This window comes from Geodermatophilus sp. YIM 151500, from assembly GCF_025716945.1.
Taxonomy (GTDB): domain Bacteria; phylum Actinomycetota; class Actinomycetes; order Mycobacteriales; family Geodermatophilaceae; genus YIM-151500.
The window spans coordinates 58850-115498 of sequence record NZ_JAOVZT010000003.1 but is presented as its reverse complement, the minus strand read 5'-3'; the positions used below and the strand labels follow the sequence as shown (position 1 = coordinate 115498).

The 56649-nt window shown below is 75.6% G+C and carries 57 protein-coding genes (1 of these 57 running past the window's edge); 27 read left to right on the top strand and 30 right to left on the bottom strand.

Features of this window, described 5'->3' with window-relative positions:
- Positions 1 to 15: 15 nt before the first annotated feature.
- A complete protein-coding gene (locus tag OF117_RS07010) occupies positions 16 to 936 on the bottom strand; it encodes a 5'-3' exonuclease (protein WP_263552351.1) in 921 nt (306 codons plus the stop codon).
- A gap of 81 nt (positions 937 to 1017) precedes the next feature.
- On the opposite strand from OF117_RS07010, the gene OF117_RS07005 reads away from it, so the two are divergent.
- The 3 genes from OF117_RS07005 to OF117_RS06995 are packed head-to-tail and all read left to right on the top strand — an operon-like array spanning position 1018 to position 3901.
- Positions 1018 to 2169: a M24 family metallopeptidase gene (locus tag OF117_RS07005; protein WP_263552099.1), complete on the top strand. Its 1152-nt coding sequence runs from the start codon at positions 1018 to 1020 to the stop codon at positions 2167 to 2169.
- A complete protein-coding gene (locus tag OF117_RS07000; protein WP_263552098.1) occupies positions 2144 to 2629 on the top strand; it encodes an Lrp/AsnC family transcriptional regulator in 486 nt (161 codons plus the stop codon). The genes OF117_RS07005 and OF117_RS07000 overlap by 26 nt, the downstream gene beginning before the upstream one ends.
- Positions 2630 to 2683: 54 nt before the next feature.
- Positions 2684 to 3901 (top strand): Rv2578c family radical SAM protein, encoded by a 1218-nt coding sequence (locus OF117_RS06995; protein WP_263552097.1) that lies wholly within the window; start codon positions 2684 to 2686, stop codon positions 3899 to 3901.
- Between the two features lie 13 nt (positions 3902 to 3914).
- Here OF117_RS06995 and OF117_RS06990 read toward each other — a convergent pair whose 3' ends face one another.
- Complete coding sequence (locus tag OF117_RS06990; protein WP_263552096.1) at positions 3915 to 4757, bottom strand: hypothetical protein; 843 nt, start codon at positions 4755 to 4757, stop codon at positions 3915 to 3917.
- A 243-nt stretch (positions 4758 to 5000) separates the two neighbouring features.
- Between OF117_RS06990 and OF117_RS06985 the strand changes: the two genes are divergently transcribed.
- On the top strand, positions 5001 to 6200 hold the full coding sequence (locus OF117_RS06985) for a glutamate--cysteine ligase (RefSeq protein WP_263552095.1): 1200 nt from the start codon (positions 5001 to 5003) through the stop codon (positions 6198 to 6200).
- A 9-nt stretch (positions 6201 to 6209) separates the two neighbouring features.
- Positions 6210 to 7091, top strand: coding sequence for a lysophospholipid acyltransferase family protein (locus OF117_RS06980; RefSeq protein ID WP_263552094.1), 882 nt, complete (start codon positions 6210 to 6212; stop codon positions 7089 to 7091).
- A gap of 34 nt (positions 7092 to 7125) precedes the next feature.
- On the opposite strand, the gene OF117_RS06975 is transcribed toward OF117_RS06980, so the two are convergent.
- Together OF117_RS06975 and OF117_RS06970 are read right to left on the bottom strand one after the other, a co-directional pair.
- Positions 7126 to 7641 carry a GNAT family N-acetyltransferase gene (locus OF117_RS06975; protein WP_263552093.1) on the bottom strand — a complete coding sequence of 172 codons (516 nt, stop codon included), beginning with the start codon at positions 7639 to 7641 and terminating at the stop codon, positions 7126 to 7128.
- Positions 7642 to 7738: 97 nt separating this feature from the next.
- Positions 7739 to 9124 (bottom strand): KamA family radical SAM protein, encoded by a 1386-nt coding sequence (locus tag OF117_RS06970; RefSeq protein ID WP_263552092.1) that lies wholly within the window; start codon positions 9122 to 9124, stop codon positions 7739 to 7741.
- Positions 9125 to 9232: 108 nt separating this feature from the next.
- On the opposite strand from OF117_RS06970, the gene OF117_RS06965 reads away from it, so the two are divergent.
- The 8 genes from OF117_RS06965 to OF117_RS06930 all read left to right on the top strand — a co-directional run bounded on the left by OF117_RS06965 (position 9233) and on the right by OF117_RS06930 (position 18317).
- Complete coding sequence (locus OF117_RS06965; protein WP_263552091.1) at positions 9233 to 10288, top strand: L-erythro-3,5-diaminohexanoate dehydrogenase; 1056 nt, start codon at positions 9233 to 9235, stop codon at positions 10286 to 10288.
- Positions 10288 to 11835, top strand: coding sequence for an amidohydrolase (locus tag OF117_RS06960; RefSeq protein ID WP_263552090.1), 1548 nt, complete (start codon positions 10288 to 10290; stop codon positions 11833 to 11835). Before OF117_RS06965 ends, OF117_RS06960 begins: the two co-directional genes overlap by 1 nt.
- Before the next feature lie 76 nt (positions 11836 to 11911).
- Entirely contained in the window at positions 11912 to 13510 is a 1599-nt protein-coding gene (locus OF117_RS06955; protein WP_263552089.1) for a lysine 5,6-aminomutase subunit alpha, read from the top strand.
- On the top strand, positions 13503 to 14270 hold the full coding sequence (locus OF117_RS06950; RefSeq protein WP_263552088.1) for an OAM dimerization domain-containing protein: 768 nt from the start codon (positions 13503 to 13505) through the stop codon (positions 14268 to 14270). Before OF117_RS06955 ends, OF117_RS06950 begins: the two co-directional genes overlap by 8 nt.
- Entirely contained in the window at positions 14267 to 14653 is a 387-nt protein-coding gene (locus OF117_RS06945) for a hotdog fold domain-containing protein (protein ID WP_263552087.1), read from the top strand. Before OF117_RS06950 ends, OF117_RS06945 begins: the two co-directional genes overlap by 4 nt.
- A 524-nt stretch (positions 14654 to 15177) precedes the next feature.
- Complete coding sequence (lnt, locus tag OF117_RS06940; protein WP_263552086.1) at positions 15178 to 16881, top strand: apolipoprotein N-acyltransferase; 1704 nt, start codon at positions 15178 to 15180, stop codon at positions 16879 to 16881.
- On the top strand, positions 16878 to 17684 hold the full coding sequence (locus OF117_RS06935) for a polyprenol monophosphomannose synthase (protein ID WP_263552085.1): 807 nt from the start codon (positions 16878 to 16880) through the stop codon (positions 17682 to 17684). Before lnt ends, OF117_RS06935 begins: the two co-directional genes overlap by 4 nt.
- A gap of 45 nt (positions 17685 to 17729) precedes the next feature.
- The gene (locus OF117_RS06930; RefSeq protein ID WP_263552084.1) at positions 17730 to 18317 is read left to right on the top strand and encodes an FxsA family protein; all 588 of its coding nucleotides are present in this window, start codon (positions 17730 to 17732) and stop codon (positions 18315 to 18317) included.
- A 174-nt stretch (positions 18318 to 18491) separates the two neighbouring features.
- Here OF117_RS06930 and OF117_RS06925 read toward each other — a convergent pair whose 3' ends face one another.
- The 4 genes from OF117_RS06925 to OF117_RS06910 form a co-directional block, all read right to left on the bottom strand.
- On the bottom strand, positions 18492 to 18836 hold the full coding sequence (locus OF117_RS06925) for an RNA polymerase-binding protein RbpA (protein ID WP_091322337.1): 345 nt from the start codon (positions 18834 to 18836) through the stop codon (positions 18492 to 18494).
- Positions 18837 to 19026: 190 nt separating this feature from the next.
- Positions 19027 to 19773: a thymidine kinase gene (locus OF117_RS06920; protein WP_263552083.1), complete on the bottom strand. Its 747-nt coding sequence runs from the start codon at positions 19771 to 19773 to the stop codon at positions 19027 to 19029.
- Positions 19770 to 21128 (bottom strand): MFS transporter, encoded by a 1359-nt coding sequence (locus OF117_RS06915; RefSeq protein WP_263552082.1) that lies wholly within the window; start codon positions 21126 to 21128, stop codon positions 19770 to 19772. The genes OF117_RS06920 and OF117_RS06915 overlap by 4 nt, the downstream gene beginning before the upstream one ends.
- Positions 21129 to 21201: 73 nt before the next feature.
- Entirely contained in the window at positions 21202 to 21978 is a 777-nt protein-coding gene (locus tag OF117_RS06910) for a glycerophosphodiester phosphodiesterase (protein WP_263552081.1), read from the bottom strand.
- 112 nt (positions 21979 to 22090) lie between these two features.
- Between OF117_RS06910 and OF117_RS06905 the strand changes: the two genes are divergently transcribed.
- On the top strand, positions 22091 to 22486 hold the full coding sequence (locus OF117_RS06905; protein WP_263552080.1) for a hypothetical protein: 396 nt from the start codon (positions 22091 to 22093) through the stop codon (positions 22484 to 22486).
- 12 nt (positions 22487 to 22498) lie between these two features.
- Here OF117_RS06905 and OF117_RS06900 read toward each other — a convergent pair whose 3' ends face one another.
- Positions 22499 to 22738: a hypothetical protein gene (locus tag OF117_RS06900; protein WP_263552079.1), complete on the bottom strand. Its 240-nt coding sequence runs from the start codon at positions 22736 to 22738 to the stop codon at positions 22499 to 22501.
- A gap of 614 nt (positions 22739 to 23352) precedes the next feature.
- On the opposite strand from OF117_RS06900, the gene OF117_RS06895 reads away from it, so the two are divergent.
- Both OF117_RS06895 and OF117_RS06890 read left to right on the top strand, forming a co-directional pair.
- Positions 23353 to 23715, top strand: a complete 363-nt coding sequence (locus tag OF117_RS06895; protein WP_263552078.1) for a VOC family protein — start codon at positions 23353 to 23355, stop codon at positions 23713 to 23715.
- 145 nt (positions 23716 to 23860) lie between these two features.
- A complete protein-coding gene (locus OF117_RS06890; RefSeq protein ID WP_263552077.1) occupies positions 23861 to 24046 on the top strand; it encodes a hypothetical protein in 186 nt (61 codons plus the stop codon).
- Between the two features lie 39 nt (positions 24047 to 24085).
- Here the strand turns inward: OF117_RS06890 and OF117_RS06885 are convergent, their stop codons facing one another.
- The 3 genes from OF117_RS06885 to OF117_RS06875 form a co-directional block, all read right to left on the bottom strand.
- Entirely contained in the window at positions 24086 to 25516 is a 1431-nt protein-coding gene (locus tag OF117_RS06885; RefSeq protein WP_263552076.1) for a PhoX family protein, read from the bottom strand.
- Between the two features lie 64 nt (positions 25517 to 25580).
- The gene (locus OF117_RS06880) at positions 25581 to 26225 is read right to left on the bottom strand and encodes a LysE family translocator (protein ID WP_263552075.1); all 645 of its coding nucleotides are present in this window, start codon (positions 26223 to 26225) and stop codon (positions 25581 to 25583) included.
- A gap of 61 nt (positions 26226 to 26286) precedes the next feature.
- Positions 26287 to 26871, bottom strand: a complete 585-nt coding sequence (locus tag OF117_RS06875; RefSeq protein WP_263552074.1) for a TetR/AcrR family transcriptional regulator — start codon at positions 26869 to 26871, stop codon at positions 26287 to 26289.
- A gap of 109 nt (positions 26872 to 26980) precedes the next feature.
- Here OF117_RS06875 and OF117_RS06870 point away from each other — a divergent pair, with 109 nt between their 5' ends.
- Positions 26981 to 27982 (top strand): hypothetical protein, encoded by a 1002-nt coding sequence (locus OF117_RS06870; RefSeq protein ID WP_263552073.1) that lies wholly within the window; start codon positions 26981 to 26983, stop codon positions 27980 to 27982.
- A gap of 24 nt (positions 27983 to 28006) precedes the next feature.
- Here OF117_RS06870 and OF117_RS06865 read toward each other — a convergent pair whose 3' ends face one another.
- Entirely contained in the window at positions 28007 to 28930 is a 924-nt protein-coding gene (locus tag OF117_RS06865) for a tryptophan 2,3-dioxygenase (protein WP_263552072.1), read from the bottom strand.
- Between the two features lie 186 nt (positions 28931 to 29116).
- Between OF117_RS06865 and OF117_RS06860 the strand changes: the two genes are divergently transcribed.
- Positions 29117 to 29824, top strand: a complete 708-nt coding sequence (locus OF117_RS06860; protein WP_263552071.1) for a M50 family metallopeptidase — start codon at positions 29117 to 29119, stop codon at positions 29822 to 29824.
- 2 nt (positions 29825 to 29826) lie between these two features.
- On the opposite strand, the gene OF117_RS06855 is transcribed toward OF117_RS06860, so the two are convergent.
- Together OF117_RS06855 and OF117_RS06850 are read right to left on the bottom strand one after the other, a co-directional pair.
- Complete coding sequence (locus tag OF117_RS06855; protein WP_263552070.1) at positions 29827 to 32196, bottom strand: glycoside hydrolase family 65 protein; 2370 nt, start codon at positions 32194 to 32196, stop codon at positions 29827 to 29829.
- Positions 32193 to 32924 (bottom strand): HAD family hydrolase, encoded by a 732-nt coding sequence (locus OF117_RS06850; protein ID WP_263552069.1) that lies wholly within the window; start codon positions 32922 to 32924, stop codon positions 32193 to 32195. Before OF117_RS06850 ends, OF117_RS06855 begins: the two co-directional genes overlap by 4 nt.
- Before the next feature lie 174 nt (positions 32925 to 33098).
- On the opposite strand from OF117_RS06850, the gene OF117_RS06845 reads away from it, so the two are divergent.
- Positions 33099 to 33644, top strand: a complete 546-nt coding sequence (locus tag OF117_RS06845; protein WP_263552068.1) for a YbhB/YbcL family Raf kinase inhibitor-like protein — start codon at positions 33099 to 33101, stop codon at positions 33642 to 33644.
- 230 nt (positions 33645 to 33874) lie between these two features.
- A complete protein-coding gene (locus OF117_RS06840; protein WP_263552067.1) occupies positions 33875 to 34780 on the top strand; it encodes a class A beta-lactamase-related serine hydrolase in 906 nt (301 codons plus the stop codon).
- A 57-nt stretch (positions 34781 to 34837) separates the two neighbouring features.
- Here the strand turns inward: OF117_RS06840 and OF117_RS06835 are convergent, their stop codons facing one another.
- Positions 34838 to 35653: a GNAT family N-acetyltransferase gene (locus OF117_RS06835; protein WP_263552066.1), complete on the bottom strand. Its 816-nt coding sequence runs from the start codon at positions 35651 to 35653 to the stop codon at positions 34838 to 34840.
- A gap of 119 nt (positions 35654 to 35772) precedes the next feature.
- Here OF117_RS06835 and coaA point away from each other — a divergent pair, with 119 nt between their 5' ends.
- Positions 35773 to 36726, top strand: coding sequence for a type I pantothenate kinase (gene coaA / locus OF117_RS06830; protein WP_263552065.1), 954 nt, complete (start codon positions 35773 to 35775; stop codon positions 36724 to 36726).
- 153 nt (positions 36727 to 36879) lie between these two features.
- Positions 36880 to 37083, top strand: a complete 204-nt coding sequence (locus OF117_RS06825) for a DUF5999 family protein (RefSeq protein ID WP_263552064.1) — start codon at positions 36880 to 36882, stop codon at positions 37081 to 37083.
- A 129-nt stretch (positions 37084 to 37212) separates the two neighbouring features.
- Here the strand turns inward: OF117_RS06825 and gcvP are convergent, their stop codons facing one another.
- The 13 genes from gcvP to OF117_RS06760 all read right to left on the bottom strand — a co-directional run bounded on the left by gcvP (position 37213) and on the right by OF117_RS06760 (position 50042).
- The gene (gcvP, locus tag OF117_RS06820) at positions 37213 to 40257 is read right to left on the bottom strand and encodes an aminomethyl-transferring glycine dehydrogenase (RefSeq protein ID WP_263552063.1); all 3045 of its coding nucleotides are present in this window, start codon (positions 40255 to 40257) and stop codon (positions 37213 to 37215) included.
- A 401-nt stretch (positions 40258 to 40658) separates the two neighbouring features.
- Positions 40659 to 41156 carry a MerR family transcriptional regulator gene (locus OF117_RS06815; protein WP_263552350.1) on the bottom strand — a complete coding sequence of 166 codons (498 nt, stop codon included), beginning with the start codon at positions 41154 to 41156 and terminating at the stop codon, positions 40659 to 40661.
- A 306-nt stretch (positions 41157 to 41462) separates the two neighbouring features.
- Positions 41463 to 41948: a bifunctional nuclease family protein gene (locus OF117_RS06810; protein WP_263552062.1), complete on the bottom strand. Its 486-nt coding sequence runs from the start codon at positions 41946 to 41948 to the stop codon at positions 41463 to 41465.
- Between the two features lie 144 nt (positions 41949 to 42092).
- Complete coding sequence (locus tag OF117_RS06805) at positions 42093 to 42830, bottom strand: MerR family transcriptional regulator (RefSeq protein ID WP_263552061.1); 738 nt, start codon at positions 42828 to 42830, stop codon at positions 42093 to 42095.
- A gap of 152 nt (positions 42831 to 42982) precedes the next feature.
- Positions 42983 to 43504: an FHA domain-containing protein gene (locus tag OF117_RS06800; protein ID WP_263552060.1), complete on the bottom strand. Its 522-nt coding sequence runs from the start codon at positions 43502 to 43504 to the stop codon at positions 42983 to 42985.
- A 258-nt stretch (positions 43505 to 43762) separates the two neighbouring features.
- Positions 43763 to 44173, bottom strand: a complete 411-nt coding sequence (gene gcvH, locus OF117_RS06795; protein ID WP_263552059.1) for a glycine cleavage system protein GcvH — start codon at positions 44171 to 44173, stop codon at positions 43763 to 43765.
- Between the two features lie 64 nt (positions 44174 to 44237).
- A complete protein-coding gene (locus OF117_RS06790; RefSeq protein ID WP_263552058.1) occupies positions 44238 to 45257 on the bottom strand; it encodes a DUF881 domain-containing protein in 1020 nt (339 codons plus the stop codon).
- Positions 45254 to 45586: a small basic family protein gene (locus OF117_RS06785; RefSeq protein WP_263552057.1), complete on the bottom strand. Its 333-nt coding sequence runs from the start codon at positions 45584 to 45586 to the stop codon at positions 45254 to 45256. Before OF117_RS06785 ends, OF117_RS06790 begins: the two co-directional genes overlap by 4 nt.
- A 3-nt stretch (positions 45587 to 45589) precedes the next feature.
- Positions 45590 to 46540: a DUF881 domain-containing protein gene (locus OF117_RS06780; protein ID WP_263552056.1), complete on the bottom strand. Its 951-nt coding sequence runs from the start codon at positions 46538 to 46540 to the stop codon at positions 45590 to 45592.
- 61 nt (positions 46541 to 46601) lie between these two features.
- Complete coding sequence (locus tag OF117_RS06775; RefSeq protein WP_263552055.1) at positions 46602 to 47249, bottom strand: CDP-alcohol phosphatidyltransferase family protein; 648 nt, start codon at positions 47247 to 47249, stop codon at positions 46602 to 46604.
- A 118-nt stretch (positions 47250 to 47367) separates the two neighbouring features.
- Entirely contained in the window at positions 47368 to 49449 is a 2082-nt protein-coding gene (locus tag OF117_RS06770; RefSeq protein ID WP_263552054.1) for an elongation factor G-like protein EF-G2, read from the bottom strand.
- A gap of 12 nt (positions 49450 to 49461) precedes the next feature.
- Positions 49462 to 49662, bottom strand: coding sequence for a DUF1918 domain-containing protein (locus tag OF117_RS06765; protein WP_263552053.1), 201 nt, complete (start codon positions 49660 to 49662; stop codon positions 49462 to 49464).
- A gap of 161 nt (positions 49663 to 49823) precedes the next feature.
- Positions 49824 to 50042, bottom strand: a complete 219-nt coding sequence (locus tag OF117_RS06760) for a hypothetical protein (RefSeq protein ID WP_263552052.1) — start codon at positions 50040 to 50042, stop codon at positions 49824 to 49826.
- A 263-nt stretch (positions 50043 to 50305) separates the two neighbouring features.
- On the opposite strand from OF117_RS06760, the gene OF117_RS06755 reads away from it, so the two are divergent.
- The 3 genes from OF117_RS06755 (at position 50306) to katG (ending at position 54345) form a co-directional block, all read left to right on the top strand.
- Entirely contained in the window at positions 50306 to 51490 is a 1185-nt protein-coding gene (locus OF117_RS06755) for an acyl-CoA dehydrogenase family protein (protein ID WP_263552051.1), read from the top strand.
- Positions 51491 to 51651: 161 nt separating this feature from the next.
- Entirely contained in the window at positions 51652 to 52074 is a 423-nt protein-coding gene (locus OF117_RS06750) for a Fur family transcriptional regulator (protein ID WP_263552050.1), read from the top strand.
- Between the two features lie 57 nt (positions 52075 to 52131).
- A complete protein-coding gene (gene katG / locus OF117_RS06745; RefSeq protein WP_263552049.1) occupies positions 52132 to 54345 on the top strand; it encodes a catalase/peroxidase HPI in 2214 nt (737 codons plus the stop codon).
- Between the two features lie 168 nt (positions 54346 to 54513).
- Here katG and OF117_RS06740 read toward each other — a convergent pair whose 3' ends face one another.
- Positions 54514 to 55185, bottom strand: coding sequence for a TetR/AcrR family transcriptional regulator (locus OF117_RS06740; protein WP_263552048.1), 672 nt, complete (start codon positions 55183 to 55185; stop codon positions 54514 to 54516).
- A gap of 126 nt (positions 55186 to 55311) precedes the next feature.
- On the opposite strand from OF117_RS06740, the gene OF117_RS06735 reads away from it, so the two are divergent.
- Positions 55312 to 56109 carry an enoyl-CoA hydratase-related protein gene (locus OF117_RS06735; protein WP_263552047.1) on the top strand — a complete coding sequence of 266 codons (798 nt, stop codon included), beginning with the start codon at positions 55312 to 55314 and terminating at the stop codon, positions 56107 to 56109.
- Positions 56110 to 56125: 16 nt separating this feature from the next.
- Positions 56126 to 56649, top strand: the start of a protein-coding gene (locus tag OF117_RS06730; RefSeq protein ID WP_263552046.1) for an acyl-CoA dehydrogenase family protein. Its footprint extends 625 nt past the window's final position; only the first 524 of its 1149 coding nucleotides appear in the window; its start codon is at positions 56126 to 56128; its stop codon lies beyond the right edge, outside the window.

The following is a 56649-nucleotide window of genomic DNA, read 5'->3' as shown; positions in this document are numbered from 1 at the left end:
AACCCGGGCGTCGGCTCAGGCCGGCGCGTCCGCCGGCCAGCCCAGCGCGGCACCCAGCCGGCGCAGCGACGACTCGATCCCGTGCGCGGCGGCGAGCCCGGCGAGGGTGTCCGCGTCCGCCGGCCGGCGGGGCAGGTCGCCGTCGACCGGGGGCAGGTCGATGTCCTTCGCCACCGCCACCACCACCGGGGCGGCGTCCAGGTACGCGCCCGCGGCGTGCAGCCGCTTGAGCACCGCCGCCGTCAGCGGCGGCCGCGGCACGGCGGTACGGGACGCCGCCTCCCGGATGCCCGCCAGGTCGCCGAACGCGGTGACCAGCGCCGCCGCCGTCTTGGCGCCGATCCCGGGCACGCCGGGCAGGCCGTCGCTGGGGTCGCCGCGCAGCACGGCGAAGTCGGCGTAGGCCCGGCCGGGGATGCCGTACTTCGCGGTGACCGCCGCCTCGTCGACCACCTCGATGTCGAGGATGCCGCGGGCGGTGTAGAGGACCCGCACGCCGCGGGCGTCGTCCACCAGCTGGAACAGGTCGCGGTCGCCGGTGACGACGTCGACCGGTCCCCGGGCCCGGGTGGCCAGGGTGCCGATCACGTCGTCGGCCTCGTAGCCGGGCGCCCCGACGCGGGCGACGCCGGCCGCGGCGAGCACCTCGACCAGCACCGGGACCTGCGGGGTCAGCTCGTCGGGCACGACCTCCTCGGTGCCGTCGGGCGCGAGCCGGTGGGCCTTGTAGGAGGGCAGGGCCGCGACGCGGAACGCCGGTCGCCAGTCGTCGTCCCAGCAGGCCACGAGCCGGTCCGGCCGGTGGGTGGTCAGCAGCCGGGCGGTCATGTCCAGGAAGCCGCGGACGGCGTTGACCGGCCGCCCGTCCGGGGAGGTCACGCTGGTGGGGACGCCGTAGAACGCCCGGAAGTAGAGGCTGGCGGCGTCCAGCAGCATGGTCGTCACGGCCGCGGACGTTATCGGTCCGGGCGCCCGCCGCGGCGCGGCGGCCCGCGCCGCGGTGGCTAGGCTTCGGCCGTGACGACCGCAGCCGCGCCGCCCGGCGACCCGCTCGTGTCGATCGACCGGGTGCACGGGGCGCGTGCGCGGGCCGAGCAGGCGGGCATCGACCTGCTCGTGCTGACGCCGGGGTCCGACCTGCGCTATCTCACCGGCTATGCCGCCCACGCGATGGAGCGGCTCACCGCGCTGGCGGTGCCCCGCCGCGGCGAGCCCTACCTGGTGGTGCCGCGCCTGGAGGCGCCGATGGTCGACGCCAGCCCGGCCGCCGCACTCCAGCTCGAGCTGATGGCCTGGGACGAGACCGACGACCCGTTCGCGCTGCTGGCCGGTGCGGCCACCGCGCGGCTCGGGACGGCGCCGCGGCGGGTGGCCGTCGGGGCGCGCACCTGGGCCGAGCACGCGCTCGGCGTCCAGCGGGCGCTGCCCGGGTCGGCGCTGGAGCTGGCCGGCCCGGTCGTCGACCGGCTGCGGGTGGTCAAGACGCCGGCCGAGATCCAGGAGCTCGCCGCCGCCGGCGCGGCCATCGACCGGGTGCACGCGCGGATGGGGGAGTGGCTGCGGGTCGGCCGCACCGAGGCCGAGGTCGGCGCCGACATCGCCGCGGCGATCCTCGCCGAGGGGCACGTGGCGGTCGACTTCACCATCGTCGGCTCGGGACCGAACGGCGCCAGCCCGCACCACGAGCTGTCCGGCCGCGCGATCGAGGCCGGCGACCTCGTCGTCGTCGACATCGGCGGGATGACCGCGACCGGCTACCGGTCCGACTGCACCCGCACCTACGCCGTCGGGCGCGACCCCGACGCGGCGACCGCCGAGTGGTACGGCGTGCTGCAGGCCGCGCAGGCGGCGGCCACGGCGGCCGTCCGCCCCGGCGTCACCGCCGAGCAGGTGGACGCCGCGGCGCGCGAGCTGATCGCCGTCGCCGGGTGGGGCGAGCAGTTCATCCACCGCACCGGGCACGGCATCGGCCTGGACACCCACGAGGCGCCCTACGTCGTCGCCGGCAACGCGCTGCCGCTGGAGCCGGGCATGGCGTTCTCCGTGGAGCCGGGCATCTACTTCGCCGGCCGGTGCGGAGCCCGGATCGAGGACATCGTCGTCTGCACCGACGACGGCGTCCGGACGCTGAACGACGGTCCCCGTGAGCTCGTCGTCCTCCCCGGCTGACCCCGGCGCGGCCCCGCTCGCGTCGGCCGACGTGGACCGGGCCCTGCTGGCCGCGCTGGCCCGCGACGGCCGGGCCAGCTACACCGAGCTGGCCGAGCGGGTGGGTCTGTCGGTGTCGGCGGTGCACCAGCGGGTCCGCCGGCTGGAGCAGCGGGGCCTGATCACCGGCTACCACGCCAAGCTCGACGCGGCGGCGCTCGGCGTCGGGCTGACCGCGTTCGTGTCCATCACCCCGATCGACGTGGCCCAGCCCGACGACGCGCCGGCCCGGCTGGCCCACCTGACCGCGATCGAGGCCTGCCACTCGGTCGCCGGCGTGGAGAGCTACATCCTCAAGGTGCGGGTGTCCTCGCCGGACGCGCTGGAGGCGCTGCTGCAGGAGATCCGCGCGGCGGCCAACGTGACCACCCGGACGACGGTCGTGCTGTCGACGTTCTACGAGGGCCGCCCGCCGATCTGACGACCCGCCGCGCCCCGGCTGGACACGCCGTCGAACACGTGTTCGTATGTCGGCATGCGGTGGGACGCGCAGCGGCTGGACCTCGACGACCCGGCGGCGCTGCCGGGCGTCCCGGCCGTCCGCGGCCTGCTGCGCAGCGTCGAGGTGCCGGAGTTCCCCGGCGTCACGCTGCACGAGGTCCGGGCGAAGAGCGCGCTCAACGCTGTCCCGGAGGCGTCGGGCATGCCGTTCCGCTGGACGATCAACCCCTACCGGGGCTGCGCCCACCAGTGCACCTACTGTTTCGCCCGGGGCACGCACGAGTGGCTGGAGCTGGACAGCGGGCGCGATTTCGACACGCAGATCGTGGTCAAGACCAATCTCGTCGACGTGCTGCGGCGCGAGCTGGCCCGCCGGTCCTGGAGGCGCGAGCACGTGGCGCTCGGCACCAACACCGACCCCTACCAGCGGGCCGAGGGGCGCTACCGGCTGATGCCCGGCGTGATCCGCGCGCTGACCGCGTCCGGGACGCCGTTCTCCATCCTCACCAAGGGCACGCTGCTCCGGCGCGACCTGCCCCTGCTGCGCGCCGCGGCGGCCGACGTCCCGATCGGCCTGGGCGTGTCGATGGCCATCTGGGACGAGGAACTGCACGCAGCCCTGGAGCCGGGTGCACCCACCCCCCGCGCGCGGTTGGAGCTGGTCCGCGCGATCACCGACGCCGGACTGCCGTGCGGCGTCTTCCTCGCCCCCGTGCTGCCCGGCCTCACCGACCGCCTCGCCGACCTCGAGGCGGCGCTGGCCGCCGTCGCCGACGCCGGCGCCACCGGGGTGACCGTGCTGCCGCTTCACCTGCGGCCCGGCGCCCGCGAGTGGTTCACCGCCTGGCTGGCACGCGAGCACCCGCGGCTGGTGCCGCACTACCGCCGGCTGTACGGGCGTGGCGCCTACGTCCCGGCCGAGTACCGCACCTGGTTGACCGAGCGGGTGGCGCCGCTGCTGGCGCGGCACGGTCTCGGCCCGCAGTCCGGCGGCGCCGCCCGCGACGGCGCACCCGCGGCCGCGGACGGTGGCCCCGGCGCGCCCGGGGACGAGGCTGGCGGCCCCGGCGCGCCCGGGGACGAGGCTGGCGGCCCCGGCGCGCCCGGGGACGAGGCTGGTGGCTTCCCGGCCGGCAGCCTGCCGGGAGCACCGGCTCCCGACCGGCGCCCGGCGGCCGACCGGCGCCGGCACCTGCCGGCGGCGGCGTCCGGAGCCGGGTCGCCGGACGCCGAGCAGCTCACCCTCTGCTGACCGGCCCGGCGGGTCAGGCGCGGCGGAGCGTGTGGTGCAGCGCCCGGGCGGCGCGGACGGCACCGCGCGGTGATACCGGCGTCGCTCCCGCGGCGAGGGCCAGCCGGCGGTAGGAGTCGTAGGACAGCCGCTGGTACTCGGCCGCGAGCGCCTCGACCTCCTCGCGCCGCGAGGGTGGCGCCGTCCGGCGCAGGTGCCCCGCGGTGCGCACGGCGTGCTTGGCGAAGGTCACCTGCAGCGCCTGGTTCGACAGCCGGCCGCCCACCCGGGAGTCGAAGCCCGGACCGCGGCGTAGCGCCGGCAGCACCCAGGGGCTCGCCGCGAGGGCGGGGAAGCGGGCGCGCACGGTCTCCCAGGCGTGCCAGGCGGTCAGCGCCCCGGGAGCGGCCCACTCGCCGTCGTCGGTGCGCACCAGCAGGCGCCGGGTGCCGGGGTGCACCTGGTCGCGGCGCAGCGACCGGAAGCCGCCCACCGGCGCCGGCCAGCCGAGCGCCAGCGCGCACCAGGCCACCGCGCGCAGGTGCTCCGGGTCGTCGCCGCGCACCTCGGTGAGCGGTCTCAGCTCGAGCAGGGGTGGATCGGGTTCCGGTGTCCGCGCCGTGGCCAGCGCCAGGCCCCCGTACCGGGCCACCTTGCTGTACAGCGCCACCGTCGCCGGCTTCCACCCCCGCGCCGCGGCCAGCGGATCGAGCCCGGTCGCCGCGAGGTCGTCGGGCCCCACGCCGAGCTCCAGGGCGGCGTCGACGAGCCGCCGCCACTGCGCCTCGTAGCCACGGGGTGGTGCGAGCCGGCGCCAGGCGATCGCCGCAGGTGGAGCCGGCATCTGCGGCAGCGGCTGCTGCCATCGAGCCACCATGACGGAACATTACCGTTATCCCCAACAATGATGCCACCGAATGGTGGCCGGCCGCGCGAGAAAGCGCGAGTTTCGGCGCCCTCACGGGCGCCAAGGCAGGCGACACACGTGCGGCGGAAGGGCTGTTGTCCGAAAGGGGCAACTCAGCGTTGGGGATAACGGGAGGTCTGTGCGGGCACCTCCTGGTCGCGGAAGCCCGGCGCCCGGCTCGCCGGCGGGCGGCTCCCGCTCCACCATGGGCGGGTGCGCACCGTCGGGGTCGAGGAGGAGCTGCTGGTCGTCGATCTCGACGGCCGGCCGGTCGCGCTCGGCCCGGACGCCCTGGCGGTCGCCGCCGGCCGCGGCGAGGGGGAGGACGTCGTCGAGCACGACCGCGCCGACCGCGCGGCCGAGGGCCGGCCGGGCTCCGCCGACCGGGGCGGCGGCGCGCGCCTGGTCCCCGAGCTGATGGCGCAGCAGGTGGAGCTGGGCACCCGGGTGTGCGGCTCCCTCGACGAGGTCGCGGCCGAGCTGCGCCACTGGCGCGACCGGGCCGCCGCGGCCGCGACGGCCACCGGAGCCCGCGTCGCGGCGCTGGCCACCTCGCCGGTCGCCGTCCGGGCGCGGCCCACGCCGGGGGAGCGGTACGCCCGCATGCTGGCCACCTTCGGGCCGATCGCCACCGACCAGCTGACCTGCGGCTGCCACGTGCACGTGGCGGTCGCCGACGACGAGGAGGGCGTCGCCGTCCTCAACCGGATCCGGGTGTGGCTGCCCGTGCTCACGGCACTGACGGCGAACTCACCGTTCTGGCAGGGCGAGGACACCGGCTACGCCAGCTACCGCAGCCGGGCCTGGAGCCGCTGGCCGACCGCCGGGCCGCTCGCCGTCGTCCCCGACGCCGCCGCCTACCACCGGCTCGTGGACGCCCTGCTCGCCACCGGCACCGTGATCGACCGCGGGATGCTCTACTTCGACGCCCGCCTGTCCGCGACCTGGCCGACGGTCGAGGTGCGCACCGCTGACGTCGCCCTCCGGGTCGAGGACGCCGTCGTCCTCGCCGGGCTGGTCCGCGGCCTGGTCGAGACCGCCGCCCGGGAGGCCGCGGCCGGCACCCCGCCGCCCGACGCCCCCGGCGAGCTGCTGCGCCTGGCCTCCTGGCGGGCCGGCCGGTCGGGCCTCACCGGTGACCTGGTGCACCCGGTCACCGGCCGGCCGGCGCCGGCCGCCGACGTCCTCGCCGCGCTGGTCGAGCACGTCCGGCCGGCCCTCGCCGACGCCGGGGACGAGCGCCTGGTGACGCGGGGCGTCGGGGTCCTGCTGCACCGCGGCACCGGTGCCGACCTGCAGCGCCGCGTGTTCCGGGAGACCGGCGACCCCGCAGCGGTGGTCCGCGCGGCCGTGGCGGTGACGGCCGGGCAGCCCGGGGACGTCGCCCGGGCGGCGGTTGCGCCCAGCCGCTAGATTCCGGCCATGTACACGGCGACCTGGCGCGACGTCGTCCGGCGCGACCTGTTCGGCCCGTCGCCCGATCCCCGGGACCGGCCGTACCGGTTGATCGTCCGGCTGGCCCTCGTCGTGTTCCGGCTGTTCCGCTTCCGCTTCGACGTGCGCGGCGCGGAGAACGTGCCGGCCACCGGCGGAGCGGTCATCTGCAGCAACCACGTCAGCTTCCTCGACTTCACCTTCCTCGGCCTCGGCGCCCTGCCGCAGCACCGGCTGGTCCGCTTCATGGCCAAGGCCGCGGTCTTCGAGCACTGGTTCGCCGGGCCGTTCATGCGGGCCATGCAGCACATCCCGGTCGACCGGAAGGCCGGGGCGGCGGCCTTCGAGTCCGCCGTCCGCGCGCTGAAGGACGGCGAGCTGGTCGGCGTCTTCCCCGAGGCGACCATCAGCACCAGCTTCACGGTCAAGGACCTCAAGGCGGGCGCGGCCCGCATGGCGATCGACGCCGGGGTGCCGATCGTGCCGGCCGTCGTCTGGGGTGGGCACCGGGTGGCCACCAAGGGTCAGCCGGTGCACCTGCGGCGCGACGTCGCGGTGACCGTCGTCCTGGGCGAGCCGATCCTGGCCGGACCGGGGGAGAAGGCCCAACCCCTGCTGCGCCGCACGCGGGCGGCGATGGAGGCGCTGCTCGACGCGGCCCAGCGCAGCTATCCGCAGCAGCCCTCCGGCCCCGACGACCGCTGGTGGCTGCCGGCCCACCTCGGCGGCACCGCGCCCACGCCGGCGCAGGCCGCGGTGCGCGACGCCGAGTTCGCCAAGGGCATCGGCAGGCGGGCTCCGCGCGAGCCGGTCGTCCGCCGGCTCGTCCGCCGCGTCAAGGAGCGCACCGGACGGCGGCCCGCCGCCTGAGCCGCCGGCCCGGCTCGCCGTCGGTCGACCACCGTCAGTCGACCACGACCGGCGCCATCAGCCGGTAGGCGTCCAGTTCGACGTCGTACCAGCGGCGCATCCGCCCGAGCGGCTGCATGCCCAGCCGCCGGCACACCGCCGCGGAGGCGGTGTTCCCCGGCCGGACGACCGCGTAGACCTCCGGCACCCCGGCGGCGAAGCCGCGCTCGATGACGGCCCGGCCGGCCTCCGTGGCGTAGCCGTGCCCCCAGGAGTCCGGGTGCAGGTGCCAGCCCACCTCGATCTCGCCGACGCCGTTGGGCAGCGGCTTGAACAGCACCGTGCCGGCGACGACGCCGTCCGACCGCTCGATCGCCCAGCAGCCGTACCGGCCGTCCCGCGCGTGCACCGCGGCCCAGCGGGCGACCAGCTCGGCCGGCGGCACCGAGGGGGTGCCCCCGACCCACCGGGTGACCTCCTCCCGGCCGTAGAGGTCGGCCATCCGGGCGAGGTCGTCCGGGGCCGTCGTCCACGGGCGCAGCCGCAGCCGGTCGGTGCGCAGCACGGTCACGCCGCGGCCCTACCCCGCCGGCGCGGCGCGTCTCACCTCCCGCGGCGGAGTACCAGGGGCGAGGAGATGTCGCTCCCCGCACTCCGCCACCACTCCGCTAGCGCGCCTGCGCCCCGGCCGCCGGAACGCCGCGCTGCGCCCACCAGGCCTGCCCGGACGGCGGCAGGGTGGAGATCGGGTCGTAGTAGACGTACCGCCGGTCGAGGGCGTCCTCGTCGTCGACCTCGATGCCGGTGCGGTAGTTCTTCGTCCAGTAGCTGATGCCCCGCTCGCGGTCGTATTCGGCGACCTGGTGCACCCAGCGCTTGCCGACGTAGGGCACGTCGCACACGATCCGCGGCGTGGCGAAGCCGGGCAGGTAGCCCATGATGTCGTGCTGCAGCACCTGCGCCTCGGCCAGCGACACCCGCCAGTGCTCGGCGTTCGGGATCATGTCGCACATGTAGAAGTAGTAGGGCGTGACGCCGGCGCCGTCGAGCAGCGCGAAGCACAGGTCCAGCAGCCGCGTCGCCGTCGCGTTCACCCCGCGCAGCAGCACGCCCTGGTTGCGCACGTCCCGCACCCCGGCGGCCAGCATCGCCCGCGCCGCCTCGGCCACCAGCGGGGTGACCTGCTGGGCGGCGTTCACGTGCGTGTGCACGGCCAGCGAGACGCCGCGCTCGCGCGCGGTGCGGGCCAGCCGGCCCATGCCCTCGACGACGTCGTCCTGCAGCCAGTGCTGCGGCAGACCCACCAGCGCCTTGGTCGCCAGCCGGATGTCGCGCACCGACTCGATCCCCAGCAGCCCGGACACGAACGCCTCGAGGTTCCGGAACGGCAGGTTGGCCACGTCGCCGCCGGAGACGACGACGTCGCGCACGCCCGGCGTGCGCCGCAGGTAGTCGAGCATCGCGGCGTGCCGGTCGACCGGCTTCAGGTCGAACCTCAGCTTGTGGACGGCGGGCGTCGAGTTGCCCACCAGGTCCATCCGCGTGCAGTGCCCGCAGTACTGCGGGCAGGTGGGCAGCAGCTCGGCGAGGACCTTGGTGGGGTAGCGGTGGGTCAGCCCCTCGACGGCCCACATCTCGTGCTCGTGCAGCGAGTCGCGGGCGGCGTAGGGATGGCTGGCCGCGGCGCCGGGCAACCGGTCGGCGGCGACCGGGAGCATGTACCGGCGCACCGGGTCGGCCCGCATCGCCGCGGAGTCGGGGACCGCGTCGGGCACCATCGTGTTCAGCATCTGCGGCGGCAGCAGCAGCGACATGGTCGCCCGACCGGCCTGGTCGGCCTCGACGTCGGCGTAGAACGACTCGTCGAGCAGGTCGCCGTACACGCCGCGCAGCTGGCGCACGCTCTTCACGCAGTGCGCCCGCTGCCACTGCGCCGAGCGCCACTCCGCCCCGCTCACGTCGGCGAAACCCGGCAGGCGGCGCCAGTCGGGCTCGACGAGCTCCCGGGCCCCGTACTCGTACGGCTGCTCCAGCACGAACTGCCCCTTCCGCACGGCCGCTGCGCGACGGTTCTCACCTGCTCGGGCCACTCTACGGGAGAATCTTCGGCGTTTCGTCTTCGGCGCGATAGGTTCTCCTGCACGGACGGGTGAGGAGGACAAGTGGAGCGGATCCCGGAGCGGGCGCTGGGCGTGCACCGCGTGCTCGACCCGCCGGGCGTGCTGCCCCAGGCCGCCCACCGGCTGGACCCCTCCCCGGAGATCGGCCCGGACGAGGTGCGCATCGCCGTCGAGCGGCTCAACCTCGACGCGGCGTCCTTCCGCCAGCTCTCCGAGGCCTGCGGTGGGGACGGCGACGCCGTGCGGGCCGCGGTGCTCGGCATCGTGCGCGAGCGGGGCAAGATGCAGAACCCGGTCACCGGCTCGGGCGGCATGCTGATCGGCACCGTCGACGCGGTCGGGTCCGGGTCGCCGCTCGGCCTGGCCGCCGGGCAGCGGGTGGCCACGCTGGTCTCCCTCACCCTCACCCCGCTGCGGATCACCGACGACCTCCGCCGCTGGGACGGCCGGTCGGAGCAGGTGCCGGCCGAGGGGACGGCGATCCTGTTCGCCCGCTCGATCGCCGCAGCGCTGCCCGACGACCTGCCCGACGCGGTGGCGCTGGCCGTCCTCGACGTCTGCGGGGCCCCGGCCGCCACCGCGCGCGTGGTGGAGCGCGCCGGCGCGCGGTCGGTGACCGTGCTCGGCGCCGCCGGCAAGTCCGGCTGCCTCAGCCTGGCCGCGGCGCGGGCGGCCGGTGCGACCCGGCTCACCGGGCTGGTGCGCGACGGCGCCGAGGCCGCCGCGCTGACCGCTGCGGGCCTGGCCGACCGGGTGGTGGTCGCCGACGCCACCGACCCGCTGGCCGTGCTGGCCGCCGTCGGTGGGCCGGCCGACGTCACCGTCGTCTGCGTCGACGCGCCCGGCGCCGAGCACGGGGCGGTCCTGGCGACGGCCGGCGGCGGCACCGTGGTCTTCTTCTCCATGGCGACGTCGTTCTCCGCGGCGGCGCTCGGCGCGGAGGGGATGGCGGCGGACGTGACGATGCTGGTCGGCAACGGCTACGCGCCGGGGCACGCGGACCTGGCCCTCGACCTCTACCGGCGGACACCGGGCGTGCGGTCGCTCATCGACCCCCGGGTGCGCTCCGCGTCCGCCGGCGATCCGGGGGTGCGCTGATGCTGGTCCGCGACGTGACGGTCGGCGACCGGCGCGGCTGGGCGGTGCGGGTGGTCGACCGGCGGATCGCCTGGCTCGGCCCGGCCGCCGCGGCGCCGGCCGACGGGCACGTGGTCGCGGGGGAGGGGGCGCTGCTCACGCCGGCCTTCGTCGACGCGCACGTGCACGCCACGGCGACCGGACTCGCCCTCACCGGTCTCGACCTGCACTCGAGCTCAAGCCTTCGGGACGCAGTGACCGCGGTCGCCGACCACGCGGCCGCCGCGCCGTCCGGCATCGTGCTGGGCACCGGGTGGGACGAGACCGGCTGGCCCGAGGGGCGCGCGCTCACCCGGCACGACCTGGACGCCGTCGTCGGCGACCGGCCGGCCTACCTGGCGCGGGTCGACGTCCACTCGGCCGCCGTGTCCACCGCGCTGCTCGACCGGGTGCCCGGGGTCGCCGCGCTGCCCGGGTTCGCGCCCGACGGGCAGCTGCGCCTGGACGCCCACCACGCCGTCCGGCGGGCCGCCTACGGCGCCGTCGACCCGGGGCAGCGGCGCGCCGCGCAGCGGGCCGCCCTCGAGGCCGCTGCGGCGCTCGGCATCGGCACGGTGCACGAGATGGCCGGCCCGGAGGTCTCCGGGGTCGACGACCTCGCCGGCCTGCTGGCGCTGGCCGGCGAGCAGCCCGGCCCCCGCGTGGTCGGCTACTGGGGCGAGCTGGCCGAGCGCGGCGGGCTGGACGTCGTCCGCGAGCTCGGCCTGGCCGGCGCGGGCGGTGACCTGTTCTGCGACGGCGCGTTCGGCTCGCACACCGCGGCGCTGAGCGCCCCCTACGACGACCGGCCGGGCACCGCGGGCGCCCTGCGCTTCGACACCGGGCAGCTGGTCGAGCACGTCCGGGCCTGCACGGCCGCCGGCGTGCAGGCCGGCTTCCACGTCATCGGCGACGCCGCCGTCGGCCAGGTGCTCTCCGCGGTCGGCGCCGTGGTCGAGGAGCTCGGCCCGGATGCGGTACGGGCCTGCCGGCACCGGCTGGAGCACGTGGAGATGGCCGACGGCGCGGCGATCGACCGGATGCGGCGGTGGGGGATGGTCGCCAGCGTCCAGCCGGCCTTCGACGCGGCCTGGGGCGGGGGCGGCGGGATGTACGTCGAGCGGCTCGGCGCGGCGCGCACGGCCGGCTGCAACCCGTTCGGTGCCTTCGCCGACGCCGGGGTCGCGCTGGCGCTGGGCAGCGACGCGCCGGTCACCCCGCTCGACCCGTGGGGCGGCGTGCACGCCGCCGTCGACCACCGCACGCCCGGGGCGGGCATGCGGCCGTGCGACGCCTTCGACGCGGCCACGCGCGGCGGCTGGCACGCCGTCCGCGCCGGGCACCGCGACGGGTCGCTGGCCGTCGGCGCCCCGGCCGACCTGGCGCTGTGGGCGACGACGGAGCCGCTGTCCGCCGTCCTCGCCGCGCGCGCGACGCCGTCCTGCCGCCTGCTCCTCGTCGCGGGCGAACCACGTCCACCGTCGCCCTCCGGGCGACACCGCGGCCGGGTGCCGGAGGAGTTGCGTTGAGCCGCGGCGTCCCACCCGGCGGGCCTCCGGCCCCCGCACCGGACGGGACCATCCGGCGAACTCGGAAGGGAGCGCGATGACGCCGAGGCTGGAGCTGGACCCGCTGCTGGTGGCGCGGGCGCGGGAACTGGCCGCGCGGGCGGCGGAGCCGGTGGTCGAGCTGGCGCGGCGGCACACGACCGTGTCGGTCGAGCGGGCGGTGCTGCGGCTGGCCGGGCTGACCGGCACCGATCCGCTGACCGGTGGGGGAGGGACGGAGAACACCGTGCCGTGGGTCAACCGGGTGGTGGACGCCGTCCGCGAGCAGGTGGGCCTCGAGCACGGCGTCGCGCTGCCGGTCTGGCACGCCCTGGCGTCCGGGACGGCGCCGTCGCTGCAGGCGCTCGCCGAGCAGGTCGGCGCGGGCACGGCCCGCTTCACCCTGCCCGAGGGCGCGGACGCCGACCGCGCCCGCGCGGCGGCCCGCACCGCCGTGGCCCGGGGCATCGCCCGCATCGACGCCAACCGCCGCCGGCGGGAGGAGCTGGTCGCCACGCACGGCGATCCGCCCCGCCGTCCGTGGATCTACCTGATCGTGGCCACCGGCGACATCCACGAGGACATCCCGCAGGCGCAGGCGGCCGCCCGCGCCGGCGCCGACGTCATCGCCGTGATCCGTTCCACCGGGCAGTCGCTGCTGGACTTCGTTCCCGAGGGCGCGACCCGCACCGGCTACGCCGGCACCTACGCCACCCAGGAGAACTTCCGGCTGATGCGGGCGGCGCTGGACGAGACCAGCGCGGAGCTGGGCCGCTACGTGCGCCTGACCAACTACGCGTCCGGGCTGTGCATGCCCGAGATCGCCGTGCTGGCCGGCCTCGAGCGGCTGGACATGATGCTCAACGACGCGATGTACGGGATCCTCTTCCGCGACATCAACCCGCAGCGCACCTTCGTCGACCAGCGGTTCAGCCGCATGGTGCACGCCCGCGCCGGGATCATCATCAACACCGGCGAGGACAACTACCTCACCACCGCCGACGCGGTCGACGAGGCGCACACGGTCACCGTCAGCCAGCTGCTCAACGAGCGGTTCGCGCACGAGGCCGGGCTGGCGGACTGGCAGCTCGGCCTCGGGCACGCGTTCGAGATCGACCCCGACCGGCGGGAGTCGTTCCGGCTGGAGCTGGCGCACGCCATGCTCGCCCGCGCGCTGTTCCCCGACGCGCCGCTGAAGTGGATGCCGCCGACCAAGCACATGACCGGCGACGTGTTCCGCGGCTACCTGCTCGACGGCTTCTTCAACCTGGCCGGGGCGCTGACCGGCCAGGGCATCCTGCTGGTCGGCATGATGACCGAGGCCGTGGTCACCCCGTGGCTGTCCGACCGCGACCTGGCCCTGCGCAACGTGCGCTACGTCCTCGACGCCGCCGGTGGCCTGGTCGAGGACTTCGCGCCGCCGACGGGCGGCTTCATCGACCGCCGCGCGCACACCGTGCTCACCGAGGCGGTGCAGCTGCTGGAGAAGATCGCCGCGCACGAGGGCGGGCTGCTGCAGGCCATCGCCGACGGCACCTTCGGCATCACCCGGCGACCGCCGGACGGCGGCAAGGGGCTGGACGGCGTCGTCCGGCTCGCCGCCGGCGCCTGGAACCCGGCGCTGGCGCTGCTGGACAGGGAGCCGGCCGATGCCTGAGGGGACGGTGATCCGCCCGTACGGCGACACCACGGGTGACGGCATGGTGCAGGTCTCGTTCACGCTGCCCGTCCCGCCCGGCCCGCAGGCGGACGGCGCCGCGCTGCAGCTGGCGCGGAAGATGGGCCTCGAGCCGGCGATGGTGGTGCACAGCCACGGGATCGGTGGCGGGGGTGGGACGGCGGGCGACGGGTACACGTTCTTCGTCGTCTACGGCTCCGTGCGGCACCTGGTCGACCTGGACGCGGTCGCGGTCGAGGAGCGCGCCTACCCGCTGCTGTCGCCGTCGGAGGTGAACCTGGCCATCCGCAGCCGGCTCGGCCGCAAGCTCGTCGTGCTCGGCGCCTGCATCGGCACCGACGCGCACACCGTGGGCATCGACGCGATCCTCAACCTCAAGGGCTTCGCGGGGGAGAAGGGTCTGGAGTACTACCGAGAGATGAGCGTGGCGAACCTGGGCGCGCAGGTTTCCGTCCCGGAGCTGGTCGCCCGGGCGCGGACGGCGCGCGCCGACGCGGTGCTCGTCTCGCAGGTGGTCACCCAGAAGGACGCGCACCTGCGCAACACCCGCGAGCTGGCCGCCGCCTTCCGCGAGGCGATGGGGGAGCGGCGGCCGCTGCTGGTGGTCGGCGGACCGCGGTTCGACCCGGGCGCGGCCGGCGAGCTGGGGGTCGACAGGGTCTTCGGCCGCGGGACGACGCCCGGCGAGGTCGCCAGCTACCTCGTCCACGCACTCGTGCCGGAAGGGCTCCCCGCATGACCGACGACCCGCGCCTGGGCCTGACCGTCATCCACCGCCGGTACGTGCCGTACGCGCACGCCCACTACGGCGGCGACCTGGTGGACGGCGCCTACACGCTCGGCCTCTTCGGCGACGTCGCCACCGAGGTGGCGATCCGCACGGACGGCGACGAGGGGCTGCTGGCCGGGTACTCCGAGGTCCGCTTCCTCGGTCCGGTGCGGGCCGGCGACGTGCTGGAGGCCGCCTGCGAGGTGACCCGCATCGGCCGGCGCAGCCGCGAGCTGCGCTGCACCGCGCGCGTGGTCGCCCGCGCGGAGCCGGAGCGGGGTGCGTCGGCCGCCCGGGTGCTCGACGAGCCGCTCACGGTCGTCGAGGCGACCGCGACCCTCGTCGTCCCCTGACCCGGCGCCCTCCACCGACCGGTAACGATCGGATCACAGTCGGGCCCGGAGTCACCGCAAGTACCGCGCCGCATGCCCAGCGTTCCTACAGTCCCTGCAGTTCCACTCCGGGAGCACCGCCCGTGCCCTCCGGACGCGTCGCGCGGGCCTCCCGGCCGGTGCGGCCCGCGCCCTCGGCGGCGCGGCCGCACACGAGCCGGGCCGGGGAGGCCGGTGGCGCGCCGGCGGTCCGGGCGGGTCACCCGGCGGGGACCGCTCTCCGCCGCGCCATCGGACAACGAGCGCGCCGGCCGCCGCCAGCGGCCGGCCGTCCGGCCCCGGGGCGCGCCCGGGGCGCGGGCAGCCGCCGTCGCCGACCGGAGGGACGCCCTCCGCCGTCGCGCGGCCGCTCAGCGGTCCGGCCGAGCGGCGCGGGGTGGGATGCTGGGTCGCAGACCGCGGCACGGGCCGCGGTCGGCGACCCCGTCCGACCGGGACGGGGCGGGGACACCGGCGCGGCCGGGCGGACGGCGGGGAGGCGGCGCGTGCCGGCAGGAGAGCGGGCGCCGGTGCACCCCGGGCGGACGCCGGCCCCCGCACCCGAGGCATCCCGCACGCCGACGACGACGCCCGCACCGACCGGCATCCCGCCCCCGCCGGCGGCCGTTTGGTGGTCCCGCCGGCTCTGGCGCACCGTGGTCGCCGCCCTCGGCGGCCTCGCCCTCTTCCTCGCCTTCCCGGGCTGGTCGCTGGTCCCGCTGGCCGCCCTCGGCCCGGCGGCCCTCGCGGTCGCCGTCCACGGCCGCCGGGCCCGGTCCGGGGCCTGGTCGGGGCTGGTCCTCGGCCTCGCCTTCTTCGTCCCGCTGCTGAGCTGGACCGGCATCTACGTCGGCCCGGTGCCGTGGCTGGCCCTCGCCGTCAGCCAGGCGCTGTACGTCTCGCTGCTGGGTGCAGCCACGGCACTGACCTCCCGGCTGCCCGGGTGGCCGCTGTGGGCCGCGTCGCTGTGGGTGGCGGCCGAGGCGCTGCGCGGCCGCGCGCCGTTCGGCGGGTTCCCGTGGGGCCGCCTGGGGTTCAGCCAGACCGACGGGCCGCTGCTCGCCCTGGCCGCCTACGGCGGCGTGCCGCTGGTCACCTTCGCCGTCGCGCTGACCGGCACGCTGCTGGCCGCCGCCGTCCTGGCGCTCACCCGCGCCCGGCCCGGGGAGGAGGGCCCCGGGACGCCGCGCCCTGCCGTCCCGGTCCGCCCGGTCGCCGTCGCGCTCGCCGGTGCCGCCACCGTGCCGGCGATCGGCGCGCTGGCCTGGCTGCCGCTGCCCGGCGCGTCGCTGACCGCCGGGGGACCGGCCGCCACGGTCGCCGTCGTCCAGGGCGACGTCCCGCGCGCCGGATTGGACTTCAACGCCCAGCGCCGCGCCGTGCTCGACAACCACGTGCAGCGCACGCTCGAGCTCGCCGCGGCGGTCGAGGCCGGGGACCGACCGCAGCCGGACCTGGTCATCTGGCCGGAGAACAGCTCCGACATCGACCCGTACGCCAACTCCGACGCCGCCCGGCAGATCGACCGGGCGGCCGAGGCGGTCGACGCGCCGGTGCTCGTCGGCGCCGTCGTGGAGGGCCCCGGGCGGTTCATCAGCAACACCGCGATCGTGTGGGGCCCCGACACCGGCCCGGGCGACACCTACGTCAAGCGGCACCCGGTGCCCTTCGCCGAGTACATCCCGCACCGCTCGTTCTTCCGCCTGTTCAGCGCGGACGTCGACCGGGTGCGCCGCGACTTCGCCGCCGGCGACGAGGTCGGCCTCCTGCAGGTCGGCGGTGTGCCGCTCGGCGATCTCATCTGCTTCGAGGTGGTGTACGACGGCCTGGTGCACGACGTCGTCGGCGCCGGGGCGGGCCTGCTCGTCGTCCAGACCAACAACGCCACCTTCGGCTTCACCGACGAGAGCGAGCAGCAGCTGGCGCTGAGCCGGCTGCGCGCCGTGGAGCACGGCCGGACCGTCGCCATCGCCGCCACCAGCGGCATCTCGGCGGTCGTGGCCCCGGACGGGTCGGTGGTCCGGCGCACCGAGCTGTTCGAGCCCGCCGTCCTCGTCGAGCGGATCGCCTCCCGCGACTCGACCACCGTCGCGCAGCGGGTCGGCGCGGCCCCGGAGTGGGCGCTGACCGCCCTCGGGCTGGGTGCGGTCGCCGCCGCCGTCGCCCGGACGCGCGGCGGGCGTCCGGCGGGGACGGACGCGTCCAGGTGAGCGATCCGGCCACGCCCGCCGCGCGCGTGCTGGTGATCCTCCCGACCTACAACGAGGCGGAGAGCCTGCCCCGGGTGCTCGACCGGCTGCACGCCAGCCAACCCGATGCGCACGCGCTGGTCGTCGACGACGGCTCACCCGACGGCACGGGCACGCTCGCCGAGCAGCTCGCCGGCCGTGATCCACGCGTGCACGTGCTGCGCCGCACCACCAAGACCGGGCTCGGGCGGGCCTACCTGGCCGGCTTCACCTGGGCCCGGGCGCACGGCTTCGACGTGCTCGTCGAGATGGACGCCGACGGCTCCCACCCGCCCGAGGAGCTCCCGCAGCTGCTCGCCGCGCTCGACGACGCCGACCTCGTGCTCGGATCGCGGTACGTCCCCGGCGGCCGGGTCGCCGACTGGCCGCTGCACCGGCTGCTGCTCTCACGCGCCGGCAACCGGTACACGCGGTGGGCGCTGCGGCTACCGCTCGCCGACGCCACCGGCGGCTACCGGGTGGTCCGCGGGGAGCTGATCGACCGCCTGCCGCTCGACGACGTCGCCAGCCAGGGCTACTGCTTCCAGGTCGACTGGGCCTGGCGCGCCTGGCGCAACGGCGCACGCGTGCGCGAGGTGCCGATCACCTTCACCGAGCGGGAGTTCGGCAGGAGCAAGATGAGCGGCTCGATCGTTGGAGAAGCGTTGGCACGGGTCACCGTGTGGGCCCTGCGTGACCGGCTGGCCGACCGGCTGCCGCGTCTGGTCCGCCGTCCCGTGCCCGGACGGGTCCGCGACGGCGGGCGGTCCGGCGTGGCCCGGTAGGCCCGCCCCCGCCGCCCCGCGCGGCTGCTGAGGACGGAGGACCTCGTGGGACGACGGGTACGCCTGCTCATCGGGCTGCTGGCCCTGGTCGAGGCGGTCGTGTTCGTGCTGGTCGCCGCCTGGATCGGCGTGGGCTGGACGCTGCTCGCCGCCCTGGCGACGACGGCCGTGGGCTGGGCGCTGCTGGCCCGCCAGGGCAGCCGGGCGCTCGCCGAGCTCCGCGAGCGAACACGCTCGGGACTACCGGCGGGTCGGGCTCTCGGCGACACCGGGCTGGTCGCCGCCGGCGGGCTGCTCATGGTGCTGCCGGGCTTCGTCGGCGACCTGGTCGGCCTGCTCTGCCTGCTGCCGGGCACCCGGGGCCTGGTCCGCGGCCTGGTCGGCCGGGCGGTCGCCGCGCGGCTGCCCGACGCGCTGCGCGGTCCGGTGCGCGTGCACAGCGCCCGCGCCGCCGAGGTCCGCGACCACGACCCGGCCGCCGCCGCGGCGGGCCGGGAGACGCCGCGGGTCGTCGAGGGCGAGGTCGCCGAAGGTCAGGTCGTCGAGGGTCAGGTCGTCGAGGGTCAGGTCGTCGAAGGTCAGGTCGTCGAAGGTCAGGTCGTCGACGCGCCGCACCACCGTCCGTCGTCCTGAGCCGCATGATCCTGAGCCGCATCGTCCTGAGCCGCATCGTCCTGAGCGCGTCGGCACGGGCCGGGAGGTCGGCCCGGGACAGGGCGGGCCGCGGGCCGGCGTTCCGGGCCGAGCACGACGAAGGGCCCCGGTGGAGAGATCTCCACCGGGGCCCTTCGTGCGTCCTCGCGCGGGTCAGCTGGCCCGGGTGCGCCGCCCGCGGAGCACCTCGAGGCGCTCGGCCAGGACCTCCTCGAGGTCCTCGACCGACCGGCGCTCGAGCAGCATGTCCCAGTGCGTCCGCGGCGGCTTGACCTTCTTCGGCGCGGGCTCCGCGCCACCGACCAGCTTGGCGGCCGACCCGTCGAACTTGCACTCCCAGGTGTCGGGCAGCTCGGCGTCGTCGGCGAAGGGGACCGTGAACAGGTGCCCGGAGGGGCAGCGGTACTCGGCGTACTGCCGCTCGATGGGCGCGGTGTTCCGCTCGGTCTCGTAGCTCACGCTACCCAGTCGGCTGCCGCGCAGGGAACGCTCGCCCATGGCACACCGTCCTCTCGTGCATCGCGTGTCGGTCGTGTCTCGGCGTCCGGCAGGGCATACCCACGCCGCACGGGAGTCAGAGGAACCAACGACAGAGTTCGCGGGAAGATTCCGCAGAATTGGTTGCTCATCATCGCATGGGGTGGCATCCGGCGCGCGGGCGCCCCTCCGCGGGGTGACCCCGCACGGGTCAGGGAAGGGACAGCTGACCCGGCCCCGCCGCGGTGGGGCCGAGCTGGCCGCGGACGTGGTGCCGGCGGCAGAGCACCTGGTACCGCACGGCGGGGGAGTCCACGGCGCCCGCCGGACCGGTGGGCGCGGTGTCGGCGACCACGACCGTGGCCCCCTCGCGGACCATCGTGCCGTCGACGACGCGCGCGTTGAGCAGGCCGGGCAGGCCGCACCAGCACAGCACCTCCACCTGGATCCGCTGCACGTCGTCGGCCAGCTCGAGCAGCCGCCCGGTGCCGGGGAACAGCCGGGCGCGGAAGTCGGTGGTCAGGCCGAAGGCGTACACGTCGACGTGCGACTCGTCGACCAGCTCGGCGAGCTGGTCGACCTGCCCCGGCTGCAGGAACTGGGCCTCGTCGACGATCAGGTAGTCGACGCGGTGCCCGGCGGCCCACCGGTCGCGGACCAGCAGCCGCAGGTCGGTGGCCGCGTCGATGTCGACCGCGTCGCGGCACAGCCCCACCCGGGAGCTGATCCGCGGAGCCGCCGACCGGTCGCCCTGGGTCAGCAGCAGCCCGTGCCGGCCCTGCCGGCTCTGGTTGTGGTCGACCTGCAGCGCCAGCGTCGACTTCCCGCAGTCCATCGGCCCGTGGAAGAAGCGCAGGTGCGCCGGCGCCGGATGGCGCCGCCGGTCCCCGGACGCCGGCACCCAGGCCGGCGCCGGGACACCGGCCGCCGCCGACCGCGGGGTGGTCGGTCCGGTCACAGCCGCTCCGGCGGGACGTTGCCCGCGGCGACGACGGCCCGCCGCAGGTCCAGGCGGGCCAGCAGCAGACCGCCGGCGACGAAGAAGAAGATCAGGCTGAAGATCGCGTACCGGTACGACCCGGTGAGCTGGTAGGTGACGGCGAACAGGAACGGCCCGAGCCAGCTCGTGCCGCGGTCGCTGATCTCGTAGAAGCCGAAGTACTCCGCCTCCTTGCCCGGCGGGATCAGCTGGCTGAACAGCGACCGGGACAGCGCCTGCGTGCCGCCGAGCACGAACCCGATCACGACGGCCAGCGCGTAGAACTGCGCCGCGGCGCCGGCCGGCAGGAAGTACGCGGCGGCCAGCACGCCCGTCCAGACCACCAGCGCGCCCAGGACCGTGCGCTTGGCCCCCACCCGGGCGGCGATGCGGCCCAGCGCCAGGGCGCCGAAGAACGCCACCACCTGGACCAGCAGGATCGCCGAGACCAGCGTCGTCTGCGCCAGCTCCAGCTGCTCGGCGCCGTACTGCGCCGAGACGCCGATGACGGTCTGCACACCGTCGTTGAACAGCAGGTACGCGCCGAGGAACCACAGCGTGAGCGGATAGCGGCGCAGGTCGCGCAGGGTGGCCCCCAGCTGGCGGAAGCTGCCCGCCACGGCGCCCGCCGGGCCGGCCACGACCTCCCGCGGCCGCCGGTTGCGCAGCAGCGCGACGCTCACCGCGGTGAAGCCGGCCCACCAGGCGCCCGCCGAGGCCAGGCAGATCCGCACCGCCTCGCCCTCGGTGAGGCCCAGGGCGTCGTAGCGGGTGAACAGCACCAGGTTGGCCGCGAGCAGCAGCGCGCCGCCCAGGTAGCCGACCGCCCAGCCCCGGCTGGACACGGCGTCCCGCTCGTCGGGGCCGGCCAGGTCGGGCAGCCAGCTGTGGTAGACGACGGTGGCGGCCCCGAAGCTGAGGTTGGCCACGACGAACAGCGACGCGCCCAGCTGGTAGCGGCCGTCGGCGACGAAGAACAGCCCCGTCGTGCACAGCGAGCCGAGCCCGGCCAGCCCGGCCAGCAGCTGCCGCTTGTGCCCGGTGTGGTCGGCCAGCGCGCCGGTGAGGGGGAGGACGAGCACCTGCAGGGCGACCGACAGCGACAGCACGTACCCGAAGAAGCTGCCCGGCGGGATGCTGATGCCCAGCGGGTGGATGCGGCCGTCGGCGTCCGCCGCCGCCTCGGCGACCGAGGTGAGGTACGGGGCGAGGAAGACGGTCACCACCGAGGTGTTGAAGACCGACATCGCCCAGTCGTAGGAGTACCAGCCGAGCCGCTCGCGCCGCAGCGCCCGGTCGGCCGGGAGCGCGCTGGTCGGGGGTGCGGCGCTCACGGCCGCACTGTGGCAGCCGGGATGGTGCCGGTCCAGCACCGCCCGGGGACGCGGCGCGGCCGCCCCGTACGGCTCACCGCGGCGTCCACTGACCGCGCTGCTCCAGCAGGTCGCGCAGCATCGACGGTCGATCGGTCATGACGCCGTCGACACCGAGGTCGAGCATCGCCGTGCAGTCGGCCTCCGAGTCGACCGTCCAGACGTGCACCTGCAGGCCGCGGGCGTGCGCCGCCGCGATGAAGCGTTCGTCGACCAGCGGCCGGCCGCCCAGCTGCAACGGCACCTGCGCGCACCCGGCCTGCAGGCGGACCAGCCCGGCCGCCCGGGGCGAGTAGGACGACAGGCGCAGCGCGGCGACGCCGCGCGGCCCCAGGGCGGTGCAGACCCTCGGGCCGAACACCCGCCGGGCCGCGGAAACCCGCGCGTCGGAGAACGAGGCGAGGCAGATGCGGTCGGCGACTCCCGACCGCCGCACGAGGTGCACCAGCGGCGCGAGCACGCCGGCGGCTTTGATGTCGAGGTTGAACCGCACGTCCGGCCAGGCGCCGAGCAGCTCCTCGAGCCGGACGACGGGTTCGCGTCCGCCGATCCGGGCGCGGGCGACCTCCGCCCACGGCAGCTGGTCGAGCCGGCCGTGCCGGTCGGTCACCCGCTCCAGCGTCGAGTCGTGGAAGGCGACGAGCACACCGTCGGCCGTCACGCGGACGTCGGTCTCGATGTACCGGTAGCGCAGCTTCACACAGGCCTCGAAGGCCGGCATGGTGTTCTCCAGGTGCTCGACCGCACCGCCCCGGTGGGCCATCGCCAGCGGCGTGGGCCCCTCCAGGTAGGCGAAGCGCGCGACCGGCACGGACCGACACGCTAGCGACCCTCCGGGACCCGCCGCCGCGCGCTCCGGCGGGGGTGGACGCTCGGGCGTGTCCGCGGTCGGCCGTCGGTACCGGCGGCTACCGTGCGCAGTCGTGGCACAGCAGGAGGGTTCGGTCGCCGAGTTGGCGCCGTCCGGGCAGCGGGGGAGCGACCAGCAGCGCCGGTGCGGCTGGTGCCACCGCGTGCTGCCGCAGCAGGGCTCGGTGGGCCGCCCCCGGCTGTACTGCGGTCAGGCGTGCCGGCAGCGCGCCTACGAGCAGCGGTCGGCGGCGACCAAGGCCGGGTTGCCCGACGACGTCGTCCTGGTCAGCCGCGGTGAGCTCGACAGCCTCCAGGACCGGCTCTACCAGCTGCGCTGCGCCCTCGAGGACGTGCAGACCCTGCTCACCGAGAAGCCGACCAAGGCCGAGCTCGAGCGGTCGCTGGCCGATCTGGTGCGCTGCACCGGCCGGCTCGACCGGCTGTGGGTCAACGGCCGCTCCGGCTGACCCCGGTCGCCGTCAGTCCGGGTCCTGGGTGTCGCCGTCCTGGTCCTGACCCGGCTCCGGGTTCGTGTTGTCGGGCAGGTCGCCCTGCGACTCGTCGCCGGGGTTCGCTCCGCCGGTGTTGCCCGACTCGTCGGTGGTGCCGTCGGACCGGTCCTGACCGGCCGGGTCACCGCACGCGGTCAACGTCGCGCCGCCACCCCCGAGCAGCGCCAGCGCGGTGAACAGGGCGGCGAGCGGACGTCGGATGTGCATGTCCCGACCCTACGAAGCCCTCGGGTGCACCGCCTGTCGAGCACTCCCGCGCCCGCCGGTTTCGTCAGCGTGACGCAATGCGGCGGTGTCGGAGGGATGCAGGGGAGCCGTCGTCCGGGTGCCGTCGTCGGGGTGCCGGCTCCGCCCGGGGCGGGTCCGTGCCGAAGTCGGCTCGGCCGGCCGCCGACGAGGGGTCGCCGGCCGGCCGACGTCCCACCGGACGATCAGCGGGCCGGCCGGCGGACTGGCGAGCTCGCCGAGCCGACCGGCGGGGCGCCGGGCCGGGCCCGCGCCGGCCACGACGGCGGGCCTTCCCAGCGCGACCCGGCCGGCTCGCGGTCTCGGCCACGACGCAGGACGGCGCGGACGCGTCGCGGCCTCGGGCCGCGACGACGAGCCGAGCAGCGTCGGACCCGGGCCGGCCGCGCGGCCGACGGTCCGGTCCGGCACCTCTGCCGCTCGCCCGCCTCCGCCGATAATGCACATTATGTCAACTGGAGTCAGAGCCCGCCGCCCTGGCCCCTGTACCGGACCGGCGGCTCCGCGGTGAGATGTCCCCACCGGCGCAGCCCCCCGCGGCTACCGCCGCGATCCGCAGTCCGCCAGGAGGCCGCGTGCCCGCCACCGTCCGACCGATCATCGTCACGCCGGACATCGACCGGCTCCGCGACTTCTACACCGGGCTGTTGAGCGCCTCGATGGTGTTCCGGTATCCCGAGGACGGGCCGCTCGCCTACATCGGCCTCCAGCTAGGCGACTCCGAGCTGGGCCTGTCGGCCAGCGCCGACGTCGTCGCCGGCGGGCCGAGCCGCATGCTGCTGAGCATCGAGGTGCCGGACGTCGACGCGCTGCTGCCCCGGGTCGCCGAACTCGGCGGCCGGGCCGAGAGCGGCGCCAACGACATGCCGTGGGGCCAGCGGGTCGCCCACGTGCGAGATCCGGACGGCAACGTCGTCAACCTGACGCAGACGCTGTGACGCCCGTGCGTCGGTCACGGTGACCGCGTTCCGTCACGGTGACGCAAGGCCACCGGGGCTGCGGGCGGTCCGGACCGGCCAGGTGTCCACCGCCCCGCCGGGGGTACCCGCCCCGGCGACCACGACCCGACGGACCGGAGGACGCATGAGCGAGCAGCACCCGGAGCCCGGCGGCACGCCCGAGCCGGGGTCGAGCAGCCTGACCCGCACCCCGACCACGACCGAGCAGAGCCGCGCCGGGGAGGTCGATCCGCCGGTGGCCACGCCGGGCGCCCACGACGCCGACGACGCGGAGCGCGCCCGCGGTCGCGCGGTCAAGCCGGGCGGCTAGACCCGGCCGCGGGCACGCCCCGACGAGGCGCCGGGCCGGTCAGGCGAGGTCGGCCCAGGGACCGTCGATCGCGAAGACGATCCCCGGGCCCTGCACGTTGGCGAACAGCGTCCGCCCGTCCGGGGAGAACGTCGGGCCGCAGAACTCGGCGTTCCCCTCGGTGAGCTCGTTGCGCGCCAACGGGAACACCTCGCCCTCCGGGGTGGCGCCCATCAGGTGGCAGGCCCCCTCGCCGTCCTCGGCGATGATCACCCCGCCGTACGGGGAGACGGTGATGTTGTCGGGCCCGTCCACGCTGGTGTCCGCGTTGCTGGCGACGGCGAACATCAGCTCCAGGGTGAGGGATCCGGCGCTCGGGTCCAGCCGCCAGACCTGGCCGTCGTGCGCGGTGCCGTCGCCATCGCGGGCGTAGGACGAGACCACGTAGGCACCGTCGTCGCCCCACCACATGCCCTCGAGCTTGTGGGCCCGCGTGATCTCGCCGCGGCGGAACTGGCGGCGGACGGGACGGTCCCGCGCGTCCCGGTCGGGCACCTCCCGCCACTCGACGTGCAGCATCGTGCCGACCTCGGTGACCGAGGCCAGGTCGGCGACGTGCGACCCGTCCACGGCCGTGGCGTGCAGCGCCTCCAGCGTGCCGGCGTCGTCGGCCAGCCGCCGGAGGCTTCCCCGGCCCAGCGGCAGCGCGTCGTCCGGCGGCGTCCAGCGGTAGAGCGAGCCGTTCGGATCGCCGGCGTCCTCGGTCATGTACAGGCGGAAGTCACCGGGGTCGACGACCACGGCCTCGTGCCGGAACCGGCCCAGCGCGCGGATGGGCCGCGGGTTCCGGTTGGCCGCGTCGTCCAGGGGATCGACCTCGAACACGTAGCCGTGCCGCTCCTCCAGCACGTCCTCGGTCTCCTCGCAGGACAGCCAGGTGTCCCACGGGGTCCGCCCGCCCGCGCAGTTCGTGCTCGTCCCGGCGAGGCTGACGTGGTGGGACTCCACCCGACCCCGGGCGTCGAGCACCAGCGTCGTGGTGCCTCCCTTGGCCTTCCGGTCGTACACGAACCCGTCGCGGTGCGGCACCGCGTGCGGCTCGTCGCCGCTGATCTCGTGGTTGCAGACGAGCACCGTACCGCCGCCGGGCCGGGCGAACGCCGCCGCGCCGTCCGGATCGGAGGGCGACCATTCCCCCGAGTCCAGCCGGGTGCGGCCGGCCTCGGCGAGGACGCGGTAGCGGAACCCGGTGGGCAGCGCCAGCCGGCCCCGGGAGTCGGCGACCAGCGCTCCGTACCCGGCGCGGGGCGGAGCGGTGTCCGCCCCGCCGTCACCCCCGCCCCCGCCGCTGCCGAACACCGAGGGCGAGCACCCGGTCAGCGCGATGCCGACGCCGGCCGCGCCGCCGAGGAAGGTCCGGCGCGACAGCCCCCCGTGCTCCGACGCGTGCGCGCCGTCCCGTCCGCCATCCGGCACTCGACCGCCGTCCATGCTCACTCCTCGCCCCCGCTCCGTGCGGCCCCAGCCTAGGGAACGACAGCGACGAGCCGGTGGCTCAGCGTCCGGACGCCGCCACCCGCAGGCCGAGCGCGACGAGGACGGTCCCGCTCACCGCCTCCACCCGGCGCCGGACCCGTGGACGGCGGAACCAGAGCCCGGCCCGGGCGACACCGGCCGCCAGGGCCAGGTACAGCGCGGTCTCCAGCGCGATCTGCAGCAGGCCGAGCAGCGCCGTCGTCGCGAACACCGGCCCGTCGGCGGGCACGAACTGCGGGTAGAAGGCGACCATGAACACCGCCGCCTTCGGGTTGGCCAGCTGGACCACCAGCCCCTCGCCGAACGCGCGCCACCAGCGGCCGCGCGACGGCGCCGGCGGCGGCTCCTCCCCCGCCGCCCCGGTGGTGCCGCGCTGCCGCCACGCGGCCCGCCAGGCCCTGATCCCCAGGTACAGCAGCACCGCCGCCCCGGCGGCCCGCAGCACCAGGTAGGCCACCTCGGACGCGGCGACCAGCGCGGCGAAGCCGAGCCCGGCGAACAGCGCCCAGACGTACAGGCCGAGCTCGAGGCCGAGCACCGTCGGCACGGCGCCGCGCCATCCGCGCAGCGCCGCGCGGCGGACGATCAGCGCCATCGCCGGCCCGGGCGAGGCCGAGATCAGCAGCACCGCCAGCACGAAGGCGGGCAGCGACACGACGTCCACGGGGGGATGCTGGCAGCCGCCGCCCGGCGGCGTCGACCGACTTCCGACGTCGGCGGCGCGGTCAGCGCAGCAGGTCGGCCACGGCCGCCCGGTAGCTGGCCGCGTCGACGTCGCCCATCAGCAGCCGCTGCAGCGCGTACCCGAGCACGACCGACAGCAGCGCCGCCGCCCCGGCGGCCACGTCGAAGGACGACGGGAGGTGCCCGGCCTCGACCTCGCGGCGCAGCACCGCGGCGAAGTAGGTGCGGACACGGCCGTAGACCCGCTGCGCGACCGCGGCGACCGCGGGATTGCGCAGGCCCTCCCCCCACGCCTGGACGGCGAGACGCGTGATGTCCACCGGTCCGCTCTCGGCCACCTCGGTGACCAGCTCGACCGCCACCCCCACCGCCTCCGCGGCGGACAGCTCCCGCCGCGAGGCGAGCACCTCGTCCAGGTGCACGGCCCGCTGCTCCAGCACCCGGTCGACGATCGCCTCGATCAGCTCGTCCTTGCTGGCGAAGTACCGGTACACGGCGCCGGCCGACAGGCCGGACGCCGCGATCACCTCGGCCATGCCGGTCGCCTGGAAGCCCTCCGCGGCGAATGCGGCCTGCGCGGCGTCGAGGATCTGGGTCCGCCGGGCCTGGCGGTGGTCATCGGTCACCCTGGGCACTCCCCCAGTAAAGCGAACGATCGTTCTTGACGCATCCCGTCACACGGACCATCCTCGGATCGCACAAGAACGACCGTTCGTTTTCACCGGAGGTGACGTCATGTCGTCCGACCCCCGCTCCCCCGCGCGCACCGCCGCGGCCCTCACCGCCGCGCTGGTCGCGGTGCTCGCCGTCCTGCTGACCGCCTTCGCCTGGCCGGCCGTGCGCTCGCAACCGCGCGACCTCCCGGTCGCCCTCGCCGCTCCCCCGGCGGTGGCCGACCGGATCGAGACGGGCATCTCCGCCGGCCGGTCCGGGGCGTTCGAGGTCGTGCGGGTCGCCGACGAGGCGGCGGCCCGCGCCGCCGTCGCCGACCGCGAGGTCTCCGGCGCCGTCGTCGTGGGCCCGGACGGCGCGGCCGTGCTCACCGCCTCGGCCGGCGGGGCCGCCGTCGCCCAGACGCTGCAGCAGCTCGCCACCGGGCTGTCGGCCGGCCTGGGCAGCGAGGTGGCGGTGGAGGACGTGGTGCCGGCACCGACGGACGACCCGCGCGGCGCCGGTCTCGCCGCCGGCGTCCTGCCGCTCGTGCTGGGCGGCGTGCTCACCGCCGCGCTGCTGTCGCGCGCGCTGCCCCGCACCGGCCAGCGGGCCGTCACCGCGCTCGCCGTGGCGGCCGGGGCGGGGCTCGCGCTCGTCGGTCTGCTGCAGGGCTGGCTGGGCGCGCTCGACGGGAGCTGGACGGCCAACGGCGCGGTGCTCGCCCTCGGCCTGGCGGCGACGGCGTGGACGCTGCTGGGGCTGCACGCGGTCGCGGGCGACAGCGGCCTGGGGCTGGGCGCGGCGACGATGGTGCTGCTGGGCAACCCGCTGTCCGGCGCCGCGAGCGCACCGGAGTTCCTGCCCGCAGGCTGGGCCGGTCTCGGCCAGCTGCTGCCGCCCGGTGCCACGGTCAGCGCGCTCCGGTCGGTCGCCTTCTTCGACGGCGCCGGCGCGGCCGGACCGCTGTGGGTGCTGACCGGATGGGCGGCACTGGGCCTGCTGCTCTGCGCGGCCGGCGTGGTGCGGGAGCGACGGCGTCCGCTGCCGACCGCGCCGCGTCCGGCCGGTTCCGTGGCCGCCTGACCGGCCCGGCCCGGACGGCGCCCCTCAGACCGCCGTCCGGGCCGACCAGAGCTCGGGGAACACCGCGCGGGCCAGGCTGCGCTCGAGCCACGCCACGCCCGACGACCCGCCGGTGCCCGCCTTGGCGCCCATGCTGCGGCGGACGGCGGTCAGATGCCGGAACCGCCACTCGCCGAAGGCGGCCGACAGGTCGGTGAGCACCCCGGCGAGCTCGAGCAGCGGGTCCCCCGGGGCGCGGCCGAGCACCTCGACCCAGGCGGCCTCGACCGCCGGGTGCGGCCGGTGCTCCTCGCCGGGGTCGCGGTCGAGCACCGCGGCGGGGACGGCGACACCCGCGCGTGCGAGCACGGCGATCGCGTCGTCGTACAGCGAGGGGGCCGCCGACGCCCGCAGCAGCGACTCGTGCACCGCCGGGTTCCCGCGGTACATGTCGACCAGCGACCGCTGCCTGCTGCCGAGCAGGATCTCCAGCCGCCGGTAACCCCACGACTGGAAGCCGCTGGCCACGCCGAGCGCGTCGCGGAAGCGGTTGAAGGCGGCGGGTTCCAGCCAGTCGACCGTCGACCAGGCGGCGACCAGGCCCTCGAACTCGCGGACCGAGCGGCGCAGCACCGCCACCGCGTCCCACACCTCGTCGGCCCGCAGGTGCCGCTGGGCCAGTTCCCACTCGTGCCGCAGCAGGCCGAAGTACAGCTCCATGATCTGCGACGCGACGAGGAAGGCCCGCTCCTCGGGCACGTCGGTGACCGGCTGCTGCAGGCCGTGCAGCACGTCGGGGCGCACGTACCGGTCGTAGGGCGTCGCGAAGCCGCCGCCCCCGTCGACGTCCACCGCGGGGACGCCGCCGGTCGCCCGGGCGCGGGCGCGGCGGTCCGCCTCCCCCGCCGCGGCCTCCGGCACACCGCCGTCCTGGTCCGCCGGGCCCCGCCCGCGCTCCACTCCGCCCACCCGACACGGCCTCCTCCCCGCCGAGTCTCGCCGCCGGCGCCGGTCGGCACCAGATCTGTCACCGGCGGTCACCGGGTCGGGTGCCCGCCCCGCAACCCCGGGCACCGGTGCGCCTGGTCGCCCAGCGGCGCCGCTGTGCGGTTGACTCGCCCGGTCCGCACCCCGCCCCGGCCGAGGAGGTCCGCCGTGGAGCCCATCGGCCGGTTCTGGGCGGCGGTCACGACCCCGACCGCCGACCTGCCGCCGTCGGTGCTGCTGGGCGCGGCGGCGGTCGCGGCGGTCGTCGTCCTCTCCCCGACGCTGTGGCGCACCGCCCGGCACGCGGTGACCATCGCGCACGAGGGCGCGCACGGGCTGGCCGCGGTCGCCACGGGCCGGCGGCTGGCCGGCATCCGGCTGCACTCGGACACCTCGGGGCTGACCGTCTCGGCGGGCCGCCCCTCGGGCCCGGGCATGGTGCTGACCTGCGCCGCCGGCTACGTCGGGCCCGCTCTGTTCGGTCTCGGCGCGGCGGCGCTGCTCGCGGCCGGGTACGCCGTCGGGCTGCTGTGGGCGCTCCTGGCGCTGCTGGCCCTGCTGCTGGTGCAGATCCGCAACTGGTACGGCTTGTGGTCGGTGCTGCTCACCGGCGGTCTGGTGTTCGCGGCGACCTGGTGGCTGCCGCCCGAGGGGCAGGCCGCGGCGGCCGCGGCGGCGACCTGGTTCCTGCTGCTCGCCGCGCCCCGGACGGTCCTGGAGCTGCAGACGGCGCGCCGCCGGCGCCGCACGCCGGACTCCGACGCCGACCAGCTGGCCCGCCTCACCCGGGTGCCGGCGGTGCTGTGGGTGGGCGCCTTCCTCGCCGTCGACGTCGGCGCGCTGCTGCTCGGCGGCTCGTGGCTGCTCGCGGCCTGAGCTCAGTCACGGGCGGCGCGGCTGCGCCGGCGCGGCGCGCAGCCCGCGGGCTGGCTGACCGGCTCGACCACCGGGGGCGGTGGGATGTCGAGGATGACGTCGTCGTGGTCGACGATCACCTGCCGGCCGTGGTGGCGGATGTCGAGCGGATCGCCCTCCGACAGCCGGTAGGTGGCCTTCTCCTGGCCCACCGTCACCGTCAGGATGCGGCCCCGGTACAGCATGCGGAACCGCAGCCGGCTGATCCGCTGCGGCAGCCGGGGGGCGAAGCTGAGCTCGCCGTCGTGGTCGCGCATGCCGCCGAAGCCGGCGACGGCCACGGTCCAGCCACCGGCCAGGGAGGCGATGTGCAATCCGTGCCCGGAGTTGTGGTGCAGGTTCTGCAGGTCGGTCAGGGCCGCCTCGCCCCAGTAGTCGTAGGCCAGCTCCAGGTGCCCGGTCTCGGCGGCGACCACCGCCTGCTGCGTGGCCGACAGTGACGAGTCGCGCGTCGTCCGGGCCTCGTAGTAGGCGAAGTTGCGGATCTTCTCGTCGAGGGTGAAGGCGTCACCCCGCAGGTGCAGGGCCATCACCAGGTCGGCCTGCTTGACCACCTGCTTGCGGTAGATGTCGAAGTACGGGTAGTGCAGCAGCAGCGGATAGGACTCCGGCGGTGTGCCCGCGAAGTCCCACTCCTCGTGGTGGGTGAACGCGTCGGACTGCATGTGCACGCCGCGCTGCGTGTCGTAGGGCACCGCCATCAGCGCCGCCGCCCGCCGCCACTCCGCGACCTCCTCCTGCGTGACGTCGAGCCGGGCGGCCACCTCCGGCTGGCGGTCCACCGCCGCGGCCGCCTCGCGGAGGTTCCGCTGCGCCATGAGGTTCGTGTACACGTTGTTGTCGACGACCGCGGTGTACTCGTCCGGCCCGGTCACCCCGTCGATGCGGAACCCGTGCTCCACGTCGAAGTGGCCCAGCGACGCCCACAGCCGGGCGGTCTCGACGAGCAGCTCGGCGCCGAAGTCGCGGTCGAAGGGCTCGTCCAGCGTGGCGTTGTAGTACCGGACGACGGCGTCCGCGATGTCGGCGTTGATGTGGAAGGCGGCCGTCCCCGCCGGCCAGTAGCCCGAGGTCTCCTCGCCGCGGATCGTGCGCCACGGGAAGGCCGCGCCGCGGAGGCCCAGCACCCCCGCCCGCTCCCGGGCCTTCTCCAGCGTCGAGTGGCGCCAGCGCAGCGCGTCGCGGGCGGCGCTGGGGGCGGTGTAGGTCAGCACCGGCAGCACGTAGGTCTCGGTGTCCCAGAAGGTGTGCCCGTCGTAGCCCGGGCCGGTCAGCCCCTTGGCCGGGATCGCCTGCCGCTCACCGCGCAGCCCGGCCTGCAGGACGTGGAACATGCCGACGCGGACCGCCTGCTGGAGCTCGTCGTCGCCGTCGATCTCCACGTCGGCCTCGTCCCAGTGCTGGGCGAGCAGCTCCCGCTGCTCGCGCACCAGCCGCTCCCAGCCGGCCAGCTTGGCGGTGGCCAGCGCTCCCTCGACCTGGTCGCGCACGGCAGCCGACGACCGCCGCGACGACCAGCCGTAGGCCAGGAACTTGACGATGCGCAGCGACTCGCCCGGGGGGAGACGGGCGGCCAGGGTGTAGCGGGCCAGGTCGTTGCTCGCCTCGATGTCCTCGGTGCCGGTGTCGGGCAGCTCGACGACGTGCTCCATGCCCGCCGCGACCCGCAGCCGGCTACGCCGGGTGCGGTGCACCAGCACGGCCTTGCGCCCGCGCGCGACCGCCAGCTCCGACACCAGCGGCGCGGCCAGGGCCGCCGCCGCGCGCGGATCGCTGCTCTGGATGGTGGTGTGGTCCTCGTTGGCCAGCAGGTCCGACTGCAGCGCGACGTAGAGGTCGCCCAGCTCGTCGGTGACCTCGACCAGGTACTCGATGGCCGCGATCGACCGCCGGGTGAGCGAGACCAGCCGGGTGCTGGTGACCCGCACGGTGCGCCCGCCCGGGGAGCGCCACTCGGTCGACCGGCGCAGCACGCCCGCGCGCAGGTCGAGGGTGCGCCGGTGCTCGATGATCTCCCCGTAGTTGAGGTCGAGCGGCGAGTCGCGCACCAGCAGGCGGATCAGCTTCCCGTCGGTGACGTTGACGACCGTCTGACCCGACTCCGGGAAACCGTAGCCGGCCTCGGCGTGCGGCAGCGGCCGCTCCTCGTAGAACCCGTTGAGGTAGGTGCCCGGGACGACGACCGGCTCGCCCTCGTCGAAGGAGCCGCGCATGCCGATGTGGCCGTTGGCCAGCGCGAAGACCGACTCGTGCGTGCCCAGGGACGCGTGGTCGAGGCCGATCTCGGTCAGCGCCCACGGCTCGATGGGGAAGGTTGCCCGGCCCTCGGTCATGCCGCCCGGTCCAACAGCTCGGCGAGGTCGGTGACGACGACGTCCGCGCCGCGGGCCCGCAGCGCCTCGGCCTGCCCGGCCCGGTCCACCCCGACGACGTAGCCGAAGCCGCCTGCGCGGCCGGCCGCCACGCCGGAGAGCGCGTCCTCGAACACCACCGCCGCCTCCGGCGGGACGCCCAGCGCCTCCGCGCCGGCGAGGAACGTGTCGGGTTCCGGCTTGCCGCGCAGACCGCGGGCCTTGGCCACCACCCCGTCGATCCTCGCCTGGACGAGGCCGGCGAAGCCCCCGGCGGCGATGACCTGCTCGCCGTTGGCCGAGGCGGTGACCACGGCGGTGGCCAGCCCGGCGTCCCGGCACGCACGCAGGTACCGGACCGACCCGGGGAACACCTCCACGCCGTGCTCGGCGAGCTCCACCTGGATCAGCTCGTTCTTGCGGGTGGCGATGGCGCGGACCGTCGCCGCGTCGGGCGGGTCGTCCGGGGCGCCTTCCGGCAGCACGATGCCGCGGCTGGCCAGGAAGTCGCGCACGCCGTCCTCCCGCGGCTTGCCGTCGACGTGCAGGTGGTAGTCGGCGAGGGTGAACTCCGGCGCCTGCGGATCGCGGCTGCGGAGGAACTCGTCGAAGGTGCGCTTCCAGGCGGCCTGGTGGACGGTCGCCGTCCGGGTCAGGACGCCGTCGAGGTCGAACAGGCAGGCACGGATCTGGTCCGGGAGTCCGAGCACGGTCCCACGCTAGTGGCGCGGGCCGCCGCGACCTACGCCATGCCCGCGGGGCTCGTCCCGGTGGGTGATCGGCGCCCGCCCCGTGACCGGGCGGGCCGGCGGGCCGGTGCCTAGGGTCGCGGACAGGGGGCGAGCCCCGCCCCGCCGCCCACCCCGATCCGCAGGAGGTCCGCCATGGCCGACCGGCCCGTGCCACCCAACCCCTACGACTTCCTCCCCCCGGTGCCGAGCTTCACCGTCACCAGCAGCGACGTCCGCGACGGCGCGCCGCTGGACCGGGCCCAGGTGAGCGGCACGATGGGCGCCGGCGGCGAGGACCGGTCGCCCCAGCTGTCCTGGTCCGGTTTCCCGGAGGGCACGCAGGGCTTCGCCGTCACGATGTTCGACCCGGACGCGCCCACCGTCAGCGGCTTCTGGCACTGGGTGGTCACCGGCATCCCCGGCTCGGTGACCGAGCTGCCCAGCGGCGCCGGCGACCCAGGCGGCCGGGGACTGCCCGGCGGTGCCCGGCAGCTGCGCAACGACGCCGGCTTCGCCGGCTTCGTGGGCGCCGCTCCCCCGGCCGGGCACGGGGAGCACCGCTACTTCATCGTGGTGCACGCGCTCGACACCGCGGACATGGGTGTCCCGGACGACGCCTCCCCCGCGTACCACGGCTTCAACCTCTTCGGTCACACCGTGGGCCGCGCCGTCCTCGTCGGCACCTACGAGCAGCGCTGAGCCGGGGCGCACCCGTGCCCGGTGCGCGTACCCGGTGCGCGTACCCGGTGCGCGTGCCCGGTGCCCGTCGCCGCCCGGTCCGCGGGGCCGCCTGGGAGTTCGTTGAGAATTCACCGGCTCGGGCGCGCGACGACTGGATGAGCGCGCGCAGGCGGGGTAGGCATGGGCCCATGTCGACAGGACGGCCCCCGGCGGGCCCGGCCGTCGGCCGCGGCGGTGCGGCGGTCCTGGTGGTCCTGACGGTCCTCGCCCTGCTGGCCGCGTCGGTGGCCGGATCTGCCCACCGGCCGGCGGCGGCCTCGACGGCGCCCGCCGACGTGGTGCCCGCGGCCGTCGCCGCGTACGGCGGGACCGGCACGATCGCCGTCGTCGTCGCGCCGCAGCAGCGCCCGGTGACCGCGTCCGGCATCCGGGCCGCCCGCGAGCGGGCCGCGTTCGCCTCCGGATCCTGGGCGGACAACGGCGAGGCGGCGGCGCGGCCGTTCCCGACCGCGTCGCTGGTGAAGCTGTTCGTCGCCGAGGACCTGCTGCACCGGCACCGCTCGGGGGCGATCAGCCTGACCGACCGCGACCGCGCGCTGCTGCAGCGGATGGTCAGCTCGTCGGACGACCCGGCCGCCTCCTCCCTGTGGGTGCGCTACGGCGGGCCGCAGATGGTGCGCGACGTCGCCGCCCGCTACCAGCTCGCCGCCACCACGCCGCCGCGGGTGACGGGCGAGTGGGGCGAGACCTACACGACCGCCCGCGACCTCGCCCGCTTCCTCAGCCTCCTGCCGACGGTGGCGCACCCCCTGGACGCGGCGACCCTGCTCCGGTGGATGTACGGGGTGACGCCGACGGCCGCGGACGGCTTCGACCAGCGCTTCGGCCTCCTCGGCGCGGTCGCCCAGCGGCCGGCCGTCAAGCAGGGCTGGATGTGCTGCGTCGGCGGACGACGGCACCTGCACTCGGTCGGCCTGGTCGGCGGGCGGGTGGTCGTGCTGCTCAGCGAGGTGCCGCGCGGCGTGGGCTACGCCGCCGCCCGGGAGGCCCTGACCGCCGCGGCCGCGCAGATCCCGCTGCCGGACCGCCCCGCGCCCGGGTGGATCGACCCGCCCCCGCCGCCGGCGCACCGGGCCGCCACCCCCACGGGGTAGCAGCCGGACCCGCCGGCATCCGGCCGGCCCGGCGCCGGGGTCGGCGTCCCCGGCCGATCAGGCCGCGTCGTCGCCCGGCCCGGCGACACCGGTCGTGGCCAGCCGGGCGAAGCCGACCCGCTCGTAGACCCGCGCGACGTCGTCGTCGCCGGCGGTGAGGAACACCAGCCCGGCGGTCTCCCGGGCGTGCGCGACGAGCGCCGACGCGAGGCCCGCGCCCAGGCCGCGTCCGCGCAGCCGCGGCAGCGTAGCCACGCCGACGACCTCGCTGACGACCCCCTCGCCGACGGCCACGGGCTGGTGCGAACCGACCGCCACCGGCTCCCCGTCCTCGACGGCGACCATCATGACCGTGCGACCGGCCGCGATCCGCTCGCGCAGCACCTCCGTGCGGGCGGCCAGCTCGGGCGAGAGGACCGCCGACGTCTCCCGGACGTCGACCCGCCCGCCGGGGTGCGCGAAGGCCACGACCGCGACCTGCTGGTAGCGCGGCAGGTCGGGATCGTCGGCGCCCACCAACCACAGCCGGACGCCGGCGGGCAGCAGGAGCTCGACCGGGTCGGCGGCGACCAGCAGCGGCAGCTCGTCGACGGTCAACCCGGCCTCGCGGGCGGCGGTCACCGCCTCCGGAGCCCGCTCGCACACCCACTCCAGCGCCACCGGGACCCGAGCGGCGAGCTGGAGCGCGAGGGCCGCCTCCACGTCGGCCACGGTCACCGGTCCGGCGCCGGGCCGCGGCCGGGCCGGCCAGGGCCACGCCGGGGCGCCGATGGGGACGTCGAGCGCACCGGCGACCTCGATCCGCGCGTCCGGCAGCGGCGCGGCGGCGAAGTAGCGCTCGATGCAGTCGAGCAGGCCCGGGCGGGTCGGCACACCGGCACCATAGACGCCGGCCCCCCGGCCGCCGGACCTGCGCGGGAACCGGGAGGTCCGCAGCACCCGGGCGGGTGACCCCGGCGAGACCGACCCGCGCGGGACGGCACGATGGACCCGTGACGGCAGGCACCCGCGATGGGATCTCGCCCTGGGCGGTCTTCGACCGCGAGTCCTGGCGAGCGCTGGCCGCCGGCTCGGAGCTGCCCCTCGACGAGGCCGACGTGCGCGCCCTGACCTCCCTCGGCGACCGGCTGGACCTGGACGAGGTCGCGACCGTCTACCTGCCGCTCGCCCGGCTGCTGGGCCTGCACGTGGCCGCCGGCCGGCGACTGTGGGCGGCGCAGCGCGCGTTCCTCGGCGATTCGACCGACAAGGTCCCGTTCGTCGTGGCCGTCGCCGGCAGCGTCGCCGTCGGCAAGAGCACCACCGCCCGGCTGCTGCAGACGCTGCTGGCGGCCGCGCCCGGGTCGCCGCGGGTCGACCTGGTCACCACCGACGGCTTCCTGCTGCCCAACGCGGTGCTCGAGTCGCGCGGGCTGCTCGGCCGCAAGGGATTCCCGGAGAGCTACGACCGCCGGGCGCTGCTGCGCTTCCTCGCCGAGGTCAAGTCCGGACGGGCCGACGTGTCGGCGCCCGTGTACGACCACGCGGCCTACGACATCGTGCCCGGCGAGCGGCAGGTCGTGGACCGGCCCGACGTCCTGGTGCTCGAGGGCCTCAACGTGCTGCAGGCCGGCCGGCAGGCCGACGGGTCGGCCCCGGACCTCTTCCTGTCCGACTTCTTCGACTTCTCCGTCTACGTCGACGCCGCGGAGTCCGACATCCGGCAGTGGTACGTCGAGCGCTTCCTCGCCCTGCGCCGGACGGCCTTCCGCGACAGCACGGCGTACTTCCACCGCTTCGCCGACCTCACCGACGAGCAGGCGCGGGCGACCGCCCGCGGCATCTGGGCCGCGGTCAACGGGCCGAACCTGCGCACCAACATCGCCCCCACCCGGTCGCGGGCGCGGCTGGTGCTGCAGAAGACGGCCGACCACTCCGTGCGGCGGGTGCTGCTGCGCAAGCTCTGACGCCGGCCGGCCGCACCGTCCCCCGTCCGGGTGACCCGGCGGCGGCGGACGTGCCCCCGCCCTCCAGCCGGCACGCGAGCGTGCCGATACCAGAGCCGGACGAGTACGCACCACGATCCCGCCGGCTCCCCCGCCGGGACGGAAGGAACCACGATGTGCCAGCACCGGACGCCGTGCCCCGACGCCACCAGTGACGACCGCGACCTCGCCGCCGTCGTCCGCAGCCACCCCGAGCAGGGCTGGAGCCTGCTGTGCAACGGGGTGGTCCTCTTCGACGACGACGGCGAGCTGCTGCCCGACGGCCGCGCCGTCGCTGCCCACCACACCTGGCTCGCGCCCGAGCTCGTCGCATCCTGACCGTGCGCCCCTGACGGGGCGTCGATGTTGGGGATAACGGAAGTTCCGGCATCGTGCTCCGCCGACGCCCCGTTCGCGGTCAGGGGACGGGGCGTCGGCGCGCGTGCTCGGCGGGTGGGACCCCGAGGGTCAGCGGGTGCCGACGACGTCCGCGGCGGTGCCCGCGTCGTCGGGCGCACCCGCTGCCCGGCCGGGCACCCGCCCGTCGCCGCCACCGGACGACGGCGCGCCCGGGTCCGGCTCGGCGAAGGCCTCCGGCGACGGGCAGGAGCACACCAGGTGGCGGTCGCCGTAGGCCTGGTCGATCCGCCGCACCGGGCTGAGGTAGCCGCGGCCGGCGAGGCCGGGCACCGGGTAGACCGCCTCGGTGCGCGCGTACGGCCGCCGCCACTCCCCCGCCAGCATCTTCAGCGTGTGCGGCGCGTTGCGCAGCGGGTTGTCGTCGCGGTCCCACTCACCCGTGGCGACCTTCTCGATCTCGGCCCGGATGGCGACCATCGCGTCGACGAAGCGGTCCAGCTCGCGCTTGTCCTCGCTCTCGGTCGGCTCGACCATGAGCGTGCCGGCGACCGGGAAGCTCATCGTCGGCGCGTGGAAGCCGTAGTCGATGAGCCGCTTGGCGATGTCGTCGTTGGTGATGCCGGTGGCCTTGGTGAGCGGTCGGATGTCGAGGATGGCCTCGTGCGCCACCAGCCCGGCGGCGCCGGTGTAGAGCACCGGGTAGTGCTCGCGCAGCCGGGCCGCGACGTAGTTGGCGGCCAGGATCGCCTGCTCGGTGGCTCGGGTCAGCCCGTCCGGGCCCATCAGCCGCAGGTACGCCCAGCTGATCGGCAGGATCCCCGCCGACCCCCACGGCGCGCCCGCCACCGTCGGTCCGCCGCTGCCGGTGTCGACCAGCGGGTGCCCCGGCAGGAACGGCACCAGGTGCTCGCGGACGCCGATCGGCCCCACCCCGGGGCCACCGCCGCCGTGCGGGATGCAGAACGTCTTGTGCAGGTTGAGGTGGCTGACGTCGGAACCGAACCGGCCGGGGCGTGCCAAGCCGACCAGCGCGTTGAGGTTGGCGCCGTCGACGTAGACCTGGCCGCCGGCGTCGTGCACCGCGGCGCAGATGTCCTGCACCGCGGTCTCGAAGACGCCGTGCGTCGACGGGTAGGTCAGCATGATCGCGGCCAGCCGGTCGGCGTGCTTCTCCACCCGGGCGTGTAGGTCGGCCACGTCGACGTTGCCGGCCTCGTCGCAGGCGACGACGACCACCCGCATGCCGGCCATCACCGCGCTCGCGGCGTTGGTGCCGTGCGCGGAGCTGGGGATCAGGCAGACGTCGCGGTGCTCGTCGCCGCGGGAGCCGTGGTAGCCGCGGATGGCCAGCAGCCCGGCGAACTCGCCCTGGCTGCCGGCGTTGGGTTGCACGCTGACCGCCGCGTAGCCGGTGACCTCGGCCAGCGCGGTGCAGAGCTCCTCCACCAGCCGCGCGTAGCCGCGGGCCTGCTCGACCGGTGCGAACGGGTGCAGCTGGGCGAACTCCGGCCAGGTGATCGCGGCCATCTCGGTGGCGGCGTTGAGCTTCATCGTGCACGAGCCCAGCGGGATCATCGTCCGGTCCAGCGCGAGGTCCTTGTCGGCCAGCGACCGCAGGTAGCGCAGCATCGCGGTCTCCGATCGGTGCGCGGAGAAGACCGGGTGCGTCAGGTACGCCGTCGTCCGGCGCAGCTCGGCCGGGAGCGCGTCGGCGCCGTCGTCGTCCAGGGCCGAGTCGTCGGCGGCGACGCCGAAGGCCGCGGCGACCTCGCGCAGGACGTCCGGCGTCGTCGTCTCGTCGCAGGCGACGCCGACGGTGTCGGCGTCGACCAGCCGCAGGTTGATCCGCCGGTCGGCGGCGGCGGCCACGACCTCGGCGGCACGGCGGGGCACCCGGACGGCGAGGGTGTCGAAGAACCGGTCGTGCACCAGCTCGACCCCGCCGGCGCGCAGCCAGCCGGCCAGCGTCGCGGCGCTGCGGTGCACCCGGGCGGCGATCGCGGCGAGCCCGTCGGGGCCGTGGTAGACCGCGTAGGCCCCGGCCAGGACGGCGAGCAGCACCTGCGCGGTGCAGATGTTGCTGGTCGCCTTCTCGCGGCGGATGTGCTGCTCGCGGGTCTGCAGCGCGAGCCGGTAGGCGACGTCGCCGTCCGCGTCGACCGAGACGCCGACCAGCCGGCCGGGCAGCTGCCGGGCCAGCCCCTCGCGCACGGACAGGAAGCCGGCGTGCGGGCCGCCGTAGCCCAGCGGGACGCCGAAGCGCTGGCTGGTGCCGCAGGCGACGTCGGCGCCCCACTCCCCCGGCGCCTCGAGCAGCGTCAGGGCCAGCAGGTCGGCGGCGACCACGACCGCGGCGCCGGCCTCGTGCGCGGCGGCGGTCAGCGCGCGGTGGTCACGGACGGCGCCGCTGGCACCCGGGTAGGACAGCAGGACGCCGAACGCGCCGGCAACCGGGAGGTCGGCCGGCCAGCCGCCGGAGAGGTCCGCGACGTGCAGCCGGATGCCCAGCGGCTCGGCCCGGGTGCGCAGCACGGCGAGGGTCTGCGGCAGGGTGTCCTCGTCGACGACGAAGACCGCGTCCGGCTTCGCCCTCCCCGCCCGGCGGACGAGCGTCATCGCCTCGGCGGCCGCGGTGGCCTCGTCGAGCATCGAGGCCCCGGCCACGGGCAGGCCGGTCAGGTCGGCGACCACGGTCTGGAAGTTGAGCAGCGCCTCGAGCCGGCCCTGGCTGATCTCGGGCTGGTAGGGCGTGTAGGCGGTGTACCAGGCGGGGTTCTCCAGCACGGTCCGCTGGATCACCGCGGGGGTGACCGTGCCGGAGTAGCCCAGGCCGATCATTGAGGTGAACACCTCGTTGGCCGCCGCCCGCTCGCGCAGCAGGGCGAGCACGGCCGCCTCGTCCTCGGCGGCCGGCAGCCGCAGCGGCGACCGGTCGCGCACCCCCTCGGGCACGCACGCGTCGACGAGCGCCTCGAGGGAGGGCTGCCCCACGGCCTTGAGCATCTCGACCGTCTCGTCGGGCCGCGGGCCGATGTGCCGGGCCTCGAACGAACCGGCCGGCCGGAGGGCGCTCAGCGGAGGGAGGGATCCGGCCAGGGGGGGCAGGGACGTGCCGGACGGCTCGCCCCCCTTCTCGGGAGCACGGTCGACCATTGCAGCGACGCTACCAGCGCGGAGACGTCCTCCGGCGGCCAGCGACCGAGGTCACGCCCGGGCCCGGCGCTTCGACTTCTGCGGTGTTCTCCTCGCTCCTGCGGCGCTGCTCCACCGCAGGAGCGCGGACGACCCCGCACGAGCCCCGGTGCAGGAGGAACGGAGGTGACGCTCAACCGGAGCGTGAGGGACCGGATGCGGTGGCGCGAGGAGCGGGGGCCCGGAGGGTCCCCCGACGACCGCCGCGCGGGGCTCAGCGCGACCGGGGACGGCACGTGGTCGCGGTGGCGCGAGGAGCGGGGGCCCGGAGGGTCCCCCGACGACCGCCGCGCGGGGCTCAGCGCGACCGGGGACGGCACGTGGTCGCGGTTGGAGCCCGCTAGGGCGACAGATGGAACAGCTCAGACCGCCGCGCGGCGGCGACGACGCTGCGAGAGCTCGTCGTCGGCGGGGTGCACGGTGCTGCCGTCGATGCGCTCGGCCGGCAGCTCGGCCAGCTCGCCGGACAGCTCGCGCAGCGCCCCGGAGACGGCGATGCCGAAGACGCCCTGGCCGCCGGCGAGCAGGTCGACGACCTCCTCGGCCGAGGTGCACTCGTAGACGGTCGCGCCGTCGGAGAGCAGCGTGACGTTGGCGAGGTCCTTGACGCCGCGGTTGCGCAGGTGGTCGACGGCCTTGCGGATGTTCTGCAGCGACACCCCGGTGTCGAGGAGCCGCTTGACCACCTTGAGCACCAGGATGTCGCGGAACGAGTACAGCCGCTGGGTGCCCGATCCGGTCGCGGTGCGCACCGAGGGCCCGATGAGCCCGGTGCGGGCCCAGTAGTCCAGCTGCCGGTAGGTGATCCCGGCGGCGGCGCACGCGGTCGGGCCGCGGTAACCGACGAGGTCGGTGTCGATCTCGTCGTAGGCGGGGGCGCCGACGGCGGCGTCGCTGAAGAGCTGACCCTGGGAGCCGTTGCTCTGGTCGCTCACGTCCAGCGTCCTCCTCTTGTCCCGGCCCGCTCGCGCGGCGGTCGCGGCGCTGCACCCACGAAACCTCAGGTGTCACACCGTTGTCGTTCGCGACCGTAGGCCGGGCCCCGAGGTGGGTCAACTGAGCGGGGCGGCGTGTCGCCGTCCTCATCACTTCGGGTTGACCCCGGCACGGCCGCTGCCGATAGGACCGGGATGCGCTCGGTGCGGTGACCGCACCGACCGCCCGGTTCAGCTGCCGCCGGAACCCGAGCCGGCGCCAAAGTCCTCCGGGGAGATCTGGTCGAGGAACTCGCGGAACTTCTCGACCTCGTCCTCCTGCTCGTCGGGGATCTCGATGCCGACCTCGTCGAGCAGTTCCTCGGCACCGTAGATGGGAGCGCCGGTCCGGACGGCGAGCGCGACGGCGTCCGACGGGCGGGCGCTGACCACCCGGTCGTCGCCGAAGACGAGCTCGGCGATGTAGATGCCGTCGCGCATCTCGGTGATGTTGACGGCCTCCAGCGTGGCGCCCAGCGCCCGCACGACCTCCCGCAGCAGGTCGTGGGTCATCGGCCGGGCCGGCCGCACGCCCTGCTGCTCGAAGGCGATGGCCGCGGCCTCGACCGCACCGATCCAGATCGGCAGGTACCGCTCCCCCTGCGTCTCCTTGAGCAGCAGGATCGGCTGGTTCCCGGGCAGCTCCACCCGGACTCCGACGACTCGAAGCTCCTGCACGGTGCGGCTCCCTCCGCTGCGGCCCGAGGGTGCGGGCGGTGCGGTTGTGCGGCGTGGACGAAGGCTGGTGGACGGCGGGTGGCTGCTCGGCGGCCCGGGGCGCGCGGCGGGTCGCCGTCCCGGTGTCCTCACCGTACGCCGCCGTCAGGGGCGCAGGAGGTCGCGGAGCCGTGCCTCCAGCAGCGCCGTGTGCAGCCTCGCCGAGAGGCCGGCCAGCTCCCGCAGCTTCTCGGTCGCCCGGGTGCGGGCCTCCTCGGAACGGGCCCGCAGCACGGGTGCGACGACCTGCTCGACCAGGCCCGCCTCGCGGTCGGCGGCCGTGCGGTAGACGCGCAGGTGCCGGGGTTCGATCCCGTGCCGGGCCAGCCCCGCGGCGGCCCGGGCGACGGGCAGGTCGGCGACCGGGTGCCGGCCGTCGTCGTCCGGGGTGAGCAGGCCGAACTGCACGCAGTCGGCCAGCTGCCCGGGCTCCAGCCCGGCGGCGCGGGCGAACTCCTCGGGGGTCAGCGGCTGCTCCTGGCCCGCGCCGGGCGCCGGTGGGGGGACCGCCGCCGCGGCGGGCGGCGTGCCCGGCAGCGGCTCGCCCCGGTCGAGGGCGTCCAGGTGCTCCTTGATCACCCGCAGCGGCAGGTACTGGTCGCGCTGCGCGGCCAGCACGTACCGCAGCCGGCTCACGTCCGCCGAGGAGAACTTGCGGTAGCCCGACGGTGCCCGTCGGGGGTGCACCAGCTGCTCGCTCTCCAGGTACCGGATCTTGCTGATCGTCACGTCGGGGAAGTCGTCGCGCAGGACGGCCAGGACCTCCCCGATGGCCAACCGGGGAGCGTGCTCGTCGGCGGCGTCCCCGAGCGCGCCCTCGCGCGGCTCGGGCACCGCGGTCACGTGCCCTTCCCGCCGAGGGTCGCCGGGGCCGCCGGAGCGCGCGAGGGCGCGCGGAGGTCAGCCGTCCCGGCGCTGCCGCCGGTGGACGGCGCTCCGCCCGCCGGCTCCGCCCGTCCTGCTGCGGTGCCCATCGGTGCGCTCCGCGCGACGGGTCAGCGACCGGCCTGCTCGCCGGTGCGCGGACCGGTGAGGTAGACGAGCCGGAACTTGCCGATCTGCACCTCGTCGCCGCCGGCCAACGTGGCCACGTCGACCGGCTCGCGGTTGACGTAGGTGCCGTTGAGGCTGCCGACGTCGTGCACGGAGAACCCGCCGCCCTCGCGGTGGAACTCGACGTGCCGGCGGCTGACCGTGACGTCGTCGAGGAAGATGTCGCTGTCGGGGTGCCGGCCGGCGGTGGTGACGTCCTGGTCGAGCAGGAACCGGCTGCCGGCGTTGGGACCGCGCTTCACGACGAGCAGCGCCGAGCCTGCCGGCAGGGACTCGACGGCACCGGCGTGCGCGTCGGCCGGGGCCTCGGGCAGCTCGGTCTCGCCGGTGGGCGCCTCGTCACCGCCGATCTTGGGGATGACGCTGGTCGACTCGCCGACGCGCTCCTGTGCGAGCGCCGTGCCGCACTGTGCGCAGAAGCGACTGCCCTCGGGGTTCTCGTGGCCACATCGAGTGCAGTGCACGTCTGTCTCCTCCGTACGAGGGCCCGGATCCGGGCTTCGGGACGGCCGCGGGCGGCCGGCGGACGGCGGACCGGACGGCCCGCCGGGGGTCGGCCGCCACCCTAGGGGCGGACCGGGGTCATTCGATCAGCGGGCGGCCCGAGGGTCAACCGCACGTCGAGGGTCGGGGCTCTGGCCGGCCGGCCGGCCGCCGGCGGTCACCTGCCCGTGCCGAAGCATAGTGAGCGCCGCCGCCCGGACACCGGTGGGCGGCCCCGGTCACGAGGCGTCGACCAGCGCCTGGTAGGCGTCGGCGTCGAGCATCCCGGCGGTCGGGTCGCCGTCGTCGCCGGTCACGGTGATCTCCACCAGCCAGCCCTCGCCGTACGGGTCGGCGTTGATCGTCTCGGGCGCGTCGGCCAGCGCCGTGTTGATCGCGGCGACGACCCCCGCCACGGGCGCGTACACGTCCGACACGCTCTTGGTCGACTCGACCTCGCCCATCGGGCTGCCGGGCGACACCTCCTCGCCGACCTCCGGCAGCTGCACGAAGACGATGTCACCCAGGGCGTCCTGCGCGTGGTCGGTGATGCCGACCCGGACGACGGTCCCCGCCCCCTCGCTGCCCTGCACGAGCGCCCACTCGTGCTGGTCGGTGTAGCGGCGGTCGTCGGGCACCTCGGTGGGCATGCGGCGTCGTCTCCCGTCCTGTACGTCATGGAGCTGCACGGCTGGTCTCTCCGCGAGCGGCGGCTCAGTCCCCGGTCGCGGGCGCAGCGTATTGAGCCGTCTCCAGGGGCCGCAACGCGTCCACCTGCACGCTGTCGGACCGCGTGACCGTCACCGTGCCACCGCGCCCGGTGATCCGCTGCACGGCGCCGCCGGGGATGTTGAGCGCGGTCTCCATGAACTGCGGCGAACCGATGACGACGACCTCGTACGGCGCGGAGATCGGCCGTCCGTCCACCCGCAGCTCGCCGGGGCGGCCGGTGACCGCCGTGTCGACGCCCACCCGGGCGCCGTCGACCTGCATCGTCTCCGCGCCGGCGCCGCGGAGTTCCTGGACGACGTCGATGAGGTCGGCCACCCGGATCTCCCCGCGCGGGTCGCCGATGCTGACGCGCAGGCCCGGGCTCTGGGCGGCGACGGTGCCGGTGAGGATGCCGATGGCCTCGGCGCGCTCGCGGGCCACCTCCAACGCGGTGAGCGACCGGGTGTCGGAGGTGGTGAGCTGGGCGAGGGTGCTGCGCTGCTCGGCGATCTGCTGGCGCAGCCGGCTCTCCCGGTCGTCGAGCTCGTCGAGGATCCGGACGAGGTCCTCCTCCCGGGCGCCGGCCAGCACCTCCCCGGCGTCGGTCGTGCGGACCTGCACGGCGAGGGCGAATCCCAGCAGCAGGGTGAGGACGCCGATCAGCGCGGCGGCCCGCGGGTCGCGCCGCCGACGAGCGGCCGGGGCCGGCGCGGCCGCAGTGGGGACGGTGGTGGGCTCCTCCCCCGGTCCACCGCCGTCCGGTCGCCCGCCGTCCGGTCCGTCGCCGTCCGGTCGCCCGCCGTCCGGTCCGTCGCCGTCCGGTCGCCCGCCGTCCGGTCCGTCGCCGCCGGGTCCCCGACCGTCGGCGACCTCGCGGGCGGGAGCCTCGCCGGGCTCGGTGCCGGGCGCTCCGGCGGCCGGCGCACCGCTGGACCCGTCGCCGGGCGCGGGGAGCCGCCGCTCCCCGTCGGTACCGGAGGCCGGGCCGCCGTCGGCGGGCCGGCGCGGCTCGGGGACGTTCATGCCCGGAAGACGTGCCGCCGGATCGCGGCGGCGTTGCCGAAGATGCGGATGCCGAGGACGACGACGACGGCGGTCGACAACTGGGCCCCGACGCCGAGCTGGTCGCCGAGGAACACGATGAGCGCGGCGATGACGACGTTGGACACGAACGAGATCACGAAGACCTTGGCGTCGAAGATGCCGTCGAGCCGGGCGCGGAGGCCGCCGAAGACGGCGTCGAGGGCGGCGACGACGGCGATGGGCAGGTACGGCTGCAGCCACAGGGGCACGGTGGGGTCGAAGACCAGGCCGAGGAGGACGCCGAGCGCCAGGCCGATGATGGGGACCACGGCTCAACCCTCCGGTGAGGGGTCGGCGGCCGGGGGGTCGGCCGGCGAGGGGTCGGCGGCCGAGGGGTCGTCGACAGCGGCGCCGCTCGGCGGCACGGGCCGGGCGATGCGGAGCTCGGGGATGCCCGCGGCCGGCAGGCCGAGCTCGTCCTCCTGGGCGAAGTCGAAGCGCAGCCCGAACGTCTCGGAGATGACGGCCAGCGCACCCACCTCCGGGTTGGCGAGGAAGCCCTGCGACAGCCGACCCGGATCGCCGATCGCCCGGATCTCGTAGGGGTTGGTGACCGGCCGGAAGTCGACGAGCACCGCCTCCCCGGCGAAGCGGATCGCCGTGGTGGGGCCCAGCCGCTGGTCGTTGACGCTGACCGCCTCGGCACCCGCGGCCCACAGCGCGTTGACCACCAGCTGGAGGTCCCCGTCGCGCACGCGGCCACGGGGGTCCTCCTCGGCGGTGCCGCCGACCGGGTCGGCGTCGGCGTCGGCCTCGGCGTTGGCCAGGGTCACCAGCAGCCCCGGACCGGTGACCGGCACCGCGGCGGCGGCCGCCTCGAGGCGGGCGAGCTCCTCGAGGGCCTCCTGCCCCCCGGCCGAGGTGGCCAGCAGCTCCTCCCGGGTGTCGCCGACCCGGCCGCTCAGCTCGTCCAGCTGGGCGGCGAGGTCGTCGGTCACGGCGGACTCGCGCTCGATGTCGGCGACGAGCGCCGCCCGGATCTCCTCGCGGCCCTCCGCGCCGGCGGCGGCCTGGCTGTACGCGACCGCGACCAGCACACCCGCGGCCAGCATGGTCACCCCGGCCAGGACGCGGCCGCGCCACGGCGACCGCTGGGAGGGCACCCCCGCCGCGCGCGCCTCGGCCGCCTGCGCGTAGGCCGGGTCGAGTGTCTCCGCCAGCACCTGGTCGAGCAGCGAGGCACCGACCGACCGCAGCCCGCTGCCCCGCGGCGGGGCGGTCACGCCCCCTCCCGGCCGGCACCGGTCCGGCCCTGCATCGCCCCGCACCGGCGGGTCGACGGCGTCACGGGACCGCCCCCGCCGCGTCGGGCGGGCGCCGGCCGCGCAGGATGCCCAGCGCCTGGCCGGCGTAGAGGACACCGGAGAGCAGGTAGAGCGCGGCGCCCCAGATGGTCAGCGCCCAGGCGACCGGCTGGACGACGACCGCGACCGGCGCGGTGCCGTCGGCGAGCAGGAGCAGCGGGAAGGCGTACAGCATAATGAACGTCGCCGCCTTGCCCAGGTAGTGCACCTGCAGCGGCGGGCTGCCGCTGCGCCGGAGCAGCAGCAGCAGGACGCCGAGCGCGAACTCCCGCGCCACCAGGACGCCCACGAGCCACAGCGGCACCACCTCGCGCAGGGCCAGGGCGGTGAGCGCGGCGACGATGTACAGCCGGTCGGCGGCCGGGTCGAGCACCACCCCCAGCCGGCTGCGCTGGTTGAGCATCCGGGCGAGCTTGCCGTCGGCCCAGTCGCTGGCCCCGGCCAGGGCCAGCACGGTGATCGCCCAGCCGTCGGCGCGCGGGCCCAGCAGCAGCCACAGGAACAGCGGGACGCCGAGCAGGCGCAGCACCGACAGCGCGTTGGGCACCGTCAGCACGCGGTCGGCGACGGCAGCGTCCACCCGGGCGGACAGCGCGGTCGCGGACCACGGCCCGTTCGACGACGTCACGATCCCTCCCGCGCCCAGCACACCGCCTTCGAGGCTAGTGTCCCGCGTCGGGCCGTCCGCGCGACGCACCGGAGGCCGGGGCCGACGGTGGCGGGCCCCGGACGTCCGGCGCCCGGGTTCAGGCCGGCACGGCGGTGACCGACGGGGGCGCCGGTTCGTAACCCAGCGGGCGGCGGTCGAAACTGCCGGTGCCGTGGGTGACCGAGCGCAGCACGCCGGGGTAGGTGAGCAGTTCCACCTCGGGCACCTCGGCGCGCACGCGGGTGCGGTCGCGGTCGGGATCGGCCTCGCTGCCGGTGACGCGGGCCCGCCGGGCGGACAGGTCGCTCATGACGGCCCCGACGTACTCGGCGGGCACCACGACCTCGATCTCGCACCAGGGTTCCAGCACGCGGGTGCCCGCGGCGGCGGCGAGCTCGCGCAGCGCCAGCGCCCCGGCGGCCTGGAAGGCGGCGTCCGAGGAGTCGACCGAGTGCGCCTTGCCGTCGACGAGGGTGACGTGGACGTCGACGATCGGCCGGTCGCCGCTGATGCCCCGCTCGGCCTGGGCGCGGACGCCCTTCTCGACGCTGCCGTGGTACTGGCTGGGCACCGTCCCGCCGACGATGCGCTGCTCGAACACGATGCCCGAGCCGGGCGGGCCGGGTTCGGCCTCGACGACGACGATCGCGTACTGGCCGTGACCGCCGGACTGCTTGACGTGCCGGCCGGTCGCCGTGGCCGCGCCGGCCAGCGTCTCGACCATGGGGACGCGCACCGGCACCGTCTGCACGGTGACGCCGTGGCGGGTGCGGAGCCGGTCGAGCAGCACCTCGGCGTGCGCCTCGCCCACGCACCACAGCAGCAGCTGGCCGGTGTCCGGCCGGCGTTCCAGCCGCACGGTCGGGTCCTCGGCGACCAGCCGGCCCAGCGCGGTGGCGAGCCGGTCCTCGTCGGAGCGGGACGCGGCCTCCACGGCGACCGGGAGCTGCGGCGTGGGCAGGTCCCACGGCGGCACCAGCCGCGGGTCGTCCGGCGAGGAGAGCGTGTCGCCGGTCTCGGCGCTGCTGAGGCGGGCGACGGCGCAGATGTCACCGGCCGGGCAGGCCGCCACGGGGCGCAGCGCGGTGCCCAGCGGGGAGGACACCGCACCGATCCGCTCGTCCACGTCGTGGTCGGGGTGGCCGCGATCGGCGAGCCCGTGCCCGGAGACGTGCACCGGCACGTCCGGCCGCAGCGTGCCGGAGAAGACGCGCACCAGGGAGACGCGGCCGACGTAGGGGTCGGTCGTGGTCTTGACGACCTCGGCCACCAGCGGGCCGTCCGGGTCGCACGCCAGCGGCGGCGCGGGTGACCCGTCCGGGCGGGTGTCGCGCGGGCAGCCGTGCTCGAGGGGGGACGGGAACGCGGAGACGAGCAGGTCGAGCAGCTCGGGGACGCCGACGCCGGTGAGCGGGGCGACGCACAGGACGGGGTGGAAGTGGCCGCGGGCGACCGCCGTCTCCAGGTCGGCGACCAGATCGGCCACGGCGAGCTCGTCACCGGCGAGGTAGCGCTCCATGAGCGTCTCGTCCTCGCTCTCGCCGATGATGCCCTCGATCAGCTCCGCGCGGAGGCGGTCGGCGTCCGCGGCCGCGGTCGCCGCCTCGGGGTGCGGCTGGAGCAGCGACACCAGCCCGGTTACCGCCCCGTCGGCGCCGCGCTCGACGAGGTGCAGCGGGTGCACCCCCTCGCCCAGCATCATCTGGCAGAGCCGGACGGCGTCGTCGACGTCGGCGCGGGCGCGGTCGAGCTGGGTGATGACCACCGCTCGCGGCATGCCGACGGCGGCGCACTCCTGCCACAGCTGCACGGTGGCCGCGTCGACGCCGTTCACCGCGGAGACGACGAACAGCGCAGCGTCCGCGGCGCGCAGCCCGGCGCGCAGCTCGCCGACGAAGTCCGGCGAGCCCGGCGTGTCCAGCAGGGTGATGCGGTGGCCGTCGTGCTCGAGGGTGGCCACGCCGAGGGACACCGAGCGCTGCTGGCGGACCTCGACCTCCTCGGTGTCCAGGCAGGTCGTGCCGTCCTCCACCCGCCCGGCGCGGGGCAGGGCGCCGGCCGCGACCAGCAGGGCCTCGGCCAGCGTGGTCTTGCCCGCGCCCGCGTGGCCGACGAGGGCCACGTTGCGCACCTTGTCGGCGGGCCGCGGCGCCGGGGCCGCGGCGGTGTCCTTCGCCACGATGTCAGCCCCTCAGCCGCGTGAGGGGCCGGGCTCGACGACGGCCGCCGTGCCGGCCGGGTAGAAGAGCCCGGTGTGGCCGTCGGGCTCCCAGCGCACCCGGTAGGGCGGCCCGCCGCCGGGCTCGTGGCACTCGAGGATCGTCCCGGTGCGCTCCGGTTCCCCCTGGTGGGTCGAGCGGACGACGATCCTGTCCCCGACGTGAGCTTCCACGGCGACCTCCCGGCAGTGCTCCGAGCTGTGTTGTGGTTCACAGCCTGCCTGGGCGGCGGGGGACGATCAAGACCCCGGTACGGACGACGGACGCCGTCCGGCGCGCCCGGGCCCGACGCGCCGGACCCCCCACCCGCCGTCGGGTGGACGGCGACGCGGGCTCATCCCCAGGGTGCGCTGGTGTCGCGCGCGCAGACCGGGCAGGCGTGCTCGTCGCCGCCCTCCGGCGGCCAGTCGCCGACCACCACCTCCACCCGGGCTCCGCACTCGGCCCGGTAGGGGCCGTCCCGGCGGGCCGCCTTGGCCACGACGGCGTGCCGCTCCCCCACCGGGTTGCCGTCGCCGCCCGCGCGGCGGCCCACCACGTATTCGCTGCTCATGGCGGAGGCATACCAGACCGCGCCGTCCGGAGCCCGGTGGCAGACGGCCGCTCGGCCGGCCGGACACCCGGAGGAGCGGCCGGACCGTCCCGGCGGGGTGACTCGCAGGCCGGCGGTTCGGTGGATCCCCGCAGGGCAGCCGGACGCCGACCGACGCTCCCGCCCGCGCCCGCGACGGACCGGGACCCCGAGGGCCGCGTGCGGGGCGAACCGGTGAGCGATGCAAGCTCGCACGACGACGACACGGATCCCGAGGAGCGAGCATGTCCGAGACCACCCCCGGGCGGGGCGTCGGCGCCGGCGATCTCGACGGGCTCCGCGCACGCACCCGCGCGCTGTGCGCCCGGTTCCCCGACCAGTACTGGCGCGACACCGACCGCGACCGCCGCTATCCGCAGGACTTCGTCGACACACTGACCGCGTCCGGGCTGCTCGCCGTCCTGATACCCACCGCGTACGGCGGCTCGGGGCTGGGCGTGACCCAGGCGTCCGTGGTGATGGAGGAGATCAACCGGTCCGGCGGGCACTCGGCCGCCTGCCACGCGCAGATGTACACGATGGGCGCCCTGCTGCGGCACGGCAGCGACGAGCTGAAGGAGCGGTACCTCCCGCGCGTCGCCACGGGCGAGCTGCGGCTGCAGGCGTTCTCCGTCACCGAGCCGGCCGCCGGCTCGGACACCACCAGCATCGCCACCGCCGCGACCCGGGCCGGCGACGACTACGTCATCACCGGCCACAAGAATTGGACCAGCCGCATCCTGGAGTCCGACCTCGCGCTCGTCCTGGCCCGGACGAGCGATCGGGGCGCCGACCGGACGCGCGGGCTGACCCTCTTCCTCGTGGACCTGCGGCAGGTGCGCGCCGAGCAGCCGGCCACGCTCGAGGTCGTTCCCGTGCGCACGATGTTCAACTACGCCACCAACCAGGTCTTCTACCGGGGCATGCGCGTGCCGGCCGACCACGTCATCGGCGAGGTCGACGCCGGCTTCCGCTACGTCATCGACGGCTGGAACGCCGAGCGCATCCTGCTCGCGTCCGAGGCCATCGGGGATGGCTACTGGTTCATCCAGCGGGCCGTCGCCTACGCGAACGAGCGGGAGGTGTTCGGCCGTCGGATCGGCGCCAACCAGGGCGTCCAGTTCCCCCTGGCCGACGCCTACATGAAGGTGCGCGCGGCCGATCTGATGCGGTACGAGGCGGCCCGGCTGTTCGACGAGGGCAAGCCGTGCGGGGCCGAGGCCAACATGGCCAAGCACCTCGCGTCCGAGGCGAGCTGGGCGGCGGGCAACGCCGCGCTCGACACCCACGGCGGCAACGGCTTCGTCGACCAGTACGACATCGAACGCAAGTTCCGCGAGACCCGCATGTACCAGATCGCGCCGGTCAACAACAACCTCATCAAGGCCTTCGTGGCCACGAAGGTGCTCGGGCTCCCCCGCTCCTACTGAGCGGGACCGGACGCCACCTGCGCGTGGACGGGCCGGAGGCGCGCCGGTCGGCGAGCCGCACCCCGGTCGTCCGCCTCCTGCGTCGTCCGCCTCCGTCCGGTCCCCTCCGTGGCCGCGCCCCCGCACTTGACTCGTTCAAGAATGAGCGGGAGGCTGCTGGCATGGCCGACACGCTGGACCTGGAGCGCGCGCTGCGCGACGCCGGGCTGCGCGTCACCCGACCGCGCCTCGCGGTGCTGGAGGCCGTCCGTGCGCAACCGCACCTCGACACCAAGGCGCTCATCGGTGCGACGCGCGCCCGCCTCGGTGCGGTCTCGCACCAGGCGGTCTACGACGTCCTGCGCGCGCTCGTGGCCGCCGGGCTCGTCCGGGCCATCGAGCCGCAGGGCTCGGATGCCCGGTACGAGGCGCGCGTGGGCGACAACCACCACCACGTCGTCTGCCGCGGTTGCGGCGCCATCGCCGACGTCGACTGCACCACCGGTGCGGCCCCTTGCCTGATCCCCGCGGACGACGCCGGCTTCGTGGTCGACGAGGCCGAGGTCATCTTCTGGGGCACCTGCCCCTCCTGCGCGGCCGGCTAGGTCGGCCCCGCTCCTCCTGTCCCATCCGTACCGTCCCGCAGCACAGGAAGGTTCGTCGTGACCGAGTACGACAAGACCCGGACCGAGAGCACCAGCGAGAGCGAGAACCCGGCGATCCCGTCGCCGACCCAGGTGACCAACCGCCGGCCCCAGAGCAACCGGGACTGGTGGCCCAACCAGATCGACCTGTCGGTGCTGAACAAGCCCTCGAAGGACTCCGACCCGCTCGGCGAGGACTTCGACTACAAGGCCGAGTTCGCGAAGCTGGACGTCGAGGAGCTGAAGCGCGACCTCGTGCAGGTCATGCGCACGTCGCAGGACTGGTGGCCGGCCGACTGGGGCCACTACGGCCCGCTGTTCATCCGCATGTCCTGGCACGCGGCCGGCACCTACCGGATCGCCGACGGCCGCGGCGGCGGAGGGGACGGCGCCCAGCGCTTCGCGCCCCTCAACAGCTGGCCGGACAACGCGAACCTCGACAAGGCCCGGCGCCTGCTGCTGCCGATCAAGCAGAAGTACGGCCGCAAGCTCTCCTGGGCCGACCTGCTCGTCCTCGCCGGCAACGTGGCGCACGACGACATGGGCCTGCCGACCTTCGGTTTCGGCTTCGGCCGCGAGGACGTCTGGCAGCCCGAGGAGGTCTTCTGGGGGCCGGAGGACACCTGGCTCGGCGACGAGCGCTACAGCGGCGACGCCCCCCTCGAGCTCGAGGGCGCGCTGTCCAACGTGACCATGGGGCTGATCTACGTCAACCCCGAGGGCCCGATGGGCCAGCCCGACCCGGCCCGGTCGGCCCACGACATCAAGGTGACCTTCCGCCGGATGGGCATGACCGACGAGGAGACCGTCGCCCTGATCGGTGGCGGCCACACCTTCGGCAAGACGCACGGCGCGGGCAACCCCGACCTCGTCGGTCCGGAGCCCGAGGGCTGCCCGGTCCACGGCAACGGCATCGGCTGGATCAGCCAGCACGGCACCGGCAAGGGCGCCGACGCGATCACCAGCGGCCTGGAGGGCGCCTGGACCCCGACGCCGACGACGTGGGACAACTCCTACTGGGAGACCCTCTTCGGCTACGAGTGGGAGCTCACCGAGAGCCCGGCCGGCGCCAAGCAGTGGAAGCCCAAGGACCCCGAGGCGCAGGAACTCGTCCCCGACGCGCACATCGAGGGCAAGAAGAACCCGCCGATGATGGCGACGACCGACCTCGCCCTCAAGGTCGACCCCGACTTCCGCCGGGTGGCGGAGCGCTTCCGCGACGACCCGGACTACTTCGCCGACCAGTACGCCCGCGCCTGGTTTAAGCTGCTGCACCGCGACATGGGCCCGAAGGCCCGCTACCTCGGCCCGGACGTGCCCGGCGAGGACCTGATCTGGCAGGACCCGGTCCCCGCGGTCGACCACGAGCTGGTGGGCGACGCGGAGATCGCCGACCTCAAGCAGCGGCTGATCTCCTCCGACCTGACCGTTCCCCAGCTGGTGCACACGGCCTGGTCGGCCGCGGCGTCGTACCGCGGCACCGACAAGCGCGGTGGCGCCAACGGCGGCCGGCTGCGCCTGGAGCCGCAGCTCGGCTGGCCGGTCAACGAGGGTGTCCGCGACGTCCTGCCGGTGCTCGAGCGGGTGAAGGCCGACTTCGAGCAGCAGACCGGCAAGCGGGTCTCGCTCGCCGACCTCATCGTGCTCGGCGGCAGCGCGGCGGTCGAGAAGGCCGCCGCGGACGCCGGCGTCGCCGTCACGGTGCCCTTCCACCCCGGCCGCACCGACGCCTCGCAGGAGCAGACCGACGTGGAGAACTTCGGCTGGCTCGAGCCGCAGGCCGACGGCTTCCGCAACTGGATCACCCCGGGCAGCAAGCTCGCGCCCGAGACGCTGCTGGTCGACCGCGCCTACATGCTCGAGCTGACCGCGCGGGAGATGACCGTCCTGCTGGGCGGCCTGCGGGTGCTCGGCGCCACCACCGGCGGCGCTCCGCACGGGGTGTTCACCGACCGACCCGGTGTCCTGTCGCAGGACTTCTTCCGCAACCTGCTGGACCTGGGCATCTCCTGGCGGACCTCGGTAGACACCGAGGGCGTCTACGAGGGCCTGGACGCCGACGGGAACGTCGTCCGCACCGCGACCGCGGCCGACCTCGTGTTCGGCTCGAACTCCATCCTGCGCGGCATCGTGGAGGTCTACTCCTCCGACGACGCGCAGGAGAAGTTCGTGCACGACTTCGCCGAGGCGTGGGTGAAGGTCATGGAGCTCGACCGCTTCGACCTGCGGTAGACGCCCCCTGCCCGAACGCCCCGGCCCGCACCGTGCGGGCCGGGGCGTTCGCGCTCCGTGCCGTCGGTCCCGTGCGCCGGGGTGCGTGCGCTCCCGGGCGAGCGCCTCACGCGGCGGTCACCCCGTCGGGCACAGCCTCCTGCGTGGCTGCACCGACGCGGCCACCACTCACGATCGCGAAGGGCGAGGGGCTCTGACCGCCCCGGCCCCAGGCTCTCCCGACTCGGGCCACACGCCGACGAGCATCATCAACGCGTCCGCCAGTTCGTCCAGCGCACGCTCGAGCGCCGCGCCCTTCTTGTGCGAACACCAGAGTGGTGCCTGGGACATCGCCGCGTGCATGCAGCGAAGCGTCGTCTCCACGCTCGCGACGGTGAAGTCACCGCTGGCCACGCCCTCCTCGACGACCCGCCGGAACAGCGCGTTGTGCTCTCGACGGAGTGCCTCGATCCGCTGCCGCTGCGGCTCCGGCCAGTTGCGAGGCACGAGGTAGAGGCGGAGGACGCCGGGATACTCCCGGACCGCGATGTCGACGTGCTCGCGGATGAGCGCGCGCAGCCGGTCGGCGGGTGATCCGTCCCGCGCCTCGGAGAGCCGCTCGAGGCGCTCGGTCCACTCCTTCCCCAGCGTCTCGATCGCCGCGGTGACCAGCTCGTCCTTGCTGGCGAAGTAGTAGTAGAGCGACCCCTTGGTGACGTCGAGCCGCTGGGCGACGTCCTCGAGGTTGGCCCCGTCGTAGCCCCGTTCGCCGAACAGCTCGGCGGCGGTTCTGAGGATCTCCTGGATCCGCCGTCCCCGCTTCCGCTCGACCCGGCCCGGCTCGACCTGCTCGCTGGTCATCTCGCCACCTCCGGCAGCAGTCTGCCAGTTCCTGACTCCCGAGTCGAATTTCGACCCGCGGTCTTGACCGAGGAGTCAAAGTTTGTCACCGTGGTCAGGACACGTCGGAGACCAGGAGGCCGGGACATGAGTGACTTCGAGGACGTCGACTACGCGGTCGAAGGACCGACGGCCGTCATCACGATCGATCGTCCGGAGCGTTACAACGCCTTCCGCGGCAGGACGGTCGAGGAGCTGATCAAGGCATTTCGCACGGCATGGGCCGACCGGACGGTGCAGGCGGTGATCCTCACCGGTGCCGGGGAGAAGGCGTTCTGCACCGGCGGCGACGTCAAGCAGCGCGCCGAGACCGGCGACTACGGGCCGACCGAGAGCGGCATGTTCGAGATCGGCTACCTGCACAAGCTGATCCGGGACATCCCCAAGCCGGTCATCGCCGCCGTCAACGGGGTCGCGGTGGGCGGCGGACACGTGCTGCACGTGCTGTGCGACCTGTCCATCGCCTCGGAGACCGCGCGCTTCGGCCAGGCCGGCCCCCGGGTCGGGTCCTTCGACGCGGGGTTCGGCTCCGCCTACCTGGCCCGCGTCGTCGGGGAGAAGAGGGCGCGGGAGATCTGGTACCTGTGCCGGCAGTACGACGCCCACACCGCGGAGCGCTGGGGCCTGGTGAACAAGGTGGTCCCGGCCGCGGAGCTGCTCGACGAGGCCAAGGCATGGGCCGCCGAGATCGCGGCGAAGAGCCCGACCGCCATCCGGTTCCTCAAGCAGTCGTTCAACGCCGACACCGACCACCAAGCGGGCTTGAGCAACCTCGCGATGTCCGCCCTCGACCTCTACGCCGTCTCCCCCGAGGGGATGGAGGGGGCGACGGCGTTCGCGGAGAAGCGCAGTCCCGACTTCGCCAAGCACGTCGTCTCCCACTGAGCGCCGGACGACGACCATGGACTTCGCACTCAGCGCCGAGCAGCAGGAGTACCGCGACGGGGCCCGCGCGATCGCGGTGACGAGGCTGCTTCCCGAGTACCGGGGGCGGGAGCGGGCCGGCCGGATCGAGCCCGAGCTCCGGCGCGAGCTCGGCGCGCTGGGCCTGATCGCCCCCGAGATCCCGGAGGCGCTCGGCGGCCGGGGCATGGACCGGGTGACCTCCGGTGCCGTGACCGAGGAGATCGGGCGCGGCGACATCAACGTCGCCTACCTGCAGGTGGTCGGCTCCCTGGTCGCCCAGATCCTGGCCGGGAACGCCACGCCGGACCTCGCTCGCGAGTGGGTGCCGCGGATCTGCAGCGGCGAGGAGATCGTCGGCATCGGGCTGACCGAGCCGCACGCCGGCTCCGACGCCGGGATGCCCCGGCTCACCGCGAAGCGGGACGGCGACGACTGGGTGCTCGACGGCGTCAAGTCGCTGTCCTTCGGCCGCGACGCCGCCGCGGTCGTGGTCTTCGCCCGCACCGGCCCCTCGGAGGC

What these genes read in the sequence shown, in the direction of transcription:
- OF117_RS06990 (WP_263552096.1), bottom strand. Translation starts at nt 4,757, where the DNA reads ATGGTGGCTCGATGGCAGCAGCCGCTGCCGCAGATGCCGGCTCCACCT.
- OF117_RS06750 (WP_263552050.1), top strand. Translation starts at nt 51,652, where the DNA reads ATGGCCGACACGCTGGACCTGGAGCGCGCGCTGCGCGACGCCGGGCTG.
- OF117_RS06790 (WP_263552058.1), bottom strand. Translation starts at nt 45,257, where the DNA reads ATGAACGTCCCCGAGCCGCGCCGGCCCGCCGACGGCGGCCCGGCCTCC.
- OF117_RS06950 (WP_263552088.1), top strand. Translation starts at nt 13,503, where the DNA reads ATGCCTGAGGGGACGGTGATCCGCCCGTACGGCGACACCACGGGTGAC.
- OF117_RS06960 (WP_263552090.1), top strand. Translation starts at nt 10,288, where the DNA reads ATGCTGGTCCGCGACGTGACGGTCGGCGACCGGCGCGGCTGGGCGGTG.
- OF117_RS06855 (WP_263552070.1), bottom strand. Translation starts at nt 32,196, where the DNA reads ATGACCGAGGGCCGGGCAACCTTCCCCATCGAGCCGTGGGCGCTGACC.
- OF117_RS06955 (WP_263552089.1), top strand. Translation starts at nt 11,912, where the DNA reads ATGACGCCGAGGCTGGAGCTGGACCCGCTGCTGGTGGCGCGGGCGCGG.
- OF117_RS06995 (WP_263552097.1), top strand. Translation starts at nt 2,684, where the DNA reads ATGCGGTGGGACGCGCAGCGGCTGGACCTCGACGACCCGGCGGCGCTG.
- OF117_RS06735 (WP_263552047.1), top strand. Translation starts at nt 55,312, where the DNA reads ATGAGTGACTTCGAGGACGTCGACTACGCGGTCGAAGGACCGACGGCC.
- OF117_RS06845 (WP_263552068.1), top strand. Translation starts at nt 33,099, where the DNA reads ATGGCCGACCGGCCCGTGCCACCCAACCCCTACGACTTCCTCCCCCCG.
- OF117_RS06760 (WP_263552052.1), bottom strand. Translation starts at nt 50,042, where the DNA reads ATGAGCAGCGAATACGTGGTGGGCCGCCGCGCGGGCGGCGACGGCAAC.
- OF117_RS06980 (WP_263552094.1), top strand. Translation starts at nt 6,210, where the DNA reads ATGTACACGGCGACCTGGCGCGACGTCGTCCGGCGCGACCTGTTCGGC.
- OF117_RS06755 (WP_263552051.1), top strand. Translation starts at nt 50,306, where the DNA reads ATGTCCGAGACCACCCCCGGGCGGGGCGTCGGCGCCGGCGATCTCGAC.
- OF117_RS06900 (WP_263552079.1), bottom strand. Translation starts at nt 22,738, where the DNA reads ATGCACATCCGACGTCCGCTCGCCGCCCTGTTCACCGCGCTGGCGCTG.
- gcvP (WP_263552063.1), bottom strand. Translation starts at nt 40,257, where the DNA reads ATGGTCGACCGTGCTCCCGAGAAGGGGGGCGAGCCGTCCGGCACGTCC.
- OF117_RS06825 (WP_263552064.1), top strand. Translation starts at nt 36,880, where the DNA reads ATGTGCCAGCACCGGACGCCGTGCCCCGACGCCACCAGTGACGACCGC.
- OF117_RS06870 (WP_263552073.1), top strand. Translation starts at nt 26,981, where the DNA reads ATGTCGTCCGACCCCCGCTCCCCCGCGCGCACCGCCGCGGCCCTCACC.
- OF117_RS06890 (WP_263552077.1), top strand. Translation starts at nt 23,861, where the DNA reads ATGAGCGAGCAGCACCCGGAGCCCGGCGGCACGCCCGAGCCGGGGTCG.
- gcvH (WP_263552059.1), bottom strand. Translation starts at nt 44,173, where the DNA reads ATGCCCACCGAGGTGCCCGACGACCGCCGCTACACCGACCAGCACGAG.
- OF117_RS06925 (WP_091322337.1), bottom strand. Translation starts at nt 18,836, where the DNA reads ATGGGCGAGCGTTCCCTGCGCGGCAGCCGACTGGGTAGCGTGAGCTAC.
- OF117_RS06885 (WP_263552076.1), bottom strand. Translation starts at nt 25,516, where the DNA reads ATGGACGGCGGTCGAGTGCCGGATGGCGGACGGGACGGCGCGCACGCG.
- OF117_RS06740 (WP_263552048.1), bottom strand. Translation starts at nt 55,185, where the DNA reads ATGACCAGCGAGCAGGTCGAGCCGGGCCGGGTCGAGCGGAAGCGGGGA.
- OF117_RS07010 (WP_263552351.1), bottom strand. Translation starts at nt 936, where the DNA reads ATGCTGCTGGACGCCGCCAGCCTCTACTTCCGGGCGTTCTACGGCGTC.
- OF117_RS06945 (WP_263552087.1), top strand. Translation starts at nt 14,267, where the DNA reads ATGACCGACGACCCGCGCCTGGGCCTGACCGTCATCCACCGCCGGTAC.